45 protein-coding genes, 1 tRNA gene, 1 pseudogene and 2 other annotated features are annotated in these 49,702 nt (G+C 51.2%); of the genes and pseudogenes, 1 reads left to right on the top strand and 46 read right to left on the bottom strand.

Features of this window, described 5'->3' with window-relative positions; genetic code table 11:
- Window positions 1-600 precede the first annotated feature (600 nt).
- The 46 genes and pseudogenes from ACE5LO_RS23900 to ACE5LO_RS23675 form a co-directional block, all read right to left on the bottom strand.
- The gene (locus tag ACE5LO_RS23900; protein WP_375522465.1) at window positions 601-2,061 is read right to left on the bottom strand and encodes a LysM peptidoglycan-binding domain-containing protein; all 1,461 of its coding nucleotides are present in this window, start codon (window positions 2,059-2,061) and stop codon (window positions 601-603) included.
- Window positions 2,062-2,226: 165 nt separating this feature from the next.
- On the bottom strand, window positions 2,227-3,111 hold the full coding sequence (gene ilvE / locus ACE5LO_RS23895; protein WP_375522464.1) for a branched-chain-amino-acid transaminase: 885 nt from the start codon (window positions 3,109-3,111) through the stop codon (window positions 2,227-2,229).
- Window positions 3,104-4,024: a prephenate dehydratase gene (gene pheA / locus ACE5LO_RS23890; RefSeq protein WP_375522463.1), complete on the bottom strand. Its 921-nt coding sequence runs from the start codon at window positions 4,022-4,024 to the stop codon at window positions 3,104-3,106. Before pheA ends, ilvE begins: the two co-directional genes overlap by 8 nt.
- On the bottom strand, window positions 4,021-4,992 hold the full coding sequence (gene thrB / locus ACE5LO_RS23885; protein ID WP_375522462.1) for a homoserine kinase: 972 nt from the start codon (window positions 4,990-4,992) through the stop codon (window positions 4,021-4,023). Before thrB ends, pheA begins: the two co-directional genes overlap by 4 nt.
- 90 nt (window positions 4,993-5,082) lie before the next feature.
- Complete coding sequence (locus ACE5LO_RS23880; RefSeq protein ID WP_375522461.1) at window positions 5,083-6,369, bottom strand: homoserine dehydrogenase; 1,287 nt, start codon at window positions 6,367-6,369, stop codon at window positions 5,083-5,085.
- 36 nt (window positions 6,370-6,405) lie between these two features.
- Window positions 6,406-6,843 (bottom strand): ACT domain-containing protein, encoded by a 438-nt coding sequence (locus ACE5LO_RS23875; protein ID WP_375522460.1) that lies wholly within the window; start codon window positions 6,841-6,843, stop codon window positions 6,406-6,408.
- A 156-nt stretch (window positions 6,844-6,999) separates the two neighbouring features.
- Window positions 7,000-8,313 carry a GTPase ObgE gene (gene obgE, locus ACE5LO_RS23870; RefSeq protein WP_375522459.1) on the bottom strand — a complete coding sequence of 438 codons (1,314 nt, stop codon included), beginning with the start codon at window positions 8,311-8,313 and terminating at the stop codon, window positions 7,000-7,002.
- Between the two features lie 13 nt (window positions 8,314-8,326).
- Window positions 8,327-8,626, bottom strand: a complete 300-nt coding sequence (locus ACE5LO_RS23865; protein WP_375522469.1) for a hypothetical protein — start codon at window positions 8,624-8,626, stop codon at window positions 8,327-8,329.
- Window positions 8,627-8,768: 142 nt separating this feature from the next.
- A pseudogene (locus ACE5LO_RS23860) lies at window positions 8,769-8,825 on the bottom strand (Spo0B domain-containing protein); the annotation flags it as partial.
- A gap of 402 nt (window positions 8,826-9,227) precedes the next feature.
- On the bottom strand, window positions 9,228-9,539 hold the full coding sequence (rpmA, locus tag ACE5LO_RS23855) for a 50S ribosomal protein L27 (RefSeq protein WP_305753298.1): 312 nt from the start codon (window positions 9,537-9,539) through the stop codon (window positions 9,228-9,230).
- Between the two features lie 18 nt (window positions 9,540-9,557).
- Window positions 9,558-9,884 (bottom strand): ribosomal-processing cysteine protease Prp, encoded by a 327-nt coding sequence (locus ACE5LO_RS23850; RefSeq protein WP_355321615.1) that lies wholly within the window; start codon window positions 9,882-9,884, stop codon window positions 9,558-9,560.
- A gap of 13 nt (window positions 9,885-9,897) precedes the next feature.
- Window positions 9,898-10,209, bottom strand: coding sequence for a 50S ribosomal protein L21 (gene rplU / locus ACE5LO_RS23845; protein ID WP_375355269.1), 312 nt, complete (start codon window positions 10,207-10,209; stop codon window positions 9,898-9,900).
- Between the two features lie 12 nt (window positions 10,210-10,221).
- Window positions 10,222-10,304, bottom strand: a sequence feature (ribosomal protein L21 leader region).
- A gap of 79 nt (window positions 10,305-10,383) precedes the next feature.
- A complete protein-coding gene (locus ACE5LO_RS23840; protein ID WP_375522458.1) occupies window positions 10,384-11,580 on the bottom strand; it encodes an Rne/Rng family ribonuclease in 1,197 nt (398 codons plus the stop codon).
- A gap of 142 nt (window positions 11,581-11,722) precedes the next feature.
- The gene (locus tag ACE5LO_RS23835; RefSeq protein WP_375522457.1) at window positions 11,723-12,583 is read right to left on the bottom strand and encodes a M50 family metallopeptidase; all 861 of its coding nucleotides are present in this window, start codon (window positions 12,581-12,583) and stop codon (window positions 11,723-11,725) included.
- Window positions 12,576-13,418, bottom strand: a complete 843-nt coding sequence (locus ACE5LO_RS23830; RefSeq protein WP_375522456.1) for a peptidoglycan DD-metalloendopeptidase family protein — start codon at window positions 13,416-13,418, stop codon at window positions 12,576-12,578. The genes ACE5LO_RS23835 and ACE5LO_RS23830 overlap by 8 nt, the downstream gene beginning before the upstream one ends.
- Window positions 13,419-13,578: 160 nt before the next feature.
- A complete protein-coding gene (minD, locus tag ACE5LO_RS23825; protein ID WP_375522455.1) occupies window positions 13,579-14,373 on the bottom strand; it encodes a septum site-determining protein MinD in 795 nt (264 codons plus the stop codon).
- A gap of 3 nt (window positions 14,374-14,376) precedes the next feature.
- Window positions 14,377-15,042: a septum site-determining protein MinC gene (locus ACE5LO_RS23820; RefSeq protein ID WP_375522454.1), complete on the bottom strand. Its 666-nt coding sequence runs from the start codon at window positions 15,040-15,042 to the stop codon at window positions 14,377-14,379.
- A gap of 95 nt (window positions 15,043-15,137) precedes the next feature.
- The gene (gene mreD / locus ACE5LO_RS23815; protein WP_375522453.1) at window positions 15,138-15,668 is read right to left on the bottom strand and encodes a rod shape-determining protein MreD; all 531 of its coding nucleotides are present in this window, start codon (window positions 15,666-15,668) and stop codon (window positions 15,138-15,140) included.
- Window positions 15,668-16,498 carry a rod shape-determining protein MreC gene (mreC, locus tag ACE5LO_RS23810; RefSeq protein ID WP_375522468.1) on the bottom strand — a complete coding sequence of 277 codons (831 nt, stop codon included), beginning with the start codon at window positions 16,496-16,498 and terminating at the stop codon, window positions 15,668-15,670. Before mreC ends, mreD begins: the two co-directional genes overlap by 1 nt.
- Before the next feature lie 52 nt (window positions 16,499-16,550).
- Window positions 16,551-17,585, bottom strand: a complete 1,035-nt coding sequence (locus tag ACE5LO_RS23805) for a rod shape-determining protein (RefSeq protein ID WP_375522452.1) — start codon at window positions 17,583-17,585, stop codon at window positions 16,551-16,553.
- Between the two features lie 138 nt (window positions 17,586-17,723).
- The gene (gene radC / locus ACE5LO_RS23800) at window positions 17,724-18,413 is read right to left on the bottom strand and encodes a RadC family protein (RefSeq protein ID WP_375522451.1); all 690 of its coding nucleotides are present in this window, start codon (window positions 18,411-18,413) and stop codon (window positions 17,724-17,726) included.
- Between the two features lie 13 nt (window positions 18,414-18,426).
- On the bottom strand, window positions 18,427-19,035 hold the full coding sequence (locus ACE5LO_RS23795) for a Maf family protein (protein ID WP_375522450.1): 609 nt from the start codon (window positions 19,033-19,035) through the stop codon (window positions 18,427-18,429).
- Window positions 19,036-19,058: 23 nt separating this feature from the next.
- On the bottom strand, window positions 19,059-19,301 hold the full coding sequence (locus tag ACE5LO_RS23790; RefSeq protein WP_375355260.1) for a DUF4321 domain-containing protein: 243 nt from the start codon (window positions 19,299-19,301) through the stop codon (window positions 19,059-19,061).
- 119 nt (window positions 19,302-19,420) lie between these two features.
- Window positions 19,421-20,536, bottom strand: a complete 1,116-nt coding sequence (locus ACE5LO_RS23785) for an SPOR domain-containing protein (RefSeq protein ID WP_375522449.1) — start codon at window positions 20,534-20,536, stop codon at window positions 19,421-19,423.
- A 162-nt stretch (window positions 20,537-20,698) separates the two neighbouring features.
- A complete protein-coding gene (gene murC / locus ACE5LO_RS23780; protein WP_375522448.1) occupies window positions 20,699-22,081 on the bottom strand; it encodes a UDP-N-acetylmuramate--L-alanine ligase in 1,383 nt (460 codons plus the stop codon).
- Window positions 22,082-22,085: 4 nt separating this feature from the next.
- A complete protein-coding gene (locus ACE5LO_RS23775) occupies window positions 22,086-23,462 on the bottom strand; it encodes a bifunctional folylpolyglutamate synthase/dihydrofolate synthase (RefSeq protein WP_375522467.1) in 1,377 nt (458 codons plus the stop codon).
- Window positions 23,463-23,493: 31 nt separating this feature from the next.
- Window positions 23,494-26,160 carry a valine--tRNA ligase gene (locus tag ACE5LO_RS23770; protein WP_375522447.1) on the bottom strand — a complete coding sequence of 889 codons (2,667 nt, stop codon included), beginning with the start codon at window positions 26,158-26,160 and terminating at the stop codon, window positions 23,494-23,496.
- Between the two features lie 68 nt (window positions 26,161-26,228).
- Window positions 26,229-26,486: a binding site (T-box leader), on the bottom strand.
- Window positions 26,487-26,662: 176 nt separating this feature from the next.
- A complete protein-coding gene (locus ACE5LO_RS23765; RefSeq protein WP_375522446.1) occupies window positions 26,663-27,907 on the bottom strand; it encodes a LysM peptidoglycan-binding domain-containing protein in 1,245 nt (414 codons plus the stop codon).
- Window positions 27,908-28,154: 247 nt separating this feature from the next.
- Window positions 28,155-29,063 (bottom strand): RluA family pseudouridine synthase, encoded by a 909-nt coding sequence (locus ACE5LO_RS23760; protein WP_375522445.1) that lies wholly within the window; start codon window positions 29,061-29,063, stop codon window positions 28,155-28,157.
- Window positions 29,060-30,361, bottom strand: coding sequence for a glutamate-1-semialdehyde 2,1-aminomutase (gene hemL, locus ACE5LO_RS23755; protein WP_375522444.1), 1,302 nt, complete (start codon window positions 30,359-30,361; stop codon window positions 29,060-29,062). The genes ACE5LO_RS23760 and hemL overlap by 4 nt, the downstream gene beginning before the upstream one ends.
- Before the next feature lies 1 nt (window position 30,362).
- Entirely contained in the window at window positions 30,363-31,370 is a 1,008-nt protein-coding gene (gene hemB, locus ACE5LO_RS23750; protein ID WP_375522443.1) for a porphobilinogen synthase, read from the bottom strand.
- Between the two features lie 71 nt (window positions 31,371-31,441).
- Window positions 31,442-32,983, bottom strand: a complete 1,542-nt coding sequence (cobA, locus tag ACE5LO_RS23745) for a uroporphyrinogen-III C-methyltransferase (protein ID WP_375522442.1) — start codon at window positions 32,981-32,983, stop codon at window positions 31,442-31,444.
- Between the two features lie 4 nt (window positions 32,984-32,987).
- Window positions 32,988-33,917 (bottom strand): hydroxymethylbilane synthase, encoded by a 930-nt coding sequence (gene hemC, locus ACE5LO_RS23740; RefSeq protein WP_375522441.1) that lies wholly within the window; start codon window positions 33,915-33,917, stop codon window positions 32,988-32,990.
- A gap of 2 nt (window positions 33,918-33,919) precedes the next feature.
- Window positions 33,920-34,570 carry a precorrin-2 dehydrogenase/sirohydrochlorin ferrochelatase family protein gene (locus ACE5LO_RS23735; protein WP_375522440.1) on the bottom strand — a complete coding sequence of 217 codons (651 nt, stop codon included), beginning with the start codon at window positions 34,568-34,570 and terminating at the stop codon, window positions 33,920-33,922.
- A gap of 6 nt (window positions 34,571-34,576) precedes the next feature.
- The gene (gene ccsA / locus ACE5LO_RS23730) at window positions 34,577-35,404 is read right to left on the bottom strand and encodes a cytochrome c biogenesis protein CcsA (protein ID WP_375522439.1); all 828 of its coding nucleotides are present in this window, start codon (window positions 35,402-35,404) and stop codon (window positions 34,577-34,579) included.
- Between the two features lie 15 nt (window positions 35,405-35,419).
- Window positions 35,420-36,814 carry a glutamyl-tRNA reductase gene (hemA, locus tag ACE5LO_RS23725; protein ID WP_375522438.1) on the bottom strand — a complete coding sequence of 465 codons (1,395 nt, stop codon included), beginning with the start codon at window positions 36,812-36,814 and terminating at the stop codon, window positions 35,420-35,422.
- Between the two features lie 245 nt (window positions 36,815-37,059).
- A complete protein-coding gene (gene speD / locus ACE5LO_RS23720) occupies window positions 37,060-37,458 on the bottom strand; it encodes an adenosylmethionine decarboxylase (RefSeq protein ID WP_375522437.1) in 399 nt (132 codons plus the stop codon).
- A gap of 259 nt (window positions 37,459-37,717) precedes the next feature.
- The gene (locus ACE5LO_RS23715) at window positions 37,718-38,305 is read right to left on the bottom strand and encodes a non-ribosomal peptide synthetase module (RefSeq protein WP_375522436.1); all 588 of its coding nucleotides are present in this window, start codon (window positions 38,303-38,305) and stop codon (window positions 37,718-37,720) included.
- Window positions 38,306-38,518: 213 nt separating this feature from the next.
- On the bottom strand, window positions 38,519-39,127 hold the full coding sequence (gene yihA / locus ACE5LO_RS23710) for a ribosome biogenesis GTP-binding protein YihA/YsxC (protein ID WP_375522435.1): 609 nt from the start codon (window positions 39,125-39,127) through the stop codon (window positions 38,519-38,521).
- Window positions 39,128-39,144: 17 nt separating this feature from the next.
- Window positions 39,145-41,481, bottom strand: coding sequence for an endopeptidase La (lon, locus tag ACE5LO_RS23705; protein ID WP_375522434.1), 2,337 nt, complete (start codon window positions 41,479-41,481; stop codon window positions 39,145-39,147).
- 162 nt (window positions 41,482-41,643) lie between these two features.
- Window positions 41,644-43,356: an ATP-dependent protease LonB gene (gene lonB, locus ACE5LO_RS23700; protein ID WP_375522433.1), complete on the bottom strand. Its 1,713-nt coding sequence runs from the start codon at window positions 43,354-43,356 to the stop codon at window positions 41,644-41,646.
- A gap of 182 nt (window positions 43,357-43,538) precedes the next feature.
- Complete coding sequence (gene ispG / locus ACE5LO_RS23695; RefSeq protein WP_375522432.1) at window positions 43,539-44,654, bottom strand: flavodoxin-dependent (E)-4-hydroxy-3-methylbut-2-enyl-diphosphate synthase; 1,116 nt, start codon at window positions 44,652-44,654, stop codon at window positions 43,539-43,541.
- A gap of 100 nt (window positions 44,655-44,754) precedes the next feature.
- A complete protein-coding gene (gene clpX / locus ACE5LO_RS23690) occupies window positions 44,755-46,014 on the bottom strand; it encodes an ATP-dependent protease ATP-binding subunit ClpX (RefSeq protein WP_375522431.1) in 1,260 nt (419 codons plus the stop codon).
- Window positions 46,015-46,026: 12 nt separating this feature from the next.
- Window positions 46,027-46,617, bottom strand: coding sequence for an ATP-dependent Clp endopeptidase proteolytic subunit ClpP (gene clpP, locus ACE5LO_RS23685; protein WP_375522430.1), 591 nt, complete (start codon window positions 46,615-46,617; stop codon window positions 46,027-46,029).
- Window positions 46,618-47,019: 402 nt separating this feature from the next.
- Window positions 47,020-48,327 (bottom strand): trigger factor, encoded by a 1,308-nt coding sequence (tig, locus tag ACE5LO_RS23680; protein WP_375522429.1) that lies wholly within the window; start codon window positions 48,325-48,327, stop codon window positions 47,020-47,022.
- 142 nt (window positions 48,328-48,469) lie between these two features.
- Window positions 48,470-49,309 (bottom strand): hypothetical protein, encoded by an 840-nt coding sequence (locus ACE5LO_RS23675; RefSeq protein WP_375522466.1) that lies wholly within the window; start codon window positions 49,307-49,309, stop codon window positions 48,470-48,472.
- Between the two features lie 316 nt (window positions 49,310-49,625).
- On the opposite strand from ACE5LO_RS23675, the gene ACE5LO_RS23670 reads away from it, so the two are divergent.
- Window positions 49,626-49,699 (top strand) — tRNA-Arg (locus tag ACE5LO_RS23670).
- Window positions 49,700-49,702 lie beyond the last annotated feature (3 nt).

Here is a 49,702-nt window from a genome sequence, read left to right as displayed (position 1 = left end):
TGTATTAGGCACGCCGCCAGCGTTCGTCCTGAGCCAGGATCAAACTCTCCAATAAAGATGTTACGCAGTAACATCGATCTCACCGGATTTGGGTTCCACTCGACTGAGTGAATCAAATTTGGTGAGCATATCGTAAGAGCGATTAAGCTCATTTGAATCTGACGAGATTTAATATCTCAATTTCGCTCCGCCATTTATTCTGTCATATACACGAACCAAATGGCTTCGCACTTCGGTTTTACGATGTAAAACCTACTCACTCGTTGTTCAGTTTTCAAAGATCAAACTTCGTTCATCGCTTCAGTTCATCGCTTCAGTTCATCGCTTCAGCAACTTTTATATCTTATCACTTTCCGACCATTTTGGCAAGCACTTTTTTTATTATCTTTTTTCAAAGTTTTTTTTCATTTTGGCCGGAATTAGAATATATCACATCTATCATTATGATACAAGCATTTTTTTAATTATATTTTCTTGTCGTGATTGCTCCCATATTCAAAAAAAGACATCCTGATCGCGGTAACATTCCACCGTACTTATTTTACAGCAAAAAAACATAAAAGAACGGAGGCGAAAAATCCGTTCTTTTACAAGGGTCTGTCATCTCTTGATCCAAGGGTTTTTGCGTTTTGGTTTTGTTGTCCGTTTTCGTTGATTTCCTGTTCTTCGTTCGTTGAATCTTTTGTCTAAGCCACTGCTTTTATTGGATATTTTTGCTTTGGCTGTACTTTCAGCAACACTGGCTAAAGCTTGCTCCGGCTCGGCTGTGATTTCGTTTGCCAACCCGGTGGCATGAATTTGCTCCTCTTGCAGGTGCGCCGTCCATGGAGAAGCTTGGTTCAACTCCGTACGATATCCATACGGTTGTGGATACCCAGGCGGATAATAAATCGGCGGAAATGATGGAGCGCTTGTATATGGCGAATAAGTCATAGGCACATACGGATCGTTGTGTGCAGGAATATTGGAAGCACCAGTATGCATCGACGGGTAGTAGGGGTGAGAATAAACCGGAGGAGCAAAAGATTCCCCTGCCGGGTACGGATTGGCTGAAGGAGTATAGCCGGCACTCGGGTAAGTGTAATAATGATGCTCACCGAATTGCGAATTCACCGGCGATGTCATGCCACTTCCCCACTGCGGCTTGAATGCTGAATTTTCCCCATAGGGATAGTTTGAATACATCATATTGGCGCTATAAGGTTGATTTTCTTCACTATACGGTTTATAGTAAGCCGGATTTACTGCAGTTGGAGCAGGGATGTTTGGGTTGACATGCTCAGCCATAATTCCGGGATACATATGATTAACCTCTGATTGAGCCGCGTAGGGAGGAGAGTACGTCTCGTAAATCGGCATTTCGAACGGCTTATTTATTTCGGGGTTCTGATTGATATTTTCAGGAGAGATAGCCGCATTTGTATTTTCTGTACTGTCTGTATTATCTGTATTATCTGTATTGTCTATGTTTGCATTTTCCACTGCTTCGTTTTCCTTCTCTTTGTTTTCAGCTTCCTCCGTCACATTCTCGTTCTCGGGAAGTTTTTGTGGAATATTAGGCATCTCGGGAATCTCAGGCATTTCAAACATTTCATAAGGCATTTCCGGGTTGGATGTATTCTCCTCTTTTACTCCAGTATTTTTTTTATTCAGCGGCAACTTTACATTTCCGCCTGCCTGATTTTCTGAGGCATTGGTTTGCCCTGGATCTGCCTGTGTACCTTCAGCTTTTGGAATATTAACAATCTCGCCGGTCATGAGAGCATTAGGATTTTTAAGCTGGGGATTCGCGTCAATCATGTCCTTCAGCGGTATCCCCCACGCTTTCCCAAGCTTCCAAAGGGTGTCTCCCTGTTTTACCTTATGCTGATAAGCCACCGCCATGGGCGGTGCAGGCATAGCGGCCGACGCCGGGGACGGAATTTTGATTTTGGTGCCTGCCATGACTTCATCCCGATTTGTAATATGCGAATTGGCACTGATCAACTGCTCAAGGGGGATTTTATATTTTTGCGATAGCTCATACAGTGACTCCCCTTTTTTGAGGATGTGTATTTTCACGGTGTCAAACCTCCTAAACGTTCGTTTACGGGCTGACCTGTGCCCGCTTATCGTTAATACATCTTATGCACGCAATAGGCGAATGACATCCCTATTCAAAAAAAATCTAAAAAAAAGCTGCCCCCGGAGCAAGAATACCCGCTCCTGAGGCAGCACATGATGGAATTAGGATTCCCAAACTTTATAACCGTCGAGATTTACAATTTTGCGGAATTCCTCCAGCAGCTTCAAAGTAACCGGACCCGCAGCCCCCGTTCCAATCATCCGTCCGTCCACTTCGTTTGCGGCAATCACCTCCGCAGCCGTACCGGTGAAGAATACCTCATCAGCCACATAGACGTCATGCAGAGTGAAAGGCTGTTCCTTCAGTGTATAACCAAGCTCGCTGCAAATATCGATAATGGCGTTGCGGGTAATGCCTTCCAAAGCACCCAAATAGCATGGAGGCGTGAATACCGTCCCGTTTTTAACGATAAAAATGTTATCTGCAGACCCTTCCGTCACATATCCCTGGGAATTCAGCATGATCGCCTCACCAGCACCGACGTAGTTGGATTGAATTTTAACCAGAATGTTATTCAAATAGTTAAGCGATTTGATTTTTGGATTCAGCGCATCCGGAATATTGCGTCGCTGGGATACTGATATCGTTTTTAGACCGGTAAGATAGGCTTCCTCCGGATAGATTGACAGCTCTTCCACAATAATAATGACGCTGGCCTTCGGGCAGCGAAGCGGGTCCAGACCAAGGTTGCCAGGGCCACGCGACACAACCAGCCGGATATAACCGCTGTGCATATCGTTGCGGCGGATCGTTTCCGCCATTGCTTCTAGCATTTCCTCCCGGGAAAGCGGAATATTGAGCTGAATGGAGTGGGCCGAATCATAAAGCCGGTCTAAATGCTCCTTGCATTTAAAAATGTTGCCATTGTAAATGCGAATGCCTTCAAATATCCCGTCACCGTACAAGAAACCATGGTCATAGACCGATACTTTTGCATTTTCTTTCGTTACATATTCCCCATCTAAATATATCCATTGCTCAGCCATTAAGGACACCTCCGCTTTTTCCTGCTTCATCACAAGAGTTCAATGTTTTATCATATGCATAGCTTGGATAAGAACCGAGAATTCTGACCTGACATTTCAACGCCTCAATTTCTGCAAAAGCCGCCGTAAGCAGCACCGACTCCAAGGATTCCATGACTTCAATGTAAAAATAATAACTGCCAAGCTGCTTCTTGGTCGGACGCGACTCAATCCGCGACAGGTTCAACCGGCGCCAGGCGAAGGCCGACAGCACCTGGTGCAGAGCTCCCGGAAAATCCTCAGGCAACGTAACCAGAACGCTGGTCCTGTATCCATTCAGCTTCCGCTGCAGCTCTATCGGACGGTGTCCAATCAACACAAATCTGGTGAAATTGTTGTGATGGTCTGTCACTCCCTCAGCCAAAATATCCAAATGATGTGTAGCCGCGCCCAAACGGGTACCGATCGCTGCCCAGCCCTTACCCGGATTCCGTTTAACGATTTTTACAGCCTCCGCCGTACTGCCAGTGCTCTCCAGCTCGACATGCGGCATATGCTCCCGTATGAACTGCTGGCACTGCGGCAGGGCAACCGGATGCGACATGACCTTGGTAATTTTGCTCAAGTCCAATTGGCCTGCTTGATCTAAAAATTCCTTTCGATGCCCGATCAAATTCTGAATGGACGGATAAATCCATTCCGCCTGCATGGCAATATCCACTTCATGAACCAGCCAATCCATATGTAGACTCACTGACCCGTCGATCGTATTCTCAATCGGAATGACACTGTAATCGGTATTTCCGCTGTCTGTGGAACGGAAAACCTCCGTGATTTGCTGGTAGTGAACCAGTTCGCAAGACTGATCCCCTAGCAGGTAATCCACCGCCTCATGAGAAACCGAGCCCTCCGCCAAAACTGCAATACGTGTCACAGCACGCTTTCCCCCTTTATCATATCCAAAAACGAACGACCACTTTCTACGTCTGTGTAGACTTTTACCCCCTGCGCTTCAGGCTTAAGCCACATTATACGGATCGGGACGGATTCGCGCTGCATCGTTTCCTTCAAAAAACGCTCCAGCTCTGCCCTCCGCTGCTCACGCCGGTCCACCAGCACCAGCAGGGTCGGGCCCGCCCCACTCAAGGCGGACCCAAGCGCCCCATGGCGCGGCGCTTCCTCTAATATTTCTGCCATGCCTGGAACCAGGGCAGCCCGGTAGGGCTGGTGAATCCGGTCTTTCATAGCCTCGGCAATGACCTCGAAATCCCCTACAGCCAAAGCCGCTACCAGAAGGGAGGAACGGCTGATATTATACACGGCATCCTGCAGCGAAAATTCCGCTGGCAGCACACCTCTCGCCTTGGAGGTCGCCAGCTCGAATCCCGGAATGACAACCAGAGCTTCCAGATGATCACTCGGGTCCAGCCTTATGCACTGGGCATGCACACCATCCCATACTGCTGTAATAATCCCTCCATACAAGGAAGCGCCCACATTGTCCGGATGCTTCTCTATAGCCGTGGCCATATCAAACAGCCTGGCATCGGACAGCGGGGAACCGATGAGGGCATTCGCCGCGGCCAGCGCACCGACAATCGCGGATGCGCTGCTACCCAAACCACGGGTCAAGGGAATATCCGAATACATGGATATCTCCAGCTCCGGTACAGATACCCCCGCTTCGTTAAAAACCATTTGCGCCACTTCGTAAATCAGATTGGACTTGTCTCCAGGAATACCCTTAAGCTGATCCCCATACAAATGAAAGCTCGTTTCATCGGATTGCTTCATTTCAATCCATGCATACAGGTTAAGAGCCATTCCCAGCGTGTCAAACCCTGGTCCCAAGTTGGCTGTACTCGCCGGAACCCGGACTCTAACTACCGGTGAATCGAACATTCCTTCCGCCTCCACTCGCGATGCCTTGCAACCATCACATCTCAGTTATGAAAATATCTCATATCCGCAAAATGAAACACAACGAGGATTCTAGCCCTCAACCCGGTATACACTCTTTATTTTACGGATAACTTCCAGCGTTTCAAAGTGATCAAGCACCTTCTGCATATTTGCCTTGCTTGCTCTATGGGTAATAATGATAATCTCCGCATTCGGATTGTGCTCGTTCGGCTGCTGCACCACCGATGCCAGGCTGACGCCGAATTCAGCAAAGACCTGGGTAATTCGAGCGAGCACCCCGGCTTTGTCGTCCACATGCAGCAGAATAAAGTTTTTGCTGAATACCTCTTCATCGCTAGTGAGAAGCTTCTGCTTATAGGAAGTGATCGCCTTCAGCCCATTGACGCCCAGCTTCAGATTTTTAACGACAGCAACAAGGTCGGCCACAACAGACGTTGCCGTTGGCAGTTCGCCTGCCCCCGCCCCATAGAACATCGTTTCACCAACCGCCTCCCCATGAACGTATACGGCGTTGAAAACCCCGTTCACCGAAGCAAGGGGATGGTTCTGGCTGACCATCGTAGGCTGTACGCTAATGTTAAACTGGTCACCGTTTCTATCCGCGATACCAAGCAGCTTCATTTCATAACCAAGCTTCTTGGCAAATGCGATATCTTCACTGGAAATGTGCGAGATGCCTTTAACACTGACATCCCCAAGCTCCACATTGGAACGGAAACCGAGCGTAGCCAGAATGGCCATCTTGCGGGCGGCGTCCAGACCTTCGACGTCCGAAGTCGGGTCAGACTCGGCGTATCCGAGCTCCTGAGCCTCTTTGAGAACCTCATCGTAAGAAGCGCCTTCTTGACTCATTTTAGTCAAAATATAGTTGGTTGTTCCGTTAACGATGCCCATAATGCGGATAATGCGGTCGGACGAGAACCCCTCGATCAGCGTCCGGATAATGGGAATCCCCCCGGCTACACTTGCCTCATAAAATACGTCGCACTGCTTCTCCTGCGCTTTGGCTAATATTTCGGCTCCGTGCAGAGCCATCAGGTCTTTATTGGCAGTAACGATATGCTTTCCGTTCTCGAGCGCTTGCAGCAGATACGCTTTGGTCTGCTCCACCCCACCCATCACTTCAATGATCACATCGATTTCCGGATCGTTGATCACATCCCATGGGTCTCCTGTCAACCTGGAGGAGTCTACCTCAACAGAACGTGCCTTTTCCACATTCTTGACAGCAATTTTCTCAACCACGATCGGGGAACCTACCTGGCTGCTCAAATCCTCCTGATTGCCCTCCACAATACGGACCACGCCTGTTCCAACCGTCCCCAATCCCAACAACCCTACCTTTACCGGCTTCATCACGGATTCCCCCTCTATTCATAACATCGCTGCCATCTATCCCTGACCGATCAAACGAACGCGCTTGACCCCGGACAATGCCTGCAATCCTGTGAGCAGGCTGCCCAGCTCTTCGCTGAGCCTGGACATTTCAACAGAGATAACGACATTGGCCCTGCCCTGTAGAGGAATGCTCTGCTGAATGGTCAGCACATTTCCTCCATAATCAGCAATGACAGCAAGAACCTTGGAAAGTATCCCGGACTGATGGTCGAGATCCAGCGAAATATTCACGATCCGGTCCCGTTCCAGCTGATTAATAAGATGGATACCGTCCTTATATTTATAAAAAGCACTTCGGCTTAAGCCAATCTGTTCAGCGGCTTCATGCACCGTCTTAACATCACCAGAGGCAAGAAGCTGTTTTACCTGAATGGTTTTGACAATGGCTTCAGGCAGGATGTCTTCCCGCACCAAATAATAGCGTTCCTTCACATTCGTCCTCTCCTCAGAGACTTGTGTATATATATAGAGGACATTATAACGAATCTGACAAGCGAGGGCAATAGATGATTGTAATTACCCTATTGAAAAAAAGGTGCCCGACCAGGGACACCTTTGTACAGCTATTTTAAAGAAATGAACCAGCCTTTAATAATAATAGCTGCTTCCTTCCACGAACTCGAATTCAAAATCACCGATGCGGACAATGGTTCCGTCCACGGCTCCCCTTTTGCGCAGCTCATCATCCACTCCCATATGCCGGAGCGTTCTTGCCAGCTTGAGAATCGCATCATGAGAATTGAGCTGCATCCGCTTCATCATGCGCTCAATTTTCGGGCTTTCAACAATAAAGGTTTCGTTTTCACGCACAATCCGAAACCCCTCGTCCTCTTCCTTTTCCAGCTTGTAGACCTTCCGCTCCTGCACCTCCGCAACCTCTTCCACATCCGGTTCCTCCGGTATTTGGTCCAGCAAATCAGCCGCTCGGTACAGCAGTTCCTTCACGCCTTGGCGGGTCAGTGAAGAGATGGGCATAATTTCGAGGTCAGGACGGACGGCTGCCACCTGTTCCTTAAACTTCTCCAGATGCTCCTCGGCCTCCGGCATGTCCATCTTATTCGCGGCCACAATCTGCGGCCGTTCAGCCAGCCCTGCATTATACAGCTTCAGTTCATCATTGATTTTCAACCAATCATCAAACGGGTCGCGTCCCTCCGAGCCGGCCATATCCACGACATGAATAATAATCCGCGTCCGCTCAACATGTCTTAGAAACTCATGTCCGAGGCCAATACCGGTATGAGCCCCTTCAATAAGACCGGGAAGATCAGCCATAACAAAGCTGCGTCCTTCTTCTACCTCGACTACACCCAGATTAGGGGTGATGGTTGTAAAATGATAGGCTCCGATTTTGGGCTGGGCCGCAGAAACTACGGACAGAAGAGTCGACTTGCCCACACTCGGAAAACCAACAAGTCCCACATCAGCCATCACCTTGAGCTCAAGCGTAACATAACGCTCCAGACCTTCTTCCCCGTTCTCGGCAAGCTCTGGCGCGGGATTCGCCGGAGTCGCAAACCGGATATTTCCCCGACCTCCGCGGCCACCTCTGGCCACGACCACCTGCTGCCCGTGACGGGTCAGGTCGGCAATCACCTCTCCGGTATCGTCGTCGATGACGACCGTCCCCGGCGGAATACGCACAATCATATTTTCCGCATTGGCTCCATGCTGGCTTTTATTGCGGCCTTTCTCGCCACGCTTTGCTTTGAAATGCCGCTGGTAGCGGAAATCCATCAATGTACGCAGCCCTTCATCCACCCGGAATATAACGTCCCCGCCCTTACCGCCGTCACCGCCGCCCGGACCTCCGTTAGGCACATACTTTTCGCGTCGGAAAGCTACAAGCCCGTCGCCTCCGTCGCCGCCCTTCACATAAATCTTCGCTTTATCAACAAACATGTGTACACCATCCTTATGTTTGGCACGGCATCCGAAGCTGGAAGATTTGCCCGGACGGAAGTTGCTCCATCCGCAAGCTTTGGTTCTCCAGCCTGGCCCGTACCTGCATCAGCATTTCCGAATCGGCCGGCAGGTCGCTGCCTTCAAACCGGACGATGACGTCTCCCTGATCCATACCGAAATATAACTTCAAACTGCGCACTTCTCCCCAGGACGACCGGCCCACGCCGTATTGATACGCCTGCACCGTATCCCTTATTGCCGAAGCGAGCGACTCGCCGTCTTCGGGAGACATGACAGTTCCCAGTTGCAATTGGTCTTCCACATACCTCAAGCCGCAGGCTTTGAGAGCTTACCCGGAATGAGTGCAAATAAAATATAAGCGCAGGAATCCCCAGCTTGGATATCTTGCTGTCCTCTGCAGCACGCTCCTTTATTCTTTCCACATATTCTACAGATTTATCATGCTTCCCCATCCGGATATAACCATACAGCACCTGTAAATCATTCATCCAATCATGCCTGTGATGATTGAAAGCGGCGTTCGCCGTCTCTTCCAGCGCTCGTTTCATCGCTGCATTCTCCTTCCCGGCATTTCGCCGGGTAATCTCAACCCCGGCTAAGGCTGCTGCTGCTCCCCAGGCACCCAGAATGATGACCGTTACGGGGCATGGAATCAGCAGAGCAAGCGCCAAAGGAGCTAGAGCCGAGCATACCGCTAGCAGAGGTAACCTTTTCCGCGATAACATGGTTTTCTCTCCGTTCTGGATCTTGAAATGGCTAATCAGTCTTTTCAAGTATAGCATGACTTACTTACCAGTTCATTACCATCTGCACAAAACGCTGTCCATGCTTGTGTAAAAAAAGCCCCCGGCAGAAATGCCGGAGGCTTTGTCACGGAATTACACCGTTGTTTAAGCTTCTACTGCAGCCGCTACCGGAGCGACATCAACCGGATAGATGCTTACTTTTTTGCGATCACGGCCCCAACGCTCGAATTTCACAACGCCGTCCACTTTCGCAAACAAAGTATCGTCCTTACCGATTCCTACGTTCGTACCCGGATGAATTTTCGTTCCGCGTTGACGAACCAGGATGCTTCCGCCAGTCACGAGCTGACCGTCAGCACGTTTTACGCCCAGACGCTTCGCTTTACTGTCACGTCCGTTCTTTGTGGAACCTACACCTTTTTTCGATGCGAATAACTGAAGATCCAATTTCAACATGAATGTCCCCTCCTTCTTTTATTTATTTTGTATTTGAATATACTCACCGTATGACTCAGCAATACCTTCCAGCATAAGCTCCATGGACTCCATCAGCAGTTGGACCTTGGAACGAACTGCTTCATCCGGCAGATCAGGAATATCAGCGCTCAAAAAGCCGTTCCTCATCTTCGCATCAAGCACCACTCCAGCCAATGCTTCAATGGAATTGACGGTGCCGACCGTTACTGCGGACACGCCTGCGCAGACAATGTCTTCCCCACGCTTGGCATAGTTCGCATGGCCTTTCACCGAAAAGCCCCGGATGCTCCCGTCTTCCATACGTTTAATTTGTACGATAATCACTTATCGGACCCTCTTATGCCTGGATTTTTCCGATCGTCACTTTTGTGTACGGTTGACGGTGGCCTTGTTTCACATGGTAGTTCTTCTTCGGCTTGTATTTATAAACAACAACCTTTTGACCTTTGCCATGCTTCTCCACAGTAGCCGTTACAGAAGCGCCGGATACGAGTGGTGTGCCTGCTGTAAAACCATTGTCTCCGGATACTGCCAGAACACGGTCAAACGTTACAGTGTCACCATCGTTAGCGTTCAGTTTCTCGATGTACAATACGTCGCCCTCTTGAACTTTGTATTGTTTACCACCTGTTTCGATAATTGCGTACATTGTCTGCACCTCCTTATGTCTCAGACTCGCCTGATGCAGGTGGCACTCCCCTAAGGGAACACACTTCAACCAGATCGGAGCGGTTACAGCATGTGCAGCATACTAAACCTCAGCGCCGTACACATACTCAATGAGTATAGCATAAGACATGATATGTTTCAAGCCTTTACAATTTCACCTGCTGTTCCATTCCTCCGGCAGGCTTTCCGCACGCACCTTCTTCCGGGTCATTTCCAGCAAGCCCAGCTTGGTCCAGCCGACGACAAATGATTTTGTCCGGCCCTGCTTCAAGCCTTCTTCGAGAATAGCGGATACCTCCCTGCGGTGCTCCTCGCGCTCCATATCGATAAAATCCACGATAATAATACCGCCGATATCCCGTACACTCATCAGCCGTGCAATTTCCGCTGCTGCCTCAAGATTGGTGCGGGTTACGGTCTCCTCCAGATTGCTTCCGCCAGTATACTTTCCGGTATTCACATCAATGACGGTAAGGGCCTCTGTATGATCAATGACAATATAGCCCCCGCCCTTAAGCCATATTTTGCGTGCAAAATCACGGTCCAGCTGTTCCTGAACGCCAAATTTCTGAAAAATCGGCTCTTCCCGGTCATACAAACGGACCCTTGCATCGGTAATACCCATATCCTGCAAATAGGAAAGCGCATCCTGCGCCTGCCCCTCATGGTCAATGATCAGTTCATCCTGCTCTGGAGTAAACGTATCCCGGATAAACCGCTGAACAATGCTCAAGTCACGGTGCAGAAGGCAGGGCGCAGTCTGCTGCCCCGCTTTCTTCACAATCGCATGCCACTGCTTTCTCAGTTGCTCCAGATCTCTTTCCAGCGCTTCACGGCTCTCATCCTCGGATACGGTGCGGATGATCACCCCTTCCTCCCCCTGCCGAATTTCTTCACCAATCCCCTTCAGCCTGGAACGCTCGGCTTCACGCTCTATTTTCTTGGAAACTGCTACATAATCGGCGGCAGGCATATATACGATCCAGCGGCCAGGCAGCGAATAATGGGTCGTGACACGCGCTCCCTTGCTTCCAACCGCCTCCTTGAACACCTGTACGATCAATTCCTGGCCAGGTTTGAGCAGTTCCGTAATGGCTGGCTTCACGGACGGCTGCTTATCCAGATGAGCATGAAGGACATCATCTACATATAAAAAAGCGTTTTTCTTTTGCCCTATGTCTACAAACGCAGCCTGCATGCCAGGAACGACATTGACAACCCGTGCCTTAAAAAACGCCCCCAGCGTCCCCTGGTTACGGGCACGCTCTGCTGCATATTCCACCAGCCTTCCGTTCTCCAGAAGAGCCATCTGTGTTGAATTCTGTTTGCAGTGTACAATCATCTGTTTCATGGTTTCTCCTATCTTGAAGAACGTGTACAGCCTCATTTATTCAAGGCAGCTTCGGCTGCTTCTATTTACTGTAAAGTTTTATCCTGGGTATTAAATACGCTGCAGAATAGTGGCTCCGGTTCTGGACCGGGCCGCTGCACATTCACGTTCTCCCTCCGTGTGTGCTGAAGTAGGAGCGGATAATTCGCTGCTCCGGCAGAACGGCAATAATTTTGCCGTGCTCATTCATAACATATATAATATGATACCTGTCTCTTCTAAACAGACGCAATATCGAATCCAAATGTTTCACCGGGAGCGAGAATATAGGAACGGCAAAATTCCCCTGAACCGCCTGTCGGTAAAAAAGAGCATCCCGCCCCAGCAAAAACCGGACAAACCGGTATTGGATATTTCGGTAATCGACCCAATTGGAATATAGCAGAAAAATACCAACAGCCAGCATATTGAGCTGCAGCCCTCCTGTATTCAACCACAAGGGAAGAGCGGCATAAAGGCAAAATAAAACGCTAAACAAAATGCTCGTCCGCAGTGTCCACAGCAAGGTCACATGATAGGGAAGCCGCAAGCTCAGCAAAGCCTGTACAATTTTCCCGCCATCCAGAGGGAGAATCGGAAGCAGATTGAACAGGGCGATGATGATATTGCCATGGATCGCATATGTTGCAAAGTCGTTATTTACCCATAAAAAGCTTTTAAGAAACAGAAGGGCCAGAATCATCAATCCATTTTGCAGAGGACCGGCAAGCGCGATGACAATCTCTTTCCAGGCCGGCAGACATCCCCGGTCTTCCATTACCGCCACGCCTCCGAACGGCAGCAGCTGAATAGAAAGCACTTTGACTCCAAGCAAAGCTGCCGCCGCCGCATGTCCAAGCTCATGAATCAATACGATAGCAAACAGCGTAATCAGCTCAATAAAATGTCCGGTGAACACGGATGCCAGCATAATCAGCACAAAGAGGGGATGAAGAGCAAACGTTACGCCACGAATGTTAATCAAAGGATACCACTTCCGCAGGGTCAATATAGCGATCATCCTGCTTGACGGCAAAATACAGAGTGGCATTCTCCCCGTTTTCCCGGACAGCAATAAGTCCGATCGCCTCCCCCTTCTGAACCCAATCATCCACCTGCAGCTGTGTGCCTGTTACCTTTCCGTATATGGCTGTGAGCCCCCCTGTATGCCTGATTACCACGGTCGTTCCGTTCTGCGGATGATGCGTCACTTCCAGCACACGGCCTGCGTCAATGCTTTTGACCTGGGCCGGGTTGGTCCCGTTCCGTTCCGGAACGATTTCAATCCCCTTAAGGCTTACCGCGAAGCTCTGAACAACCGTACCCGCGAGCGGCGCTGCAGGGCGGCCGGATGCGCTCACCTCCTGCGAGCTTGTCTCCTCCTCACCGAACGTTGGCAGGAAGGATGGCGCCCCTCCGAAATGGGCTGTATACCATTCCGCTGCTGCAGTCATATCCATGTCACGGCTGAGTGCGTCTGCGATAAAAAGTCTGGATTCGGCCGTATAGGGGAAATCCCAACGGAACACAGCCCAAATGGCTCCAAACAGTATACAGCTAATCACGAAACGCCATCTTAATGTGGCCAGGAAGGAAGGTCCTCGTTCTTCCCTGAAGGCAGAATGCATACGTTCACGCTCTTTTTTCCAAACCAGTTCCGGGTCAGGCTCGGCACTCTGCGGTAAATCAATGTACTCTGGCGGTTCCGATGTTTTGCCGGCCCAGTGACGTTCAGCAGTTGGCACCGAAGCTCCCCGCATTTCGATCAGCCGCTGGATCCGTTCCTCCCTGCGCTGTTTAATTCCCGATTTCCTGTCCATATCCAGCCCCCCATTGAGGTTCTTTGCTACTATGTATATGAGGACGGGCATTCGCTTATGTTGAACTTATCTTCCTTCTAAAATAAGAAAAACCGGTGCCAAAAGGCCCCGGAGGAAAAAAGTAAGATAGCTGTAATATTCTGCAGCTAATTGAAGACACTCAGCCTATGCCGAGAAATTTTTTGAAACGTGTCAGTACACCCTGTTTTGGGTCCAACTGCATCAGAGGCACCGTATCTCCCAGAATGCGTCTGGCAATATTGCGGTATGCGATCGCAGCATGGGAGTCAGGATTCATGACCGTAGGCTCCCCTGTGTTCGCCGCCTTGATTACCAGTTCGTCATCAGGAACAATACCGACGAGATCAATATTAAGCACCTGGAGTATACCGTCGATGTCCAGCATATCCCCTGATTTAACCATACTGTTGCGAATGCGGTTCACGATCAGCTTCGGAGACGCAATATGTGAGCTTTCCAGCAGGCCGATCACACGGTCGGCATCCCTCACAGCGGCGTTCTCCGGTGTCGTCACAACGATGGCCTGATCCGCGCCTGCAATGGCATTTTTGAAGCCCTGCTCAATGCCGGCCGGACAGTCGATAATGATATATTCAAAATCCTTTTTCAGTTCAAGGATAATATCTTTCACCTGCTCAGGCGAGACGGCATTTTTGTCCTTGGTCTGCGCAGCGGGCAGCATGTACAGCTCGTCAAAGCGCTTATCCTTCACCAAAGCCTGATTCAAACGGCAGCGTCCTTCCGCAACGTCGACCAAATCATATATAATCCGGTTTTCCAGCCCCATCACAACATCCAGGTTGCGCAGCCCGATGTCGGTATCCACCAGACATACTTTTTTACCGAGTAGCGCAAGAGCGGTACCTATATTGGCTGACGTCGTCGTTTTGCCGACGCCGCCTTTTCCTGAAGTCACGACTATAGCCTCTCCCATGTGCTACACTCCTTTAAACACATTAAATTCCCGGCGAAGTCGGCCTATATTGCTCATCTTGTCGATCTGCATGGTGCCTTCCTGCAAATACGCAAATTCTATTCCGGCCTCGCGTGCTTCCCATTCGTCCGGCGGGCGGCTGATTACATCGGATATTCGGAGCTGTGTCGGAGAGAAGTAGGAAGCGACAATAATAGCGTTCCTGTTGCCTTCGTTACCCGCATGAGCTATCCCGCGCAATGCGCCCAGAACAAATATATCGCCCGTACAAGTTATCGTTCCGCCGGGATTGACATCTCCCAGAAAAAGCAGATTTCCGTCATGATGAAGCACCTGTCCCGACCGGACCATTCCTGTTACCGTGTAAATGCTTTCCTTTTTCTTTTCTGGCTCAGACTTAGACCCAGGTGGCTCAATGGAACGGATGAGCAAATTTCCTTTTTGCTTTAATGTATCGAGCAGAAGCTCCTTTTGCCTGCTGCCGATTTCGCGGCTCCCCAGCTTAATATCCACATGCACAATCGGTCCGGTCAAAATATTTTGGTGAGTATGTTCCAGTTTATAACGCAGTTCTTCGAGCAATTCCTCAAATTCACACTGATCGTCCAGCAGGAATACCAGGCCGTCTTTGATGCCTTTAATCGTAACAAGATTCGATTTTACCGCCATTAGCCTGTACCTCCTATCCCAATCATTTCGTGTCGGAACGCCAAAATCCTGCTAAACCATGGAAAAATCGTCCTTCCACATCCCGAACGGCCCACTCAGGCCGCTTCTTCCTTTTTCACCCGTTTTTCGAGCCGTTCAAGCTGCTTTCGTACTGGAACATAAATAATAAGGGCAAACACAAAGTGCAAAAACAAGTCGGGAACCATGTATTCCACAAGCGCCCAGTCAAAGAACTGATGGTTCAACTGAAAAAGCTGGTATATGCCAAAGACGGTGGAATCGAGCAACAGGCTTCCCAGCAGAACAACGCTCATCATAACCGGCATCAGCGCACGCGGTGAATGAAAAACAAGCCCCATTACATAAGCGGACAGTCCCATGGCAAACGAGTAAGCCCCGATCATGGAACCGTAAAAAATAATATCATGCAACAGTCCAAATACCAGACCCAGTACAAGAGCAGTATGCCGGCTGTAATAAACCGCCACAAAAAGGATAACAACAAACGTGAGATTCGGCGAAAAACGGAACTGCCAGGCATCCGGAATAAGCCAGGGAAGGATCGTATCCTCCGCAATAAACAAAACGAACAGCAGCAGAATCAAAACTTGGCCGCGCATCCGCATTATTCCTGCACCTCTGGGGTAAACACAACAAACAGTTCCTTCCAGTCCACAAAGTTTGCTGCAGGCTCAATAATAGCCGTTCGCGTCTGGCCGAACTCGCTCACACGGATTTCCTTTACTTTCCCGACCAGCAGGTATTTTGGGAACGCTCCCCCAGTACCGGATGTCATAATTTGGTCTCCATCTTTGATGGGATCATCCTCTTTAATCTTAGTCACTTCAAAGGTTCCGCCATTAGCCGGGTTGTAGTTTTCCAGCACGCCGAAGGATTCTTCCTTGCCGACCACCGTAACCGCAATCCCGTTGGAGGTCGGGTCTTTGGCATCCAAAGAGGTGAGAAGCTTGACTGTAGAACTGAAATTGCTTGTATTGCTGATGGTCCCGACGAGACCGCCGATGGATCTGACCGCCATTCCCGGCTTGACCCCGTCCTTGGAGCCAATATCGATGACCAGTGTTTTGTCTGTCGGGTTACCGCTCACACTAAGGACTTGCGCAATCCGGTTCTCATAGTTGTACTTGTTACGCTGCGTCTCCGTAAAGTTCAGGGCCTCCTGCAGCCGCTTGTTCTCTTCCTCCAGACCGCTAAAGCGGACCTTATCCGTCTGATACTGGGCTGCACCGATCTTCAGCCGTTCATTCTCCTCATAAATGGCCCTCATATTGCCGATATCTTCAAAGAAGCCCGCTATAAATGCAGCGGGCTTGTAAAAAATACTCTGTACAAAACCGGTCGTATCTCTCACAAACTTCTCAGGCCAGGAAAGGGATTGCCGCTGTCCGAGCGTAATTCCCATCAAGGCAATAAACAACACGATACCGATTAACAGAACGAAAAGCCTTTTGTTGCCTAGCAGCTTAAACAGTTGTTACACCCCCGTCTCAGCGTTTGGAGCGGACTGCAGAGCTGCTGCGCGATTTGAACAAATGAATATTTTCCAGCGCCTTGCCCGTACCAATCGCTACACAATCCAGCGGATTCTCGGCGACAATGACCGGCATTCCCGTTTCGTCGGCAAGCAACTTGTCCAGATTGCGCAGCAGTGCCCCTCCGCCTGTCAGCACAATACCTCTGTCCATAATGTCAGCCGCAAGTTCCGGAGGACATTTCTCAAGTGTAACTTTAACTGCGTCCACGATTGCACTCACAGTGTCGGACAGCGCTTCGCTGATTTCATCGGAAGTAATCGTAATGGTTTTGGGGAGTCCGGATACGAGGTCACGGCCGCGGATTTCCATCGTTTCCACCTGCTCCAGCGACATAGCCGAGCCGATTTCCATCTTGAGCTGCTCCGAAGTACGCTCACCGATCATCAGATTATACTGGCGCTTAATATATTGAATGATGGATTCGTCCATTTCGTCCCCCGCCACACGCACGGAGCGGCTTGTCACAATGCCCCCGAGAGAAATGACGGCTACCTCGGTCGTTCCTCCGCCGATATCCACAACCATGCTGCCCGTCGGCTCCCATACAGGAAGATCCGCACCGATGGCTGCGGCGAATGGCTCTTCAATCGTATAAGCTTCGCGGGCTCCAGCCTGCTTGGTCGCATCCTCGACCGCACGCTGTTCCACTGCGGTAATGCCTGATGGCACGCATACCATAACGTTAGGGTGCCGCGGGAAGAATGAGCGCTGTTTCTGAGCCTGGCGGATAAAATACTTGATCATCGTAGCGGTCGTGTCGAAATCTGCAATAACCCCATCCTTCATCGGGCGGATGGCGCGGATGTTCCCCGGAGTCCGGCCGATCATCTTCTTGGCCGATTCACCAACCGCTTCAATGCTCTTGGTATCCGTACGAAGCGCAACTACCGATGGCTCTCTTACCACAATGCCTCTGCCGCGTACATATACCAGCGTATTCGCTGTCCCCAGATCAATTCCCAAATCCTTAGTAAATCCACCAAACATGCTGTAATCTCCTTTTCTATTCCCTGAAATTCTCTTTTGTTGTGTATCACGCCGCACGGCCATCATTTTCATCAGCAGTAAAAAAACGTATAAACCATAAATCCGTCGGATTTTAGCTAAAATCCTCAACACATTATATTATATAAGTCCTTGCTCCTTCAAACTGACGTATTTTCCGTCACCGATGACAATGTGATCCAGCACATCGATCCCGACGATATTTCCCGCCTCAATCAAACGACGGGTCAACTGGATATCTTCGGTGCTTGGTGACGGATCACCGCTCGGGTGATTGTGGGCGCAAATGATGGAAGCGCTGCTGCACTTGATGGCGGCCCTGAATACTTCCCTGGGGTGCACCACAGCCGCGTTCAAGCTGCCGATAGACAGCGTTTCCCGGGCAATAACATGGTTTTTCGTATTCAGAAACAGGCATACAAAATGCTCCTTCTGCAAATAACGAAGCTGCTCGGACAACATATCGGCCACATCACGCGGGCTCTTGATGACAGGCGACTCCATATGGCGCGCCAGAACAAGCCTCCGCCCCAGTTCCATGCCTGCCTTTAACTGGATCGCCTTGGCCAGACCGATTCCCTTGATTTGTGTAAACTCCGATACGTTCAAATCTACAAGCTGGCGCAGGCTCCCAGCGGTCTGAAGAACCCTGTGGGCCACATGCAGCGCAGATTCGCTGCGAGTTCCCGTACGTAGTAAAATAGCCAGCAGTTCAGCATTGCTTACGGCTTCCGGCCCATACTGAAGCATTCGTTCTCGTGGTCTGTCCTCATGGGGGATGTCGCGAAGCATTAAGGTTGGCGACTCCATTGTTTCTTCCCCTTTACGGGCGCAGCACGCGGATTCCGAAACCGGACAGCATGTCCGAGAGCAGCGAAATCGGCAGCCCCACCACATTAAAATAACAACCCTGAATACCTTCGATCAATGTAGCGCCAAGTCCCTGAATGGCATAAGCGCCCGCTTTGTCTGCAGGCTCTCCTGTCTCAACGTATGCAGCAATCGCCTCTGCATCAAGCGGTTTCATGGTCACGGCAGTTTCCCGGAAGCCAACGTGCTGCTCGCCGGTCCCCGTATGTATGCAGGCTACTCCTGTAAATACCCGGTGTGTTCTGCCCTGCAGTAAAGTGATCATCCTCGCCGCATCCGCTTTGTCAACCGGTTTTCCCAATACTTCACCGTCCAGTACTACAATGGTGTCACTGCCGATGATCAAGGCGCTGTCATACTGCTCCCTGACCGTACGTACGACAGCCCCGGCCTTGCGCAAGGCCAGTGTCTCCACAATCTTATCGGGGCTCCAGCCTGCCTCTACAGATTCATCGGCATGACTTGGCACGACCTCAAACGGAAGCTGCAAGGAAGCAAGCAATTCCCTTCTTCGCGGAGAAGCCGATGCCAGTATAAGCTTGGGCGTGCATGTCTCTTCCAAGAGCAAGGCTCCTTTTTCAGTAATTAAAGCCTGCGGTACAGCCAGACAGCGGCAATGATACCGATCAGGCTCAGCAGGCTCATCTGCAATTGAATGTGTATGTTATAGCTTATAATATCCAGATCAGCCCGAGGCGACCAGGATATGTCGGTGGCTCGGGTAAGAAAAGACAATACGCTGACAGACTGCAGAGCCTTGGCAATCCATGCTCCGACAAGCCAACCCAGCAATATGAACAATAAAAGCATTCCTGCATTCTTCTTCATCTTGACCTACCTCGCCATTTTTTGACACCCTCATATTATACGGTGATTTTCTTTTCAATACAAACAGAAATCCGGCAGGGGAACTATTTCCAGTTCCCTGCCGGATGGCTGGCGAATGCTTACTGTTTCAGGAATTCAAGCAGCTGCTTCTGCTGACGGACATACTCCATCATCATGGATTGAATCTCCCACAGATGTCCTTTTGAGCTGTTTTTATTGAATTCGGAAAGAGCCGTTATGGCCCCGTTCATAGACTTGTCGAGACTGGACGACAGTGTCTTCCCCTCCGGTGGAAGCCCCTGCGTCAATGCCGAGAGCTCTTGCATCCACTGCTGATGCAGTGTGTTCAGCGATGTCATGTCCGATTCGGAGACGGACTGGAGCTGCTCATCACTTAGCAGGGAGGCGGACAGGTGACATAACCGCTGGATCAGTTCAGTGCTCGTTGTGAAATAGGAAAGGAGCGTATCTTCGCTGCCGTTATAGAAAGCCTGATCAAGAGAGGGCAACTGCAGCTCCCGCACATACAGATCGATTCCGCTGCTCTGCAGGCGGCTGCCGAGAAGCTTCGCTTCCTCCCTGTCCGGCGATATTCCGGCATATACACGATAGCTGTCCGAAAGGTCCGTCCCCGCGGCCGTTCCTGCCTGCAGCAGCTCCGTCTTCGCCTGCTCGGCCCCCTCCGGCGTACTGAACACCCCGTATTGCAGCATATAGAAGCTTTGTGAGGGAATATCCGCCGTGATTAAAGAAACGGAAGCAGCGCCGTTCGTTTGCGCCCCGTTCCCTGCAGCTGTCTGAGACCATGCAGGCAGGGAAGGAATCTCCGCATTGCCCGGCGATTGAAACAAATACAGAACAATATATCCAAAAAGCCCTCCGGTCATCAGCGCACTGGCCACAGACCCGAACAGCTTCCAGCCTGAGGTGTTCTGGCGCTTCGGAGGGGAGGGAGCAAGAACCCCTGATCCTGTATCCCGATATCCTGGTGCGGACCATGATGCCGTGGAAGCGCTGAAGGGGTCCTGCCATTCCTCTGCAAAATAGTAATCCTCCACTGCCTCGGCCGGCTTCCGCTGCTCGCTGCTGCTTGCAGGGAACGACTGGAAGGCCTCAACAGGATGGTCACCGGAAACGGGACGCTCCACCTGCGGGGGATTTCGTTCCTTATTGTGGCTTGGGTTGATTTCTCTTCCTTCCTGATCGAACCGGAATGTCATTTTCCCATTGTTCACTCCGCACACTCCCTTGTCCCTTACTGCCTACAATTCAGATGTATGAAGAAGGAGCGTCCTTTATGCAAAAGCTTTTCCAAAAATGTCATGCAAACAAGAAAAAACGGGGATGTCTCTCATCCTCAGTAGAAGGATACTTGCGAGACATCCCCGTTTTTGGGGTCATATGTTTTTTTCCTTCATTCTGCGTGCAAGCGCCGCACCGGCCTTCCAGATATCCCCCGCCCCCATCGTCAGGACAAGATCTCCGGGTTGAAGGTGCTCACCGAGCCGCTCAATAACCGCTTCTTTGCTCGGAACATATACCGTGTTGGCATTGCTGTTCTGAACGATCAATTCGACGAGCTTGGAAGAATGAACTCCTTCTATCTCTTGTTCACCGGCCGGGGAATAGATGTCCGTAATGATGACTTCATCTGCTTCATTGAAGGCACGGCTGAACGCATCCAGCAAAAAGAAGGTCCTCGTGTAGCGCTGCGGCTGGAATACCGCGATAATCCGCTTCCCGGTCGCTTTGGCTGCACTGATGGTGGCTTCAATTTCCGTAGGGTGGTGCGCATAATCGTCGATTACCAGAATACCGTTCGCCTCCCCAAGCACCTGGAAACGGCGTTTGGCACCGCTGAATTCGAAGATGGCCGCCGCAATTTTATCAAATTCCAGACCCGCCTCCATGCATGCAATGACCGTGGCCATGGAGTTGTAAATATTGTGTTTACCCGGAACGGCCAAACGAATTACTCCCAAAGGAACACCGCCCTTGTTCAGGGTATACGAGGACTGGCGATCCCCTAATTGAATATCCGATGCCGTATAATCCGCAGGCTGATCAATGCCGTAAGCAGTCACTTTGCAGGACATCTTGGGGAGAATCTCCTGAATATTCCGGTCATCGGCACAAATGACAGCCATGCCCTCCGGACGGACCTGGTTCAAAAACTGAACATAAGCGCTCTTCAAACGGTTAAAATCCCCGTCGTAATTTTCAAGGTGATCTGCCTCAATGTTGGTCACGATGCCGATCCAGGGATGATATTGCAGAAATGAACCGTCGCTCTCATCCGCCTCTGCAACCACGCATTCACCTTCTCCGGCCTTGGCATTTGTCCCCACATTCATAATTTCCCCGCCAATGATGTACGTCGGGTCAGCCCCGCATTTTTCCATCACGAGGGCGATCATGGACGAGGTTGTCGTTTTGCCGTGCGCGCCGGCTACGGCTACCCCTTTGCGTTCATTCAGCAGCCTTGCCAGCATTTGCGAACGGTGCAATGTGGGAATATTCAGTTGCTCTGCCGTCACACGTTCCACATTGTCCCTGGACAAAGCCGTGGAATAAACGACCAGGTCCGCCCCCTGAACATGCTCCGCTGTATGGCCGATATATATTTTGGCGCCTTTGGCCGCCAGTTTTTCCGTCAATTCCTGTGAAGCCACATCCGATCCCGTTACAGTATAGCCCATTTCCAGCATAACGCGTGCAATGGCACTCATCCCGTAACCGCCGATACCAATAAAATGTACATGTTCCGTAGTATTTAACAAGATCTCACCAACCTTTTTCCGAATCGCTTTGATGCAAAAGGGCCGCGCGCACATCAGATATCAAGTATAATGTGCCAGAGACTACCCCCAGATCCTCCGCTTCCGTGCGGGACTTCAGCTGCGCCAGAGCCTTCCTCCAGTCCTGTTCCACGATGACTTCCACATGTTCTTTAGCATAGGACAGCCGGAGCTTCTCCACGATCCCTGCCATTTCGGCTGCATCCATTTTGCGACGGAAATCGGGTTCGGTCAGGATAAGCGTATCCACTAGTGGCAGTATATGCTTCAAGTATGCTTCGTGATGCTTGTTTGCCAGCATGCCCATCATTAAAATCAGTTTCCGGTAACGGTAGATTGATGACAGGCTATTGGCAAGCGACTCCGCCCCTTCAGGATTATGCGCACCGTCAATGACGATCCGCGGATTGCCGGACACCTGCTCGAGCCTTCCTGCCCAGCGGGCGTTCCTGAAACCCGCCAGCAATTCCTCGTCATCCAGGACAAACGCCAAATACTGACGCATGACTTCCAGCGTCATCATGGCTCCCGCAGCATTGGCACACTGGTGCTCACCCAGCAGGCCGAGGCTGATTTCCAGTTCCCGGAAAGGCCCCCGGAATACGAAGGTCTGTCCGTTCTCACCTCCGCCGGAGGGCTTATAGGTAAACTGTTCGCCAACCATATACAGCGATGCCCGCTTATCCGCCGCGGTCTTCCTGATGACCTCCGCCGCTCCAGGCTGGGTTACACAACTGACTACAGGCACGCCGGACTTGATAATACCCGCTTTTTCCGCTGCGATCTGCTCCAGCGTATCCCCCAGAATATCAGTGTGGTCGTATCCGACATTGGTAATCACCGATACAATCGGAGTAACGATATTGGTAACATCCATCCTTCCCCCGAGGCCGGTCTCCCATACCACAACATCGGGAAAAGTAACAGTAGCGTAATAGAGAATCGCAAGGGCCGTCGACACCTCAAACATCGTAGGCGAGCCCAGCTCTGTCGCCGCAATCTCCGCTACAAATGGATGCAAACGGTTGGCCAGCTCAAGCAGTGTTTCTTCCGGTATATCCTCACCGTTAAATTGAAAACGATTCGTAAACTTGGTGATATACGGGGACGTAAATGTCCCCACATCATACCCGGACTGCAGCAGCACCGACGTCAGCATGGCGCAGGTCGAGCCCTTTCCGTTCGTTCCCGCGACATGTACAAATTTCAGGTGGCGGTGCGGCTCGCCCAGCAGGGTCATCAGCTGTTCAATCCGCTCCAGCCCCGGCCGAATCCCGAAAGGAATGAGTCCGTTAATCCATTCCACCGCTTCATTGTATGTTTGTAAGGGGGCCGCAGCAGCGGTCCCGCGCACATCCGACATCTTCTTCACCTTCATGTCGATGGATTTCATATTACCCCTTAAGCTCTTGAATGCGGGCAATCACCTTATCGCGTTTTTCCGTGTAGTCGGCCTGCTTCGCGCGTTCCTCTTCTATTACCTTGGCAGGGGCCTTCGCCACAAATCCTTCGTTGGCTAATTTCTTCTCTACCCGCTGCACTTCGCTGTCCAAATGCTGCAGTTCCTTCTCGAGTCTGGCGATCTCCTGGTCAATATCCAGCAGCCCTGCCAGCGGAAGATACAGCTCGGCACCTGTAACTACGGCCGTCATCGCCTTTTCAGGAACAATGATATCCAGCCCGGCTTCAAACTCCGAGGTATTGCAGAAGCGGCGCACATAGTCGCTGTTGCGGGTCAGGATATCAAGATGCGACTGATCACCCGCCTTGATCAGCAGCTCTACTTTTTTGCTCATCGGTACATTCACTTCGGCACGAATATTACGTACGGCCCGAATCACATCCATCAGCAGGTTCATTTCCGCTACGGCCCCGCTGTTTTCGAATGCAGGATCATAAACCGGCCATAAAGCAAGCGTGATTGTCTCCCCTTCATGCGGCAGATGCTGCCAGATTTCCTCCGAAATGAAAGGCATGAACGGGTGAATCATGCGCAGCGTGCGGTCAAGCACGTAGGAAAGCACGGACTGCGTTTTCTTTTTGGCCGCAGCATTTTCACCATAGAGGGACAGCTTGGCAAATTCAATGTACCAGTCGCACAGATCGTCCCAGATGAAGTTATACAGCAATCGGCCTGTTTCGCCAAATTCATAGGCATCTATTAGACGCGTGATATCGCGCGAAGTTTCGTTCAGACGATGAAGAATCCAGCGGTCCGCCGTGCTGAGCTCGCCTGTAATGTCGATGTCGGAAGCGGTAAATCCATCCAGATTCATCAGCGCAAAGCGGGAAGCATTCCAAATTTTGTTTGCAAAATTCCGTGCTTGTTCGACACGTTCCTCACGGAACCGCAGATCCTGTCCCGGTGTGCTGCCCGTAGCTACCATGTAACGCATGGCGTCGGCGCCGTAGTTGTCGATCACTTCAAGCGGATCTACCCCGTTGCCGAGCGATTTGGACATTTTGCGTCCGTCGGAGGCACGGATCAGGCCGTGAATGAGAACATCCTTGAAAGGAATCTCGCCTGTGAATTCAAGGGCCGTGAATATCATACGGGATACCCAGAAGCCGATGATATCATAGCCTGTTACCAGCACATTGGTAGGATAGTAGCGCTGCAGATCTTCCGTCTGCTCAGGCCAGCCCAGCGTAGAAAAAGGCCACAGGGCGGAGCTGAACCAGGTGTCGAGCACATCCTCATCCTGCTTGAGATTTCTGCCTGCATATTCAGGCAGAGTCGTTGGATCCTCAGCCGATACGATCACTTCACCGGTATCCGCGTCATACCATGCCGGAATGCGGTGGCCCCACCATAGCTGGCGTGAGATACACCAGTCCCGTACATTTTCAATCCAGTGCATGTAGATTTTTTCAAAACGGTCCGGAACGAAATTAACGCCCTTTCCACTCTTTTGCGCTTCAATGGCCGTTTCAGCCAGCGGCTGCATTTTAACAAACCATTGTGTGGACAGATAAGGCTCGACAACTGCATTGGTCCGTTCGCTGTGTCCTACCTGGTGCACATGGTCTTCAATGCGGATAAGCACGCCCAGTTCCTTCAGGTCCGCTACGATCTGCTTGCGGCAATCACTGCGGTCAAGCCCTTGATATTTCCCGGCTTCGGCGTTCATTTTGCCATCCTCGTCCATAACGATAATCTGCGGCAGATTATGGCGTTGTCCCATTTCAAAATCGTTCGGATCGTGTGCCGGAGTAATTTTAACGGCACCGCTGCCGAATTCTTTATCTACGTAGTCGTCGGCAATCACAGGAATCTCCCGTCCCGTGAGTGGCAGAACGAGCATTTTGCCAATCATGTCCTTATACCGCTCATCTTCAGGATGAACAGCAACCGCCGTATCCCCAAGCATCGTTTCCGGACGGGTTGTCGCCACAGTGATATGACCGCTTCCGTCTTTCAGCGGGTACTGCAAATGGTACAGGTGGCCGTTGACTTCTTTGTGTTCTACCTCGATATCGGAAAGAGCGGTGCGGGCAACCGGGTCCCAGTTGATAATACGCTTGCCCCGGTAAATCAGACCTTTTTCATAAAGCTTGACAAAAACGGTCCGTACCGCTTTGGACAACCCTTCGTCCAGAGTGAACCGCTCACGGGAATAGTCCAGTGAAAAACCCATCTTTTCCCATTGATTGTGAATGTTGTCGAGATAGTGCTCCTTCCATTCCCATACTTTCTCCAGAAATTTCTCCCTGCCGAGATCATAGCGGGTGAGCCCTTCTTCACGCAGCTTCTGCTCCACCTTGGTCTGCGTAGCAATCCCGGCGTGGTCGGCGCCCGGAAGCCACAAAGCGTCATAGCCCTGCATCCGCTTCACACGGATAATGATATCCTGCAGCGTAAAATCCAGTGCATGTCCCATATGCAGCATTCCGGTTACGTTCGGGGGAGGAATAACGATCGTAAAAGGCTCCGCCTCCGGAAAGCGGCCTGCGCGGAAGTATCCTTTCTCGATCCACGTTTTATACCATTTCTGTTCCGCCGCTTTCGGATCGTACGTTGTCGGCATTTCCAGGGTTGTTTTATTCGTTTGTTCTGACATGCTTCCTTACCTCCATCATTGGTTTTGGAATTGGTCGTTTTTTTGGGCATAAAAAAAGCCCGTCATCCTCAAAGGACGAAAGGCTGTTCTTTCGCGGTACCACCTTTGTTTCACACCCATACCGTCCGAAAACAGCACAGATTGTGACACTCATGCGGATAACGGCCGCTCACCGGCCTTGTTCTACTAATGGCCTACGCAATGCGCATGTTCAAACAGGCGACTCCCGGGCGACTTCAGCCAGTTGGTTCCTGCGGAATCTCCCAGCGCTGCAATTCCGCTCTCTGAAGGACATACTGCCTACTCTTCCCGTTCAATGTCTTTCATATAAGCTCTTGGTTCCCTTAAACTGATATACCACATAATAACTTGCCTGCCCCTCTTAGTCAACTGTCGAGGCGCACAATTTCAGACATATATTCTTTAGCATAACCCTGACTTCCCCTTTGCATACCAACAACCCGCCGCTGTCATGCGGCAGGCTGTCCGGGTCTTCAAGCTATTATGGAATATACAGAACCTGGCCTTCTTCTACGTTCTGTTCGCTTAGCCGGTTATGCATCTGCAGCTCACGTGCGCTCAGTTCGTACCGTTCCGCAATCGATTCCAGCGTCTCCTCACGCTGGACAATGCACAGCCTGACCTTGCGGAACTTGGTTTCCTCCTGAAATCCATGCTGAAAAAGAGTTTTCCATTTCCCGTTATCCGCCCCTGGTTCGCCGTCTTCTTCGGGGGCAGTCAGATCAGCGCTTTCATCATACGCGAGTTCGGCTTCCTTGGCAGGACGTGAAGTGATCAGTGAAGAATATGGTACAGCTTCGGCCGCTACGACACCGGGTTCCTTTTTGCTTCCAAAAGCAACCTTCGGCTCTTTTTTCTCCTCTGCCGGTGTGTCTGACAACGTCGTAACAGAAGGCTCCGCAAAAGAAATCTGCTCTTCCGGCCGTTCAGCCGTGATCGGGATATCTTGCTTGAACACTTCAACAGGTTCATGCTCAGGGGCAGACTCCGGCTCACGGACCACTGCCTTCACCGGCTCTTCCCGCTCGGACTCCAGCTCCCAGACTACAGGTTTGCCGTTGGTAAAATCCGCAATCTCCTGATCCTCATTGCGAATCACATCTGCGAGTGTATGATCCTCGGCTTCCTGCGGCTGCGCTGCTTCCGGTTGGGGATTCCAGAATGTCTGTATCGAATCTTCATTAAGTGCCTGCTCCTGCTCTTGCTGCTGCTCAAATTGCTGTTCATACTGATGCTGCTCAGACTGTAGTTGTTCAGGCTGTTGCTGCTGCTTATCCTGCTGTTGTTGCTTATTCTGCTGCTCCGGCACTGGAGTATGAGCTGCCGTGTATCCGTCATCACCCCAGCCAGGTGCTTCCTCCGTCTGCGAGCCGTCAACCCCGTACAGCGTCAATATGCCCGTGATATTCAAGCTCCGCAAGGACAGCAGATCCACATCAAAGTTTTCTATTTCCATCGAAATATCCTCAAGCCTGGTGACACGGTTCATCGGAATGGTAATTTCAACCGGGATCTGGTGGTACAGCTCCCTGATTTCATTTTCCTCTCCCCTGTATACGCCTTGCAGCTGTAAATGACCGCGAAGTGCGGCATGCTCCTCCTGAGTCACCACCTGAATGCGCGGAACCAGTTCAATTTCTTCAAGCTCGGCAATCCCTGCAACATCCTCCGTTAAATGGACACGTTCATAAATATCAAAACGCAAACCGTAGGACCGGTTATCCATAGACGGCATCCTCCTTTCGGCAGCTTCCGCTTCCGCTCATGCGGCACGGAGACTCCATGCTCCTCTTCTCGGTTATGTATATGCGCCAAAAAGGATGACATGCCTACATTTAAGCGCAGGCAGTCAGCATTTCAATCCACACGCTCCACGAGAGCGTGACGTAGGGACAGTGGCGGCGGCTGTCAGATATATTTCAATCCATACGCTTACGCTCCACAAGGGTACAGAAAGCATACAGGCAGCGCGGTTATTTATTTTTCAGCCGGTCATACAGCGCCTGGAAATCGTCCGGCAACGGGTCGGCGATCTGAATCCTTTCATTTGTCAGGGGATGCCTGAAAGACAGCGACTCCCCGTGCAGCGCTTGTCTGGCAAAATCACTTCTGCGGCCTCCGTACAGCACATCCCCAAGCAGAGGATGCCCTGCATGGCTGAGGTGCACACGAATTTGATGCGTGCGTCCGGTCTCAAGCGTTAAATACACAAGACTTGCTGTCCCCAGATGCTCTCCAAGCTCAACATGGGTCACAGCCGTCTGGCCGGAAGGTGATACACGTCTTCGCTGCTTGTCATGCCGGTCCTTTCCGATCGGCAGATCAATAGTACGCAATCCCGGGGACACCCTGCCAGCCACGAGCGCAGCATAACGGCGCCCGATCTGCTTGTCTCTCATTTGTTCGTCCAGCTTAAGCAGACCAAATTCATTTTTAGCATACAGTACGGGACCAGTCGTGTCATTGTCCAAACGGTGTACATGCCTGACCGCCGCTTCGATGCCGTTCATCTCATAATAGGCCGCCACGGCATGATTCAATGTAAGAGGACCGCTGGAACCGGATGAATCAGGGTGAACGGCCATACCCGTCGGTTTATGCACCACAAGACAAAAGTCATCCTCGTACAAGACGGTAAGCTCATGCCACCTTGGTTCGATGCCAAGCACCCTTGCCGGAAAAAGGGCCAACCTTAGCCGGTCCCCGGCCAGCCGGATTTGCTTCTCATGACGCATTCTTCGCCACAGCTTTTCCGGCAGACCGAGCACCTCCAGAAGCCACCGGTCGGCGGCCTCCTCCTTCTGTTCGCTGCCCGTCACTTCTTTCCCCGGAGCAACCTCAAGCCAGATGCCTCTCCTGTTCCAGCCATCACGCCAGCTCATAGCTGCTTTAATGCATAATAGTTTGCTTCGATCGTCGCATCAATATCTTCATTGGTGTGAACGCCTGAAACAAACATGCCTTCATATTGCGATGGCGCCACACTGACCCCTTGATCGACCATGCCTGCGAAATAACGGCGGAAATGGTCAATATTGCTGGTCTTGGCCGTATCATAGTTCACGACCTGACGATCCGTGAAGAACGGGCACACCATCGAACCGACCCTGTTGATCGTAACAGGGATTCCCCTGTCCTTTGCATTGTGTTCAAAGCCTGCCTGCAGTCTGGACGCCAGTTGCTCAAGCCGGTTGTAAACCTCCGGTGTCAGCAGCTTAAGCGTCGTGTAGCCGGCGGTCATGGCGAGCGGGTTCCCGCTGAGCGTGCCCGCCTGGTATACCGGACCGGTGGGAGCCATCTGCTCCATAATGTCCCTGCGTCCTCCGTACGCTCCGACTGGAAGTCCTCCTCCGATCACTTTGCCGAGGCAGGTCAGATCCGGTGTCACGCCGAAGCGCCCCTGTGCTGAATAGAGTCCTACCCGAAAGCCGGTCATCACCTCATCAAAAATGAGCAGGCTGCCTTGCTCCTTTGTTACTTTACGGAGTCCTTCCAGGAATCCCGGCTGCGGCGGAACGACGCCCATATTGCCAGCGACGGGCTCCACGATGACTGCGGCGATTTCCTCGCCGAACTTCTCGAATGCAAGCTGAACGGACTCCAGATCGTTGTACGGAACGGTAATCGTATTGCTTGCAACCCCCTCCGGCACGCCGGGACTGTCCGGAAGCCCAAGGGTGGCTACGCCCGATCCGGCCTTGATCAGCAGGCTGTCGGCATGACCGTGATAGGAGCCTTCGAATTTCAATATTTTGCTTCGTCCTGTATACCCGCGTGCAAGGCGAATAGCGCTCATGGTTGCTTCCGTCCCCGAATTCACCATGCGCACAATGTCAATGGAAGGAACGCGCGCGCAGACAAGCTTCGCCATTTCCGTTTCGATCAGCGTTGGAGCGCCAAAGCTTGTCCCTTTTACGACAACCTCCTGCAGAGCGCTGATTACGTCGGGATGCGCATGCCCCATAATGAGCGGTCCCCATGAACCGACATAATCGATAAAGGAGTTGCCGTCAATGTCATATACACGGGAGCCCTCTCCACGATCAATATAAATCGGTGTAATCCCGACAGATTTGAAAGCACGAACAGGACTGTTCACGCCACCGGGAATATACTGCTTCGCTTCTTCAAAAGCCGCGTGCGACCGCTCATCCGTCCGGACCTTAGCTTCCCAATTCATCTTATCGTCCTCCTTCCAGCAGCCACTTGGCCGCATCCTTGGCCGAATACGTAATAATCATGTCCGCACCCGCGCGCTTCATGCTTGTCAGAATTTCCAGAACCATCGTCTTTTCGTCGATCCACCCGTTAAGGGCGGCCGCCTTGACCATCGCATATTCGCCGCTGACATTGTAAGCAACAAGCGGAAGATCGAACTGGTCCTTGAGGGTACGCATCACATCAAGGTAGGAGAGTGACGGCTTGACCATCAGCATGTCCGCACCTTCCAGCACATCCGATTCCGCTTCACGCAGCGCCTCGCGAGCGTTGGCAGGGTCCATTTGGTAAGTCTTCCGGTCTCCGAACTGCGGAGCGGAATCAGCCGCTTCGCGGAAAGGCCCGTAAAAGGCGGACGCGTATTTTACGGAATAAGACATAATCGGAATGTGACTGAAGCCCGCTTCATCCAGCCCGCTGCGGATTGCCTGCACAAAACCGTCCATCATATTGGAAGGAGCGATAATATCCGCGCCTGCCCGCGCCTGGGATATTGCCGTCTGCACATGCAGCTCCAGCGATTCGTCATTTAATACATCGCCGCACAGTTCTCCGTCCCGTTCGAAGGTATGCACCATGCCACAGTGGCCGTGGTCCGTGAACTCGCAAAGACAGGTGTCCGCAATAACCTGCAGGTCCGGGTAACGCGACTTAATGAGCCGGATCGCTTCCTGTACGATGCCGTTCTCCGCATAGGCAGACGATCCCACGCTGTCCTTCGTCTCAGGAATGCCAAACAGGAGAACAGCCGGAATGTTCAGCGAGACGATCTCCTGCAGTTCCTCTTCGAGCATGTCCAGCGAGAAGCGGTACACGCCGGGCATGGATTTGATTTCATGCTTGACTCCCTTGCCATAGGTGACGTAAATCGGCTGAATGAAATCAGCCGGGGTCAGAACCGTTTCCCGCACCATGCTGCGGATGGCTGCGGATTGGCGAAGGCGACGGTGCCTTGTAAATGATAAATTCATGCGTATACACTCCCAACAATTTGATATCAGTCAAAGGCGAATTTGAAAGCGATATTCCTTTCCTCCGCCTCTTATTCCGTCCGCTTATTCCAGGCACAAAGCGCGTTAACCAGGCTGCCTATCGTTGCTTCTTCCGCCATGAGTCCGACCTTCATCCCCTCTTCTTCCGCCGTCTTTCCGGTGACAGGACCAATGACGGCAATCATGATGTCTTTCAGCAAATCAGGCGGATTTTCGATGCCCATCTGCCGCAGAGCTCTTATAAAATAGGTGACGGTCGAGGAACTGGTAAACGTAATGGCATGCACTGCTCCCTGCTCCAGCAGGGAGATCAATTCATCGTCCCGCACATCAGCCGGCACGGTTTCATACAGGCTGGCTTCCGTTACCTCCAGTCCCAGCTCACGCAGTTGGTCAGGAAGCCAGGCGCGCGCCAGATTGCCACGCGGCAATAACACCTTTTGGCCTGCCTGCATTTCCCGCCCGTACATCTCCATTATTCCCTCGGCCTGAAAGTTGCCTGTCAGCTGTTCAGCCGCCACGCCGCGGCTGCGCAGCGCCGTACAGGTAGCAGGTCCGACAGCCGCAATACGCGCCTTATGTAAAGAACGTATATCCTTCCCTTCCCGCTCCAGATGCTGGAAGAAATATTCCACTCCGTTTACGCTGGTAAAGAAAACCCAGTCATACTCATGCAGCCGGGTCAATGCCTCACGTATTTGCCCGTACTGTTCTTCCCCTTGTGGCAGGCGGGTTTCCAGCACAGGAAATTCATACGGCTCTCCGCCCAGATCTTCGATACACTGTACCAAAGAGCTCGCCTGACTGCGGGCGCGGGTGACGAGGATGCGTTTGCCGAACAAGGGCATGTCTTCCGCCCACTTCAGCTGCTCACGCTGGCGGACCACTTCCCCGACCACAATCACCGCCGGGGGTTTAAAGCCCGCTTCCTTCACGCTGGCTTCAATATCCGCCAGCGTGCCCACCAGCGTCTCCTGCTCGGCGCGCGTACCCCAGCGGATGAGCGCTATCGGCGTTTCCGGAGACCGACCGTGTCTGATCAACTGTTCGCTGATATAGCCGATCTTCGCTACTCCCATCAGGAAAATGAGCGTACCGGTCGCATTCGTTACCTTGTCCCAATGAATGCTTTGGTCCAGCTTGTCGGGACTTTCATGCCCGGTAATAATCGAAAGCGATGAGGCCATGTCCCGATGGGTAACCGGGATACCGGCATAAGCCGGCACACTGATGGCAGAAGTGATGCCTGGTACGATTTCATAAGGAATTCCATGCTGTCTCAGCAGCTCTGCTTCCTCGCCGACCCTGCCGAAAATGGTAGGATCGCCACCCTTGAGACGGATGACCGTTTTTCCCTCCAGCGCCAAATCCACCAGCAGGCGGTTAATATCCTCCTGCTTCATCGTATGACGGTCCGGAAGCTTGCCGACATAAATCTTCTCTGCCCCGGGCTTCATCAATCCCAGCAACCGCGGGCTCGCGAGACGGTCATAGACGACAACGTCCCCCTTCTGCATGCACTGCCAGCCCTTCACTGTAATCAGCCGCGCATCGCCAGGTCCTGCCCCCACTAAATAAACCTTACCTGCCATCACGTCATCCCCTTACTTCTGACAGAATCTGTTCTGCGCCCTTGGCTTTCAGGCTTGCCGCAACCCGCTCCCCCAACTGCAGCGGGTCCTTTCCTGCAAGCGTATCTTTAAGAATAACCGCTCCATCCGGAGTGCCTACCATCCCGGTCAGCCGAATGACCCCGGATTCCTCCAGCATGGCATGGGCACCGATGGGAACCTGACAGCCTCCGTTCAATTCACCAAGGAAACGCCGTTCCGCTGCCACCGTCGCTGCAGTAGCTTCGTCATTATATAAAGAAAGCAGCTCCAGCAATTCCTTGTCTTCCCCGCGGCATTCAATTCCGAGCGCCCCCTGCCCAACCGCAGGCAAGCAGACATCCTCCGGTATGTATTCCGTAATGCGGTCCTGCCAGCCCATCCGGTGAAGTCCGGCTGCAGCCAGAATGATCGCGTCAAAACCTTCCGTCTCCAGCTTGCGCAGCCTGGAGTCGATGTTGCCGCGCAGCGGCTCAAGAACCAGATCAGGGCGAAGCGACTGAAGCTGGCTGGAACGGCGCAGGCTGCTTGTGCCAACCTTCGCGCCATGCGGGAGCTCCATGAGCCCCTTCCCAGACTTCGATACAAGGCTATCGCGGTGATCGACTCTCCTCGGCACAGCACCGTTTACTAATCCTTCCGGGAGCTCGGAAGGCATATCCTTCATACTGTGCACCGCCATATCAATTTCGCGGTCCAGCATCGCCTGTTCGATTTCTTTCACAAACAGCCCCTTGCCGCCCACCTTGGACAGGGTTACATCAAGAATCCGGTCGCCGTTCGTTACAATTTTGCGGATTTCAAAGTCCATATCGATCCCATGTCTGACACAAATCGCCTTCAAGTCATCTATAACATAACCGGTCTGTGTAAGCGCAAGCGCGCTTTGTCTGCTCCCCACCACTATCGTTCGCATGTCTACTCCTCCTGGTTCTCGGCAATCCATCTGTCCATCTCAGGCTTCGTCCACTCCGCGAAACGGCCGCCGCGGATCTGTTCCAATATACCGCTGTATGCCAGCCTTCTAAGCAGACGGGCCCGGACAGCCGGATCAGGCACCCTGCCTTTGATACGGGTTCTCATCTCATACATAAAATCTAAATAGGCCTCATACTCTAAGCCAAACGTCTCTTCAAGCTTCGAAGTTATTGCTGCGGATACGGAAGGGCCAGCCCCCGAGGTTGAAACACTCAAAACGAGTCTGCCCCGCCTTACCACGCCAGGCGTAATAAAGTCCCCTTTTTCCGAATGATCTGCCACATTCACCAGTATACTCCTACGACGTGCTTCGCGCATCACATCATCATTCACTTCTGGATCATCCGTAGCCGCATATACAAGAAACGCTCCCTGGAGATCCCCCTCGCGATAAGGGCGTTTGATCCAGCGGAGCTGATTATTTTCCAGCATAGCCTGCAGGCCACGGGTTATGGTGGGGCTGATGACCGTAAGTGCCGCGCCGCTACCCAGCAGACTCTTTGCCTTTCGATCTGCAACCGCACCTCCACCTATTATACAGCAGCTTTTCCCCTCGCATCGCAGCATAACAGGGACCAAATGCCTGCCCATGCCCTCTCACTCCCCTGTCCATTGATGAAATGCAGACCACGAATTCGCAAGGAAATTCATAATCAGAAAAGCATAGCCCACAAGCGCCCACCGGGCCATAACCAGGCCGGAATGCTGGTTGGAACGCTTGCTGATCAGATAGATGACATATATACACATGGACGCGGCTGTGGCCAGCACCTTCAAATCGAGCAGCAGCCCCCATCTTCCCTCAGCGATAATCGATATCACGGCAATGAGCACGGAAACAGCGAGCAGCGGCGCACCGATAAGCATCGCCGTATGCGTATAGCGGTCCAGCACCTCCAGGCTTGGCAGCCTGCGTGTCGTTTCAGTCCATTTTTTGGCTTTCAATCTATGATGGAGAAACAGATACATCAAGGAAAACACCGCGGCAACCGTCAAAGCCGCAAACCCCAAATTAGCCAGTGCAATATGCAGAATCAGCAACCCATGCACCGTTTGCCAGTTAGCCAGCGGATTGTCGACCGGCTGAAACCACAACTTGTTCAGTACGATGACGCTGAAGCCGATCAGATTCAGCAGGAAGACCGTAAATTCCAGACGCTGATACCTGCTCATAATCAAGGATATGATGACAAGGATAAAGGCGAACAAAAACAAAAAATCATAGGTGATCAGAAAAGGAAGATGCCCCTCCACCCAGGTTCTGATTCCCATAAATACGAGTTGAAAGACCAACACGACGACAAGAAGCCCTGTGCCTATCCGTTTGGCACTCGTATTGCGCCGAATGCAATCCGAGAATACGAACAGTAGGCTCAGGGCGTAAGTATAGATCAAGGCGTCATAGACACCGCTGCCCGGCAACACAGCCGATCACCTGCCTCACAGACCGACCGGCGCATAAGACACCGGTATGGAATCGGATGATTTGGAGCCTCTTTTTGCGGCAGCTTCAGGCTTGCGCAAAGCTTGTTCATGGCTCTGCTCCACCTTCTGGGCCGCTTCCTCCAGCCGATCCTCCAGGGCGAAGATTTCCGAAAATATCTCCAAAGCGTCATTGCCCTGTTTTTCTACGGCCATTTCCTTAATCCGGTTAATCGGGTCATGCACCATTTGGTTCAGCATGCTTTTGGTCAGCTTGCTGATCACCTTCCGCTGATGCTCGTCTAGATCAGGCAGCCTGTTGAACAGACTGTTCAATGTCTCTTCATGAATGGAAGAAGCCTTCTCCTGTAGTGCGCGAATCACCGGACGGACTCCCAGGGTTTTCAACCATTGATAGAACTGCTCCATCTCCGACTCCATCATGACTTCAATTTTGGCTGCTTCCGCACGGCGCATTGCCAGATTGCTTTCGACAATCCCCTCCAGATCGTCGATATCATACAGAAACACGTTGTCCACTTCGCCGACGGCCGGATCAATATCCCTTGGCACGGCAATATCGATCATAAAGAGTGGCCGTGACTGGCGGCGCTTCATCTGCCCGCGCACCGTTTGGTTGTTCAGCACATAGCCCTTCGCTCCCGTGGAGCTGATCACGATGTCCACCTCAGCCAGCCGTTCGGCAGCCTGCTCCAGCGTGCACGGAGTGCCTTTAAATTGGGCAGCAAGCTCCTGTGCCTTTTCCAAGGTCCGGTTAGCGACAATGACCTCAGCCGCTCCACCTGCGTACAGGTGTTTTACGGTCAACTCGCTCATTTTGCCTGCGCCGAGAATCAACACTTTTTTATCTGTAAAATTACCAAATATCCGTTTGCCCAATTCTACGGCGGCATAGCTCACGGACACGGCGTTTTCACCGATCGAAGTTTCGGAATGCGCCCTTTTGCCAAGTGTAACCGCCTGCTTGAACAGCATATTGAACCAGGTGGCGGTTGCTTTCTGTTCCTGGGCCTGGAGGAACGCCTGCTTGACCTGACCCAGAATTTGCGTCTCTCCGATCACCATGGAATCAAGACCGCATGCTACCCGAAACAAGTGCCGAACGGCCTGCTCATCTTCATAAATATATAAATATTGTGTGAAGTCGTCCCTGGGTATTCCGAACCACTGTTCCATGAAATTCCGTATATAAAATCCGCACACATGCAGACGGTCAACAACGACATAGATTTCGGTTCTATTGCAGGTTGCGACTATGACGCCCTCCAATACACTCTTGGTTAGCTTTAGCTGCTTCAGCGCCTCCGGCAAATCCTTCTCCGCAAATGTAAAACGTTCACGAATCTCCACCGGCGCTGTGCGATAGTTTAGCCCTACAACGAGGATGTGCATTGCAAGTTCACCTGCCTTCTAATCCTAAAATGAAAACATCGTATCCTGCTTCAAACTATGTTAATTATATCACAGAGAATCCCCTGCAAAGAGGGGGTAATATGAAATCTTTATGAAGATCCTGTCTGCCTAAATTAGTGTAAGCTTGCCCGATACTTGCTATTCCTTCATTTTCTTATTCGACCGACAAAAAATAACCATGGAGCTCATCCATGGTTATTGTATATGCATATTGCTATTTCAGGTTACACAAATTCAGCATGCTGCATTTCCGGCGTTTCGACCTGCAGCTCCCCAAGTCCGCGAACCAGTTTCTTGGCATAGGTCTTCTCAGGCTTCAGTACGGATACCAGGTAATCAATAGCCAATTGTGGATCCACAGTCTCACCGCAGGTATAACAATCAATCGCCGCAAAACCTCTCTCAGGATACGTGTGAATGGAGAGATGACTTTCCGACAGCAGTACAAGCACTGTTGCACCTTGTGGCTCAAACTGCTTCGATTGCACGGACATCACTGTTGCTCCGCAAGCCTCGGCCGCTTCCACCAGTTGCGCTTGCAGGAATTCCGCATTGTTCAACAGCTCAAAACTGACTCCCCAAGTATCAACAGCAACGTGTCTTCCGAAAGTTGAATATTCCATCTTCCGGTTCCCCCTTCCTAGGAATAAAATGTTTAAAAAAAATTTCATCCGCTAGGACCTACGTCATTCACTTCCCGAGGGAATAATCTCTCGCAACATTAATGTCCTGAGTGAATCCTGGTTCCTATATTCGTTTTCAACGAGATTAAAAATAACATCTATATTGAGCAAATGCAATAGTTTTTCGAAAAGTTTACATGTTAAAATTTGCGCTTCCGCCGTCACCAAACAAGCCTTTAAATCATCATGCAGAACCCCTCTAGGCCTCAAGTGTAAACAGTGCAGCGCTAAGGGTACGGAGCCGCTGATCAATTTCTCCGATCCGTTCATGGTCCCGGGTTCGGATACGCAGATCCAATAAACGATTGATTTCGTCATAGGCCCTGATGATTTCACGTTCAACATCCCGGGTCAAAAATTTGTGCTGCAGCTCTTGCAGTGTATTTTTATACTCATACACCAGTTTGCAGCCGCTGTCCGTCTTTTCCACAATCCTGCGGACGGAACCCTGATGGTAGGTATAGATCATCGTGAATCCATAATACACCCGGTTTACGATACCTTCGCCCTTAAACCGCACAAACAGCTTTCTGATCATATTTGTCAAAGGCTGATTCACCAAGCGGCAAGTCAATTCACAGACATACATGCCTTTTTTCCGGTCAAAAGGCAAATGAACTTCTTCTCCCGCAGCATCCTCCAGCACAATTTCATGTCCGCCATTGTCAAGCACTTTGATCCTGCTATGAACAAGGGGGTCTTCTGCTGCACGCAAAAATTGGTCCATTTGAACTTCCGACAATGTTAAAATGGCGTTAACATACTCTGTGGCTAACCGCTGAGCCATAAAAATCTCCTCAATTCTTTCCTGACAGCCTTTCCGACTCCCCATGCCAACCGGGGCGCGAATGCTCTTCAGGTCGACTGCCGCACACCCGGCGGGTTCATACGGCGATACTTGCTTTACAACTTTATACGAATATTATACACCATCCCTCCTTCAGTTTTCTCTACGGTTCACAAAAAAAGAAGCGCCCGCAGGCGCTCCTTACTCTTTGTTTTATTCTTGATACAGCTCTTGTCCTACCCCGGTATATCGGGAAATGACCTCCCATAACTCTTCCCTGCCCAATCCTTCCTCGGATGAAAACGGAATGAATAAGTCACCAGGGCCGATGCCCAGTTCCTGCTTGATCACCTTAATATGCTTATCTCTCCGGGTACGCGGTATTTTGTCCGCTTTAGTGCCGACGACACATAAAGGCAAATTGTAATGCTTCAGCCACTCATGCATCATCAGGTCGTCCTTGGAAGGCGGGTGGCGAAGATCGACCATTTGCAGCACCAGCTTCAACGGCTCACGCCGTGTAAGGTAGGTCTCAATCATCTCCCCGAAGGCCTGCCGCAATGATTTGGATACCTTCGCAAACCCGTAGCCCGGAAAATCCACAAAGTACAGCTCGTCATTGATGAGATAGTAGTTAAGCTGCTGGGTTTTCCCCGGCGTCGAACTCGTCCTGGCCAGATTTTTGCGGTTGATCATTCTGTTAATCAAAGAGGATTTCCCTACATTGGAACGACCTGCCAGAGCTACCTCTGGCAGGCCGTCGGCAGGATATTGCTCCGGCCGGACAGCACTGATAATAAATTCGGATTTTGTAACTTTCATGTTTTACGGTTTCCTCTCTATTGCAACCCGGTCTGCTCCACCAGCGCATGCCGCAGCACCTGGTCCATATGGGCTACAGGCACAAATTCAACTTCTTCCTTGATGCTGTCGGGAATATCCCGCAGGTCGCGTTCATTGTCCTTGGGGAGCAGTATTTTTTTGTAGCCTGCACGGTGTGCAGCCAGTGATTTTTCCTTGAGTCCGCCGATAGGCAGCACTCTTCCCCGCAAGGTAATTTCACCGGTCATTGCAACGCTTTTGGACACATGCCGGTTGGTCAAGGCAGATACAAGTGCCGTTGCGATCGTAATTCCTGCCGAAGGACCGTCCTTGGGAATCGCTCCTTCGGGAATATGAATGTGAATATCGTTCTTTTCATAAAAATCAGGCTTGATTCCAAGCTCGACCGCTTTCGACCGGGTATAACTGAAAGCCGCCTGCGCGGATTCTTTCATCACGTCGCCCAGCTTGCCGGTCAGGATCAGCTTGCCCGTCCCCGGCACCACCGTAACCTCGATCGTAAGCGTTTCTCCGCCAACCTCCGTCCAAGCCAATCCCGTTACGGTTCCGACCTGATCCTCCAGCTCCGCAATGCCATAGCGGAACCGCGGAATGCCAAGGTAATCCTTCAGGTTATCCGGGGTGATAACGATATGCTCCTCCACGCCTGACACGACCGATTTTGCCGCCTTGCGGCACAGGGAGGCCATCTGCTGCTCCAGATTCCGCACCCCGGATTCGCGCGTATATTCACGAATGACTTTAAGCAGGGTGTCTTCCTCCACCGTAATCTGTTCGTCTGTCAGGCCATGCTCACGCTTCTGCTTCGGCAGGAGGTAGCGTCCGGCAATCTGGAGCTTCTCCAGCTCCGTATAACCCGGAATATTCAGCACCTCCATCCGATCCAGCAGCGGGCGCGGGATATTGTGAACCGCATTGGCCGTTGTGACAAACATCACGTTGGAGAGGTCAAACGGCAGCTCTACGAAATGATCGCTGAACGTATTGTTCTGCTCCGGATCAAGCACCTCCAGCAGCGCTGCGGAAGGGTCCCCGCGGAAATCGGCAGCCATTTTATCAATTTCATCCAGCAGGAAGACAGGATTGACCGTGCCTGCCGTTTTCATCCCCTGAATGATCCGGCCGGGCATGGCTCCTACATAGGTTCTTCTGTGCCCGCGGATTTCCGCCTCATCACGAACACCGCCGAGCGAGATGCGGACGAATTCGCGGCCGAGCGCTTTGGCAATGGAGCGGACCAGCGACGTCTTGCCGACACCCGGTGGTCCGACGAGGCAAAGGATAGGCCCCTTCATCGTTTTCACAAGCTTGCGTACCGCCAAATACTCCAGCACCCGTTCCTTCGGCTTCTCCAGACCGTAGTGGTCCGCGTCCAGTATCTCCTCGGCCTTGGCGATATCCAGGTCATCGTCCGTCGCATTGCTCCAGGGCAGACTGAGCAGCCAATCCACATAGTTGCGAATGACTCCGCCCTCCGCCGAGCTTGCCGGTGTTTTTTCCAAGCGGTCGATCTCTTTCTCAATCTTCTCCCGGACCTTCTCCGGCAGAACGAGACCTTCCATGTGGCTGCGGAGCTCCTCGACTTCTCCGGCCCGTCCTTCCTTCTCGCCCAATTCTTTCTGGATCGCCTTCATTTGCTCGCGCAGGTAGTATTCCTTCTGGGTCTTCTCCATCTGCTTTTTGACCCGCTGGCTAATCTTGCGTTCCAGTTCAAGCACCTCGCGCTCATTGTTCAGAATATCGAGCAGCTTTTCAAGGCGCTTGCGGACGTCGACGGTTTCCAGAATTTCTTGCTTGTCTTTGATTTTGAGGGAGAGATGACTGGTGATGACATCGGCCAATCTTCCTGGCTCCTCAATATCGGATACCGCAGCAAGCGTCTCCGGCGTCACCTTCTTGGACAGATTAATATAGTTCTCGAACTGATTCAGGACGGTCCGCATCAGGGCGTCTGTCTCCGGATGCAGCGTTTCGTCCTCAGGCAGTTCGCGGGCATGAACCTCGTAATATTCCTCGTTGTCCGTATACTGAATAATTTCCGCCCGTTCGAGCCCCTCGACGAGCACACGTATTGTACCGTTGGGCAGCTTCAGCATCTGCCGCACCTTGGCAATCGTGCCTATTCTGAATATATCCTCTTGTGTAGGTTCCTCAATGTTCACTTCCGATTGGGAACACAGAAGAATCAAGTTGTCTTCAACCATCGCTTTTTCCAAAGCCTTGACCGATTTGTCCCGGCCCACATCGAGATGCAGAACCATACTCGGGTAGACAAGAAGTCCTCTTAAAGGCAGCAATGGAAAACGACGGCCTTTCATTTTGCTTGGTCCCATCGCTTTCGCACCTCCAAATGGTTCACAGGTTCAGCAAGTTGCATGCACCGGTTATAATTATAGCGGTTCCGCTTACATAGCTTACTCTGATAGGGATAGTTCATATTTTATCAAATGTTCCATGGAAAAACCAATGAAGGTGCTTTATTCCGCAAGCCCATTTTACACGGTGCTTCCCTGTCCGGATCCATCTGCCTGCAAATAAGGCGATTGAGCGGGCGTAAACGTATCAGGAGAAATACGAACCTCCGCTGCTTCCTCCCATTCTTCCCCGAAGATCCGTCTGAAAGCCTCATGAATGGACTGCACGGGGATAACTTCGATATCCTCCAGTTTATCAAAGCCGTTCTGCCAGTTATCGGCCGGGATGAGCACACGCTTGGCACCGGCCTGCAGAGCAGCTTCCACCTTGGCCAGAACACCTCCGATAGGCTTGATGCGTCCGTGAATGCTGACTTCACCGGTCATTGCAAGCTCATGATCAACCGGAATGCCGCGAATCGCCGATGCGACTGCCACAGCCATCGCCATCCCGGCCGAAGGGCCATCCACAGGCGTCCCCCCTGGAAAGTTAATATGGAGATCATAATCCTGCGGACGCAGCCTGCAGGCGCGCAGAACAGTCAGCACATTTTCAACCGAGCCTTTGGCCATACTCTTACGCTTGAGCGTCCTGGAGCCTCCGCCGATCTCCTCTTCCTCTACGACCCCGGTAATATTAAAGCCACCTTGCCCTCTGGCAGCTGGTGCAGCGGTCACCTCAATTTCCAGCAGCATGCCCAGATTGGGCCCGTATACAGCCAAACCATTTACGAAACCGACCTGCGGGCCGTTCGGAATTTTACGCTCTGGACGAGGCTGAAGCTGGCTGCTGTTTGCAACCCATTCCACCTCGTCTGCTTCCAACCTGTCTCTTTTCTCCGTTAAAGCCAGCCCTGCTGCCAGCTGAATCATATTGACAGCCTCTCTACCATTTGTTGCATACCGCTGTACGGCCTGCACCGCTTCCGGACAGTCTCCGAAGCCCAGCTTGCTGATCGCATCCTCCGCAATCCGCCCGATCTCTTCAGGCAGCAGCGAACGAAAATAGATTTCCATGCATCTTGAACGAAGCGCAGGCGGCAGCTCGTGAGGTGAGCGTGTCGTAGCACCCACCATACGGAAATCAGCCGGCAGCCCGTTCTGGAAAATATCGTGGATATATGCAGGTGTATGTGTATCCTCCGAATTATAGTACGCACTTTCTAAAAATACTTTACGGTCTTCCAACACCTTCAGCAGCTTGTTCATTTGCGTCGGGTGCAGTTCGCCGATCTCATCAATAAACAGAATGCCTCCATGCGCTTTTGTAACGGCACCGGGTTTGGGCTGCGGAATGCCTGCCACCCCCATCGCTCCAGCTCCTTGATAAATCGGATCATGCACAGAGCCGATCAGGGGATCGGCAATGCCCCGCTCATCAAAACGGGCCGTCGTTGCATCAATTTCAGTAAACTTGGCGTCACTCTTGAACGGGGACAGCGGGTTTTTCTTCGCTTCTTCAAGCACTACGCGCGCCGCCGCTGTTTTGCCGACACCAGGAGGACCATAAATAATAACATGCTGCGGGTTGGCGCTGCACAGCGCCGCCTTGAGCGCACGCAATCCGTCCTTTTGCCCCACGATATCCTCTATTGATGCAGGACGGGTTTTCTCTGCCAGGGGCTTGCTCAGCGTTACCGATCTCAGTTTTCTTAACTTATCCAGTTCCTTGCGCGATTCCCTGTCTACGGCGCTGCGGTTCGTTTTCTGGCTGCGCAGCAGATTCAGAAAGTACAGCCCGATCACAATTCCAAAAAAAAGCTGCACAATAATTACAATCATCGTCCAATCCATGTTTTAAGCCTCCGTTTCTCCCTTCGCTGCATAGCGATGGGATTCTATGGAAATCAGTATTTCCTTTTCGAAGGCTGCTAAACAGATATGGACGAAAGAATTCACAAAAGTGGCAGAAGAAAAATATAAAAACCGGGCGATGACGTTAAAATCACCTGCCCGGCGTATGAAGAATGTATATTCTAAACGGTTGGAGCATGACGCTCCTTGCGGCCCGGTATTTCACCGGTTTCTTCGTAGGCTTTGACAATGTAGTCAATTTCCTTTTTCAGCTCGGCGACCATCTCCGCCTCCGGCACCTTGCGGATCATCTGTCCATAACGGAACAGCAGGCCTTCCCCACGGGCACCGGCAATTCCAATATCCGCTTCTTTCGCCTCTCCCGGACCGTTAACGGCACAGCCGAGGACAGAAACCTTGATAGGCACCTTCAGCTTCGCGATATATTCCTCCACCTCATTCGCAATGGAGAACAGGTCGATGTCCAGGCGTCCGCAGGTCGGGCAGGAAATCAGGGTAGCCGCATTCGTAATCAACCCGAATGTTTTCAGCAGCTCACGCGCAACCTTCACTTCCTCTACCGGATCAGCGCTCAGGGAGATACGCATCGTCGAACCGATACCTGCCGACAGAAGCGCACCCATGCCGGCAGCGCTTTTTACCGTACCGCTAAACAGCGTGCCTGCTTCAGTAATACCAAGATGAAGAGGATACTTAATGATCTCAGCGGCTTTCATGTAAGCCGAGATGGCCATTGGCACATCGGAAGCTTTAAGAGATACGATAATATCGTGGAAATCCAGCTCTTCCAGGATGCCGATATGGAAAAGGGCGCTCTCCACCATGGCATCCGGCGTCGGATAACCGTATTTATCGAGCAAATGCTGCTCCAGGGAACCGGCGTTAACACCTATCCGGATGGGAATTCCTTTTTCCTTGCAGGCTTTAACCACTGCTTCGACCTTCTCGCGCCGACCGATGTTGCCTGGATTAATGCGGACTTTATCGATACCATTTTCAATCGCCAGCAGTGCGAGCTTATAGTTGAAATGAATGTCCGCAACGAGCGGAATATGAATCTGCTTTTTGATTTCTTTGATCGCCGCCGCAGCCTCTTCGTTATTGACCGTCACTCTGACAATCTGGCAGCCGGCCTCTTCCAGACGCAAAATTTCCGCGACGGTGGCCTTTACATCGGCCGTCTTGGTTGTACACATGCTCTGAATGATGACTTCGTCGCTTCCGCCGATCGTCAAGTCCCCAACTTTAACAGGACGTGTGTCTTGTCTTAAAAACATGGTTTATCTCTCCCATAATGCCAAAGCTCCACCCCCGCACCGGAAGAGTGGGAAGTGGAGACTGACAGTTCATGTATTAGAGATCGCGAAGATTCGATGCTCAGGCGCTCTCTTCTTGCTTCTTGTTCTTGTCATTATTGCTGTGCAGTTCAGGGGCAACCTTCTCCCGCACAACCTGCTCATTGATGATGCAGGAGTTGACATCGTTGCGTGAAGGCACCTCGTACATCACATCCAGCATGATGCCTTCAATGATCGCACGCAAACCGCGGGCGCCTGTGTTGCGTTTGATCGCCTCGCGGGCAATCTCCTGAAGCGCATCCTGCGTAAATTCCAGTTTGACATTATCCATTTCAAGCAGCTTCTGATACTGCTTGGTCAAAGCGTTCTTCGGTTCGGAAAGGATTCTTACCAGCGTTGCCTCATCAAGCGGCTCCAGTGTGGAGATGACAGGCAAGCGTCCTACAAACTCCGGAATCAGTCCGAATTTCAGCAGATCCTCAGGCAACACGAGCTGCAGGTATTCACCCGGCTTAAGATCCTTTTGCTCGGAGGAAGCATTGAAGCCAATGACCTTTTTACCGATCCGGCGTTTGATCATTTGCTCCAGTCCGTCGAAGGCACCGCCTACGATGAACAGGATGTTCGTTGTATCAATTTGGATGAATTCCTGATGCGGATGCTTGCGTCCGCCTTGCGGCGGTACGGATGCAACCGTTCCTTCGAGAATTTTGAGCAGAGCTTGCTGAACGCCTTCTCCGGAAACGTCGCGTGTGATGGAAGGGTTCTCGGATTTGCGTGCAACCTTGTCGATTTCATCAATGTAGATAATACCGCGTTCAGCTTTCTCTACATCATAGTCCGCCGCCTGGATCAGCTTCAGGAGAATGTTCTCCACATCTTCACCAACATAACCAGCTTCTGTCAGGGATGTAGCATCGGCAATAGCAAACGGCACATTAAGAATTTTGGCCATCGTTTGCGCCAGCAGTGTTTTACCCGAGCCGGTCGGTCCAAGCAACATAATATTACTCTTCGTCAATTCAACATCCTCGATCTTGCTTTGGGTGTTGATGCGCTTATAATGGTTGTAAACCGCCACGGAAAGCGACTTTTTGGCTTGATCCTGTCCGATAACGTATTGATCAAGAATATCACGGATTTCTTTTGGTTTCGGAATATCCTTCAGGTCCAATTCTTCCTCATGACCCAGTTCCTCTTCCACAATTTCAGTGCAAAGTTCAATGCACTCGTCACATATATATACGCCGGGACCGGCTACCAGCTTGCGCACCTGCTCCTGAGACTTACCGCAGAATGAGCATTTCAGCTGTCCTTTTTCATCATTAAACTTAAACATAGGGCCACCCCTTTACAAATTGATCGGCTTCGTGAGAATTTGGTCAATGATGCCGTAAGCCTTTGTCTCTTCTGCATCCATAAAAAAGTCACGGTCAGTATCGCGTTCGATTTTCTCAAGAGGCTGACCCGTCGTTTTCACATAAATCTGGTTAAGCTTTTGACGGGTTTTGATGATCCAATCCGCATGGATCTGAATATCGGATGCCTGACCCTGAATTCCCCCCAGCGGCTGATGAATCATGACCTCACTGTTACTGAGGGCATATCTCTTGCCAGGAGCACCTGCGGTAAGCAGAAGTGAACCCATGCTTGCTGCCATTCCCACACAAATCGTCGATACGTCCGGCTTAATAAATTGCATTGTATCATATATACCCATACCGGCTGTTACAGAACCGCCTGGGGAATTGATGTACAAATGAATATCCTTCTCCGGATCCTCTGCAGCCAGGAACAGAAGCTGTGCAATGACGAGATTGGCGACATCGTCATCGATCGGTCCGCCGAGGAATATAATGCGGTCCTTAAGCAGACGCGAGTAAATGTCGTAGGAACGTTCCCCCCGACTTGTTTGTTCCACAACCATAGGTACGAGACTCATCGTGACCAACCTCTTTTCCTTTGGTAAATAAAGTAAGTTCGCTTAATGCCAATTAAAACGGAAGAACCGGTTTTGAAACGGATAGACCTAGAAAATATTTTAACATGTTGCAGGTCCGATGTCATTTCCGCCAGACCTTATCATATTTAAACATGTTTCTTATGTATGTGCAAATTTCCAGACAGTGTGGGATGATGCCTTCTGTATGCTGATAATTTTAATAATATATGTAATGTTGCAAAAACATAATACATCTATTTTTTAGTACACGCCAAATCGAACCATTTGGTTACTCATTCTCCCTGAAAATGGGTAGTACAAGGAAAAAATAAGGCACGAGTATAGATAACCGCGTGCCTTATAATATATATTCGCAAAATATATGCTTGTTCTTTCCGGAAATTACTCCGCTGCAGGAGCCTCAACTTCCTTACTGTTGTCAACGAGGAAGCTGATCGTTTTGCGCATTGAAATTTCCTCGCGCAGGTTCTCAAGGGAACCATTGCTTTCAAGGATGCTGCGGATTTCCTCAACAGAACGCTTGTAGGTATCAGCCATCACCTTCAGCTCGTCGTTGATTTCCTCTTCGGAAACCTCGATGTTCTCAGCTTTGCCAATCTGCTCAAGCACAAGGTTGTTGCGTACACGCTTCTCGGCGTCATCCTTCATTTGGTTTTCCAGATCCTCTTTGGTCTGACCTGAGAAGCTGAGGAACATTTCCATGTTCATGCCCTGGCTGCGCAGACGGTTGTCAAAATCACGGACCATGTTTTGAACTTCGCTGCTGATCATCGCTTCAGGAATTTCAACCGTAGCGTTCTCGGCTGCTTTTTCAACTACAGCGTTCTCACGAGCCGCTTTCACTTCATTCTCCTTGCGGGCTTCAAGCTCCTTCTTGAGGTCTTCCTTATATTCAGCAAGCGTGTCGAACTCACTCACATCTTTGGCAAACTCATCATCCAGCTCTGGCAGCTGCTTCCGTTTGATCTCATGAACTTTCACTTTAAAGACCGCTTGTTTGCCAGCCAGCTCTGCCGAATGGTAGTTTTCAGGGAAAGTGACTTCCACGTCCTTGAAATCCCCTGTGCCCATGCCGACAACCTGCTCCTCGAAGCCAGGAATGAATGTGTTGGTGCCCAGCTCCAGAGAGTAGCGCTCAGCCTGTCCACCTTCAAATTGCACGCCATCCACGTAGCCGTCGAAATCGATCACTGCGATATCGCCGGATTGTGCCGCTTCGTCTTCCACGACAACCAACTCGGCATGGCGCTGCTGCAGACGCTCCAGTTCGGCCGCTACTTCTTCGTCTGTAACTTCAGCTTTGACAGCCGGTACTTCGAGACCTTTGTATTCGCCAAGCTCAGCCTCCGGTTTCACCGTTACTTTCGCTTTGAATTTAAAGGACTCGCCTTTGGAAAATTGGTCGATTTCCACATCCGGACGATCTACCGGGAAGATCTCGGTTTGGTCAACCGCTTCACCGTAAGCTTCAGGAAGAAGGATATCGATGGCATCCTGATACAGACTTTCCACACCGAACCGTGCCTCAAAAATCGGCCGCGGCACTTTGCCTTTACGGAAACCTGGAACGTTAATTTGTTTAACCACTTTATTAAAAGCTTTGTCAAGCGCAGTGGATACACGTTCCGCATCCACTTCTACTTCAAGAACCCCGAGGTTCTTCTCTATTTTCTCCCAAGTAGCTTTCATTTTATGCTTTCCCCTCCAACAAAATCTCACTTATAGTCACGTTTGAAAACACGCACAAAATAACCACTCTAGTATAAACAACATTACTATCTTTTTCAAGGGGAAACCCCTGAGCATGAATAAGGTAAACGTTTCCGGTCTGTCACAATCCGCTCATGCCCGTTGCCGCGAACTGTTTCACGGACCGGTATGCCTGCTCGTAACGGAAACGCATCGTATCCGTAATGCCATACATCGCTCTTACTTCCTCTTCCCCGTTTCCGCCGGAGAGCGTCTCGGAAACGGCCTGATGCAACGCAGCCGCCCAAATGTCCAGCAAGCTGTCATCATCTGTCAGCATGGACCGGTAGTCGCCCGTTCCATACACGGCCATCACAAATTGGGACCACAGCTCCTGGGCAAAGTAGAACAATGTGGGCTCGTGCACCTCCGTCTGATCAGCCACCCGTTCCAGGATGCGAATGATAGGCTCCGGGAATTCGTTCGGCTGAAGAGGTACACTCTCCACTTCGATCTCCGCCTTCATATCCCCCCTGCTAAAGGTGAGGGTGCCCTCGTGCCCCCGTTTGCGCAGCGTTTGAACTACCCGAAACTGTAGCAAAGGGGGCAGCTTGGCTTCCTTCAACCAGCGGATGAGCGCCTCGTCGATCTCCGGCTGGTCGAGATAAGACAGCTGTTCCAGGGCAAGCATCGTTTGCTCCGATAAAGGCTCGTTCATGGCCATATGTAAAAGCTTATCTCCATAGCCTGCGTCCTCTTCAAGCTTGGAGCGAAGATGCCTTCTTGCCATTTCGTCCTCGCTGATGTCTTCATCATCAGGCTCCGCTGCGTCGGGCGTCTGATTCATATATTGAGGAAAGGCCGCTTCAAGCCACTGCAAAAGCGCGCTCCATTCGTCGTAATGCTTTTGTTCCTGACCCTGGCATTGCAGCAAAAATTGCAGAAGCTGCATCGCCTCCCCGTAACGTTCATTTTCGAGCATTACCGTAAGCTGAATCTGGTAATAATCCAGCGTTCGGGGGAACAATACAATGTTATTCGCCGGTTTGGCGGCACTGGAGTCCTTTATAAAGGCCCCCCCTTTCAACCGAAAGCTTAAATGATGTTAAATTATATGAGAAACGGAGGTTGATGTCCAACTTATTCGCCTAACATATTTGCCGTTATTCTAACATACCCTTTTATAGGAGCAAAAAAACGTATATGTTGTATATATGTAGCAGGTGGCTCATTAAATAAAAATTAACGGTTGCAAACCTCCCTTTAATATGATATATTAATTTTCGCTTGAATTTTATGTCCCAGTAGCTCAGCTGGATAGAGCAACGGCCTTCTAAGCCGTCGGTCGGGGGTTCGAATCCCTCCTGGGACGTAA

The organism is Paenibacillus medicaginis, assembly GCF_042138635.1.
In the GTDB taxonomy this organism is placed as follows: domain Bacteria; phylum Bacillota; class Bacilli; order Paenibacillales; family Paenibacillaceae; genus Paenibacillus; species Paenibacillus medicaginis.
Note: the sequence above shows the minus strand (reverse complement) of the source record. Positions and strands in the feature narration are given on the sequence as shown.

Excerpts from the sequence above, each read along its gene's own strand:
- hemA (WP_375522438.1), bottom strand. The coding sequence starts at position 36,814 with ATGCACATCCTCGTTGTAGGGCTAAACTATCGCACAGCGCCGGTGGAG.
- clpX (WP_375522431.1), bottom strand. The coding sequence starts at position 46,014 with ATGTTTAAGTTTAATGATGAAAAAGGACAGCTGAAATGCTCATTCTGC.
- speD (WP_375522437.1), bottom strand. The coding sequence starts at position 37,458 with ATGGAATATTCAACTTTCGGAAGACACGTTGCTGTTGATACTTGGGGA.
- ACE5LO_RS23790 (WP_375355260.1), bottom strand. The coding sequence starts at position 19,301 with ATGAAGAAGAATGCAGGAATGCTTTTATTGTTCATATTGCTGGGTTGG.
- ACE5LO_RS23770 (WP_375522447.1), bottom strand. The coding sequence starts at position 26,160 with ATGTCAGAACAAACGAATAAAACAACCCTGGAAATGCCGACAACGTAC.
- ACE5LO_RS23840 (WP_375522458.1), bottom strand. The coding sequence starts at position 11,580 with ATGAAACAGATGATTGTACACTGCAAACAGAATTCAACACAGATGGCT.
- ACE5LO_RS23805 (WP_375522452.1), bottom strand. The coding sequence starts at position 17,585 with ATGTTTGGTGGATTTACTAAGGATTTGGGAATTGATCTGGGGACAGCG.
- lon (WP_375522434.1), bottom strand. The coding sequence starts at position 41,481 with ATGGGACCAAGCAAAATGAAAGGCCGTCGTTTTCCATTGCTGCCTTTA.
- tig (WP_375522429.1), bottom strand. The coding sequence starts at position 48,327 with ATGAAAGCTACTTGGGAGAAAATAGAGAAGAACCTCGGGGTTCTTGAA.
- obgE (WP_375522459.1), bottom strand. The coding sequence starts at position 8,313 with ATGTTTGTTGATAAAGCGAAGATTTATGTGAAGGGCGGCGACGGAGGC.
- thrB (WP_375522462.1), bottom strand. The coding sequence starts at position 4,992 with ATGTTCGATTCACCGGTAGTTAGAGTCCGGGTTCCGGCGAGTACAGCC.
- ACE5LO_RS23675 (WP_375522466.1), bottom strand. The coding sequence starts at position 49,309 with ATGCTCGAAAATGAACGTTACGGGGAGGCGATGCAGCTTCTGCAATTT.
- hemL (WP_375522444.1), bottom strand. The coding sequence starts at position 30,361 with ATGAATTGGGAAGCTAAGGTCCGGACGGATGAGCGGTCGCACGCGGCT.
- ACE5LO_RS23760 (WP_375522445.1), bottom strand. The coding sequence starts at position 29,063 with ATGAGCTGGCGTGATGGCTGGAACAGGAGAGGCATCTGGCTTGAGGTT.
- ACE5LO_RS23775 (WP_375522467.1), bottom strand. The coding sequence starts at position 23,462 with ATGTCGGATGTGCGCGGGACCGCTGCTGCGGCCCCCTTACAAACATAC.
- minD (WP_375522455.1), bottom strand. The coding sequence starts at position 14,373 with ATGGGAGAGGCTATAGTCGTGACTTCAGGAAAAGGCGGCGTCGGCAAA.
- ACE5LO_RS23880 (WP_375522461.1), bottom strand. The coding sequence starts at position 6,369 with ATGAAGCCGGTAAAGGTAGGGTTGTTGGGATTGGGGACGGTTGGAACA.
- lonB (WP_375522433.1), bottom strand. The coding sequence starts at position 43,356 with ATGGATTGGACGATGATTGTAATTATTGTGCAGCTTTTTTTTGGAATT.
- ispG (WP_375522432.1), bottom strand. The coding sequence starts at position 44,654 with ATGTTTTTAAGACAAGACACACGTCCTGTTAAAGTTGGGGACTTGACG.
- rplU (WP_375355269.1), bottom strand. The coding sequence starts at position 10,209 with ATGTACGCAATTATCGAAACAGGTGGTAAACAATACAAAGTTCAAGAG.
- cobA (WP_375522442.1), bottom strand. The coding sequence starts at position 32,983 with ATGGCAGGTAAGGTTTATTTAGTGGGGGCAGGACCTGGCGATGCGCGG.
- hemC (WP_375522441.1), bottom strand. The coding sequence starts at position 33,917 with ATGCGAACGATAGTGGTGGGGAGCAGACAAAGCGCGCTTGCGCTTACA.
- hemB (WP_375522443.1), bottom strand. The coding sequence starts at position 31,370 with ATGAATTTATCATTTACAAGGCACCGTCGCCTTCGCCAATCCGCAGCC.
- ACE5LO_RS23820 (WP_375522454.1), bottom strand. The coding sequence starts at position 15,042 with ATGGCGGTAAAATCGAATCTTGTTACGATTAAAGGCATCAAAGACGGC.
- yihA (WP_375522435.1), bottom strand. The coding sequence starts at position 39,127 with ATGAAAGTTACAAAATCCGAATTTATTATCAGTGCTGTCCGGCCGGAG.
- radC (WP_375522451.1), bottom strand. The coding sequence starts at position 18,413 with ATGGAGTCGCCAACCTTAATGCTTCGCGACATCCCCCATGAGGACAGA.
- clpP (WP_375522430.1), bottom strand. The coding sequence starts at position 46,617 with ATGAGTCTCGTACCTATGGTTGTGGAACAAACAAGTCGGGGGGAACGT.
- ACE5LO_RS23830 (WP_375522456.1), bottom strand. The coding sequence starts at position 13,418 with ATGGACAGGAAATCGGGAATTAAACAGCGCAGGGAGGAACGGATCCAG.
- mreD (WP_375522453.1), bottom strand. The coding sequence starts at position 15,668 with ATGCGGATGCGCGGCCAAGTTTTGATTCTGCTGCTGTTCGTTTTGTTT.
- ilvE (WP_375522464.1), bottom strand. The coding sequence starts at position 3,111 with ATGGCTGAGCAATGGATATATTTAGATGGGGAATATGTAACGAAAGAA.
- rpmA (WP_305753298.1), bottom strand. The coding sequence starts at position 9,539 with ATGTTGAAATTGGATCTTCAGTTATTCGCATCGAAAAAAGGTGTAGGT.
- ACE5LO_RS23735 (WP_375522440.1), bottom strand. The coding sequence starts at position 34,570 with ATGGGCAGGCATTTGGTCCCTGTTATGCTGCGATGCGAGGGGAAAAGC.
- ACE5LO_RS23765 (WP_375522446.1), bottom strand. The coding sequence starts at position 27,907 with ATGGATAACCGGTCCTACGGTTTGCGTTTTGATATTTATGAACGTGTC.
- ACE5LO_RS23715 (WP_375522436.1), bottom strand. The coding sequence starts at position 38,305 with ATGGCTCAGCGGTTAGCCACAGAGTATGTTAACGCCATTTTAACATTG.